This is a genomic window from Embleya sp. NPDC025285, assembly GCF_055558835.1.
On sequence record NZ_JBVHLU010000063.1, the window covers coordinates 1 to 54827 of the forward strand.

Consider the following 54827-nt stretch of genomic DNA (forward strand, 5'->3'; position numbering starts at 1 on the left):
TCGAGGGGCGAAAAACCCCCCCCACTCCTACCCCCCCGCCCCCCCCACCCCCGCGTTCCCTCCCCCGGGACCCCCCGCCCGGCGGCCCCCGGGCGCCCTCGTCGACAGCGGCCTCGAGAGTTTCCTCCGCAACGCGGCCGACCGGATACCTCGGAACCCGCGCAATGGCCGATCCGGCCGGGCCCGGCTGCCCGACCGGGCGAACCGCGCAGGCGGGGTCCCTGCCGACGACTCGGGGTTCAGTTCTTGTGGGGATCGTGGGCCACGACGCAGAACGGGTGGCCGTCCGGGTCCTCCAACACCACGAAATCCGGGTCGTCCGGATAGTCCCACTCGGGTCGACCGGCACCCAGCCCGATCAGGCGTTCGACCTCGCCGGCCTGGTCGTCGGTGTACAGGTCCAGGTGGACCCGCACCGGTTCGACGCGCTCGCGCACCTCGCCGAGTTGAAGCGAGAGGGCGTGCCCGCTCCCGTCCGGTTCGACCAGGACGACGAAGTCGGTGTCCTCGGCGACCCGATCACGGGGGCGAAGCCCGAGCGCGGACGTCCAGAACTCGATCGCTCGCGGCAGATCGGTGGTGGTGATGACCGTACATCCCATGCGTAGCGTCATGTCCTTGCCGCTTCCCACCGACGATCGTTCGATTCCCCGCCCCCGTCGCGGGTAACGGCACCGCCGACGGCGATCACCCTCGCGACACGGAGCGGCCGGCCATGCCTTCCAAGAGCACCCCATCCCCCGGCTCGACCAAGACGGCCGAGACGAGGCGCGAGCTCGTCGGCGCGGTGCTCGCCGAGGCGGGCACGACATACGCCCGACAGGCCGGCATCCGCCTGACGAACAAGCCCGCGCCGCTGTGGCGGCTGCTCGTGCTGAGCAACTTGATCTCCACGCGCATCAAGGCCGATATCGCGGTGCGCGCGGCGCGGGAACTGATCGACGCGGGCGGCGGCACACCGAAGGGCATGGGAGACCTGACCTGGCAACAACGGGTGGACGCGCTCGGACGGGCGCATTACGTGCGCTACGACGAAGGCACCGCGACACGGCTCGGCGCATGCGCCGACCTGGCCCGCGACCGTTACGCGGGCGACCTGCGTCGCCTGGCGCGGGACGCCGGCGAACGCCGCGAACGAGTGCTGGAACTGTTGCGCGAATTCCCCGGCATCGGCCCGTCCGGCGCCTTGATCTTCTGCCGTGAGGCCCAGGAGGTGTGGCCCTTCCTGCGCCCGGTTCTGGACGAGAAGGCGCTCGCGGGGGCGACCCGTGTGGGCCTGCCGGAGACCGCCACCGCGTTGGCCGAACTGGTCGACGGCGACGACTTGGCGCGCTTCGCGGCGGCATTGGTACGCATCGACCTGAACCGCGACCTGGCGGCGAAGGTCACCGCGTCCGGGTAGGGACACCGGCGCGTCGTCGTAGGAAAAGGGCGGAAGAGTAGATATTTCGTTGTACGAGCCGATCCGCCCTGCGCATGAAGACCGTTGCCGGTGGAAACGGGACGCTGGAGTTCCCCTCGCTCACTCGAAAGGAAAGAACCATGAACAGCAAAAAGAGGTTCGCCGTACTCGCCACCGCCGCAGCGCTGTTGACGGCGCCCGGTCTGGCGGTCAGTCAGGCGGTGGCGACGACGGGACCGGCGACCGGCCCCGCGGCCGCCGCCCCCTCGGTCGGCCCCGGCTGGCACCACGTGCAGGACTTCGCCCCCGAAGACCTGGGCGGCTGCCACACCAGGGGCCAGTGGTACCTGGACAACGGAGCCAACAGGTACGAGTGCCGACCTGCCGGAGTCTGGCAACTGTGGGTGCTCACGGACTCGTGAGCCGCCCCTCGGACGGGACCTCGGCGGCGCTTTGAAGCCACCGCCGTGGGTCCCGTCCGGGGATCCCGCGGCCGGCCCCCTTGACCTTGACACCGTGACAAGGTCTTGACTACGGCCGAGGAGGTGGTCCCGATGACCTTGCCGAAGCAGGAGGCGGATGTGCCGCGCGTCCTTCGGGCGCTGGAGGACGGCCGCTCCCCGGTGCGGCTGCGGGCGGCGATGGTCGCCGGCACGACCCCGGACCCGCGTTTCGTGGACAGGCTCGTCGAGCGATGCGCGATCGAGCCCGATTTCCAGGTGCGCGAGATGCTCACGTGGGCACTCACCCGCCACGCGTCGACGAGGACGGTCCCGGCACTTGTCGGTGAACTCGGCTCGGAGCGGGCGCAGGCCCGGAGCCAGGCGCTGCACACGCTGTCCAAGATCGGGGATCGCCAGGCGTGGCCGGCGATCACCCGGGCACTTCTGTCCGACCCGGACGACGAGGTGGCGCGAAGCGCTTGGCGGGCGGCGGTCGCACTCGTGCCAGAGGGTGAAGAGCCCGCGTTGGCCGCGGTATTGGCAACCCAACTCGGGCGCGGCGGGCGTGAGATCCGGCTGAGCCTCAGTCGGGCGCTGATCGCGCTCGATGAGGCGATCGTGCCGACCCTGCGCGCGGCGATGACGGATCTCGACCCCGACGTGCGCCGGCACGCGATCGCCACGGAGCGGCTGTTGCGCGACCCGGACGCGGGATTCGAGTTCGCCACCGAGGAGGCGAAGCGTGTCGTGGCACTCGGCAGGGCCGGCCAGAAGGAGTGACAGGCCGTGTTGATCGGTGATGTGGCACGACGGTCCGGGGTCAGCGCCCGCATGCTCAGGCATTACGAATCGCTCGGGTTGTTGCGGCCGACGGGTCGTACCGAAGGCGGTTATCGCGAGTATTCGGGGGAGGACATCCGGCGCATCTTCCACATCGAGAGCCTGCGATCACTGGGGTTGTCGCTGCGTGAAGTCGGGTCCGCGCTGGATGATCCCGGCTTCCGGCCCGCGGATCTCGTCGACGACCTCGTCCTCCGGACGCGGGAACGCATCGCGCGTGAGACGGCGCTGCTGACGCGACTTCGTCGGATCGAGGCCGCGGAACCCGTCGGCTGGGAGGACGTCCTCCAGGTCGTCGCACTCCTCCAGGCCCTGGGGTCGGAGAGCGCCGGGAAGCGCCAGCGCGCGGCGTTGGCCTCGGCCGAAGAGGTTCCGGTGCCGGTGGAAGCCCTCGTCGAGGCGGCGTTGAGCGAGACGGACCCGAACGTCGCCGGGGCCCTTCGATGGGCCTTGGCTCGATCGGGCGACGGCGAATGGGCGCAACCACTGGCGCAGGGCCTCGACTCACCGGCGGCCGAGGTGCGCGAACGTGCCGTCCGGGCCATCGCCGAGATTCCCGACGACGAGGCGTCCGCACTGCTGCGGGACGCCCTCACGCACTCCGACCTCGTGGTCCGCAGGTGTGCGGCTCTGGCGCTCGGTCCGCGCGGAGTGGCCGACGCGGTCCCGACGCTCGTGGACATGATCGTCCATGACACGAATGACGTCGAAGCGGCCGATGCGCTGAGCGCGTTGGCGAGTCGTCCCGCGTTGGCGGACGAGATCGCCACCAGGCTCGTCGACTGCCTCGCGCAGGGCACCGCAGCAGCGTCCGCACGTCGACGGCTGACCCAGGCACTTGCGGACATCCCGGGATCCACGGCGTCCCGCGCCCTGGCGGATCTGTCCCGTGACGAAGACCGTGCGGTCGCGCTCACGGCGGCATACATCCTCACGCTGCGCGACGCGTGATGACGGCTGCTTCCCGGGGGCCGTGCCCGCGTCCTCCATCGCCGCTGCCGCCGGATAATTGAACACGTTCAAATCCTCTGACATGATGCGTCGTGGTATCCGGGGAATGCTCCATGAGGGGACCATGGCATGACGAGTTCGCTGCTTCGGCCCAGGCGCCGAATCCACGAGGACACCGTCGATCGGAGAGTGGTCGCGGGAAGCACGGCGCCGACGCGGATCCTCGACTGGCCGGACCGGCGCGTGACCGCACTGGCCGAGCGCGCCGCGAACACGGCGTCGGCCCGGCACCCGGAAAGCGTCGAGAACCCGGGAAAGGTCGAGAACCCGGTAAGCACCGAAGGCACGATGAACGCCCAGGATCCGAGCATCGCCGGGGATGCCGTCCGTCGGGTACAAGTCCTGCGTACAGCCCATCGTTTGATCGCCACAGCCGTCCGACCCGTGTACTCCGTGCAGGACGAACGGCCCACGTCGCAGGTGCTGCGCCTGGGTCGCGGATCGTGCAGCCAGCGCCTGGCCATACTCGAAGCCGTGGCCCGCGCGTCCGGAGTGGCCACGCGGGTGCGCGGTCTACTCCTGGACGGGGCATTCTGGTATCCGAGGTTCCCGCACCTGCGTCGGATCGTCCCGGACCAAGTGGTGCTGGCCTGGCCGGAATTCCACCTGACGGGCCCGTCCACCGGCGAGCACCCCATGGCGCACTGGTTGACCGTCGCGGAACTCTTCGGCAACCTCGACGAGTTGAGCAACGGTCCTGGTGGCGGCTTCACCAACACCGGCCCGGAGACCCTCTTCGAGGCGCTGTCCAGGACGGCGATCGACTGGGACGGGACGACGCTGTGCCCGACCACCGATGCCCGCACCGCGTGCGACCTCTCCGGCTATGTCCTGGCAGACTTGGGCCACTTCGGCTCGCGCGACGAACTCTTCGCCCGACACGGCCAGACGTTGTGCCGCGTGGCGCGACTCGTCGCGGAACCCGTCCTCGGCCGACACTCGGCAGGGGCCCGGTAGTTCTGTACCGACCCGCCCGATGGAAGGCAGCATGTTCGTCCGGGTGAACCACCTCGTGCCAGGACTTCCGATGGGAGCCGACGAGGGGTGCGTCGGGTCGTGGCTGGTGGCAGGCAATCGGGAGTGGTGAGGAAGCGGCATGTCGATGTGGTTGACCCTGGTGAAGATCGAGCCTGCGGCACTCGGGGAGGTCGCGGATACTCCGGGGCTGGTCGGCGGGTTGTTCGCCGACAGGGGCGGCAGCGGCTCGGTCGTCTCCGGTTTTCGTCCGCGGGTGGACCGCTACGGATGCGACTATCGCGTGCTGACCATGTCGGCCGAGGGCCGACTGGAGGCCGAGGGCGGTATGGAACGTTGGACCAAGGAGTATCCCTGGTTGGCCAGGGCGGTCGGGTACGGCTGCGACATCGTCGAGGGTGTCGAATTCGCGGGTGAGCCGGCGTACTTCCTGCCTCCGGAGCAGGTGGGGCCGGTGGCGGAGGGACTACGCGACGAGCGGTGGGCCACCGGCGCGGGCGCGTCCCGTCCGTGGAACGGGATCACCGGAGACAACACGTTCGAGGATCTGATCGTGTTCCTCACCGCAGCCGCCACCGAGGGCAAGGCCGTCATCAGCACGGTGACCTGACCACCCTCCGCCCTCCCCGCCCCCCCACGCGCTGCCACTGCGCGTCGGCGCACGTGCACGCCCCGAAACGTGACGGCGCGGACCTGGTGATCCGCACCGCACAGCGCTGCCGTGCCCGTGGGCAGTACTTCGGTCGTGGTCGCGTCCGAGGACTCGCCGGCGAGAGCGGGTCGGGCAACTCGCGCACCGTCCCGTGCCGTTCGTCCACCGGGAGGGTATGGGGATCGGATTTCGTACCCCAGGGGTTGCGGCTACCGGGCGAGCGGCCACAACTCGGGTCCTGGGTCGGGCGGCCACTCTCGTACCGGCCGGGGAGGCGGACGATCGTTCGCGGGCACGACGTCGTGGCGCCGATCGCGACGGAGACTTGTGGACATCCACCGAAGTCCGACCAGGTCGGACCAGGTCGGACCACGCCAGTCGGTCCCACGCGTGGACGACTCGGCTGATCCGTATCGTCGAAAGCGAGTTGCCATGCCTGTGCACCGGATATCCCGGGTCTATCGTTCGCTCGCCGTCCTGGCCACCGGCACGCTCATCGCGTGCGTCGCCCCCTCGGCGTTCGCCGCCGATCGCTCGGCCGCCGGCGATAAGCCCGGGCCGGGGATCCGGCAGGTAGCGGAAGGGCAGGCGTTGAATGTCGTCGCGGGCGTCGGAGGTCTCGCGGCACCCGCCACCGCGGTGCCCGGATTCGCCACGTTCCGGGTGGCCACCTCCGACCCGGGTCGTGGGCATGTGGGGCTGCTGCGACTGAACCCCGGCGTGTCCCTCGAGGCGTTCGCGCCGAATCTCGTGCGGGCACTGTCGCACGATCCGGACGGGATTCGCGACGGCGGCAACGCGGTCATGCGGGAGGCGACGTTCCTCGGCGGCGCGGCGACCGTCCCGGGGCGCTCGGTCTCGTTCGGGGTGACGCTTCGGCCCGGCACGTATTTCTGGGTCGACTTCCTCGACTTCGAGACGGCGAATCCGCCGGGCGTCGAGCGGGTGCGGACGCTGACCGTGGCCGGCCGGCCGGACGCCACGCCCGGCCCCTCGCCCGAGGGCGTGATCGCCTCCATCCGGACGGGGGAGGGACCCCGCTACGTCGCGCCCGACCGGATCCGCTCCGGAGCGCCCCTGTTGGTGGTCAACCTCCTGCCCCGGCAGGTCAACGAGGCCATCCTCTACCCAGTGCCGGCCGGCACGACGAACGAACGGCTCGCCGAGTTCTTCCGCGCCCTGGACCGAGGCGAATGGGGCACACCGCCCTTCGATACGACTGCCGGCCTGGGCATGACCCCGCTGTCCCCCGGCCGCTCCGCCGTCCTCGACGCTCCCCTCGACGCGGGCCGCTACGCGCTCATCACGTGGGTCCACGACATCTCGGACGCCAAACGCCTGGGAGCCAAGGGCATGCACACTCTGATCGAGGTCGAATAGCCACGGAACGTCGCGGTCCCGACGATGTGGCCCCGGGACTCCCGACCCTGGGCCTCGCCCCTGGCGCCCCGACCCTGGACCCCCGGCGCGGGACTGGAATCCGGGACCGGATCCGACTTCGCCACACCGGTCGGCGCGCCGTTTCCGCCGTGCCGCAGCGAAGGGCACGCAGGGTCGATCGAAGAGCCGATCACCCCCACCGGCGGCCCGGTGCCGCCGCGGAGGGCGCGCGTCGCCGAACATCGCTCGGGGATTCATCTCATGAGCACCCACGACTCGCCGGACACGCCGGATGCGCCTGCCGGGCCGGGTGCATCCGTGACCCGAGGCAATACGTCGGACCCGCGCCGAGGATTGCTGCGCGGCGCGGCGTGACCCCGACGCCGGGCCGGCCGCGGTGTACGGCCCGCCGCCGGCAGCACCGGGCGCACCGCCGCCGAACGGGTGGTCCGTCGTTGCACAGACCCGGACCGGGGAACACGGCCGTGGTGAACGAGGTCCCGCCGGGCCCGAGACGCGCCGCCGACGCCCGGCGCCCGGCGCGTTTCGACCACATCGGCACCCCTCGCGCAGCGGGCCCAGCCCAGCTCCGGGGATCCTCCGGGACCGCGTTCCGGTTCCGGGTGGTCCGCGTCGGATTCCTCGTCTCGCCGCCGATGGACTACTCGATGACGAGTTCGACCGGGATGTTGCCCCGGGTCGCGTTCGAGTACGGGCAGACCTGGTGGGTGGCCTCGATCAGCGCGCGTCCCTCCTCCGCGGACAGGTGTTCCGGCAGTTCCACCCGCAGGGTCACGCTGAGGCCGAAGCCGCCGTCGCCGTTCGCGTTCAGACCGACCTCGGCCGTCACCGAGGCGTCTGCGGCGTCCACCTTCTGCCGCTTGGACACGAGCTGCATCGCGCTCGCGAAGCACGCCGCGTAGCCCGCCGCGAACAGTTGCTCGGGGTTGGTCCCCACACCGTCCCCGCCGAGTTCCTTCTGCATGCCCAGCTTGACGTCGAGCTGTCCGTCGGAGCTCACCGCACGTCCGTCGCGTCCGGCGGAGGTGGCGATCGCGGTGTACAGGCTCATGGTCCCGCCCTTTCGAAGAGATAGACAGAGGGGTCTGTCTTGGCGTGAAACGAATGTAGACAGACCTGTCTGGTAAAGTCAAGGTGTGAGTACGACACCCTCCGACCACCGCCGCGAGAGCCCGGCCCGCCGCCGCGTCCTCGACACCGCGACCACGCTCTTCTACGCGGAGGGCGTGCACGCCGTGGGCGTCGACCGGATCATCGCCGAGGCCGGCGTGGCGAAGGCGACGTTCTACAACCACTTCCCGTCCAAGGACGAGTTGGTCCACGCCTACCTGGACGAGCAGTACCGCACGCAGCGCGACGGTGCCGCGGCGCTGTTGGCGGGTTCGACCGACGTACCGCCGCGCGACGTGCTGCTGCGGGTCTTCGAGCTGATGACCGAGATCGGCCGCGAACCCGGCTTCCGGGGGTGCCCGTTCATCAACGCCGCCGCCGAATTCCCGGACGTGTCCCACCCGGTGCGCAAGGCGGTCCTCGACCACCGCACCTGGTTCCGCACAATGCTGACCGACCTGCTGACCGCCGCCGGCGACCCGCACCCCGTCGCGACGGCCGACATCCTGATGCTGCTGCGCGACGGCCTGGCGGTCGGCTGCTACCTGGACGACGCCGACGCCATCCGGCGGATCATCCCCGACGCCCTGAACCGCGTACTCGGCACACCCGGCGACGCGAACCACTGACCGACGGCGCGGCGCGGCACGGCGCGCGGCCCCCGACGCACACACCGGCGCGGCAGGTTCGGCCCCCGGGCGCCCCGGCTTCCACCCGGTCGACACCGGCACTCCGAGCCCGACCGTGACGCGGTACGTCTTCTACGCGGGGGCGGTCACCCGCTCGTGAGCTCGGCCATCAACCGGACCGCGACGGGTACCGGCGTGCCGTGCCGCGTGGCCGTGCGCAACAACGCGCCTCCGATCGCGTCGAGTTCGGTGGGACGGCCGGTCTCCGCGTCGCGTTGCATGGACGACTTGGTCTGCGCCGGAAAGGAGTCGTACAGCGCCAGGGATCGCGCGGGATCGACCGGCGCACCGCAGGCCGCGCTCACCGCGGCCGCTTCCTCGACGAGAGCGACCAACTCCGCCCGGCGCTCGGCCCTCACCTCGCCGATGGTGAGCCCGTAGCGGGTGGTGAGCAGCGCAAAGGGCGCGAGGAAGGCGAGTTTTGTCCACAGGGCGGCGGTCTCGTCCGCCACCGTGCGCGTGCGCACGCCGGCATCCGTGAGCACGGCCGCCAGGGGAGCGAGTTGCTCCCGCGATCCGGCCAGGTCGATCTCCGTGAACGGGCTGCCGTGTTCGATGACGCCCGGCGCGATGCGCGTCGACTCGACACGGATCACGCCGGGTGCGACGACGTTCCGTTCGCCGAAGTACCCACGCAGTACCGAGGGGTGCTCGATGCCGTTGAGCAGTGGCACGATCAGGCCGTTCCCGACCGCCTGCGGCGGTATGCGTTCCAGCGCGCCGCTCAGCGCGGTGTGCTTGACGGTGATCAGGCACAGGTCGACGGGATCGCGCAGTTCGGTATCCGTCTCGACGTGCGCGGTGAAGTCGCCGAACTGCCCGCTGCGCACCCGAATCCCGCTTCGCCGCATAGTCTGTGCGGTCTCCTCCCCCGCGACACAGATCACCCGGTGACCGGCCCGGGACAAGAGCGCGGCGAGCAGGCCGCCCACTCCTCCCGGCCCGAGTACCGCCACGGTCCACGGGCGCGCGCCGGCGTGTTCGTTGTCGGAGGGAGTCGAAGCGGACACGGGATATTCCTCTCGATGGCGGTCGGGGTCGGCACCTGCTCCACCGGGCTCTCCCGTCCGGACGGGGGCGCGTGGGTGAGAGCAGGTTGCCGCCCGGATCGATCATCGAACCGGGGCACTCCCAAGTCAATCCTCGGGTTTTATGCCAACTACCCAAGCGTTACCTTAAGTCCATGACTCTCGATGATCTGCGTGTCTTCGTCGCGGTGTGCCGAGCCGGGAGCCTGAGCGCCGTCGCCCGGGAACTCTCGTGCACACAGTCGGCGGTGAGTCAGCATGTGAAGCGGCTGGAACGGGAGACGAAGCTACAACTCCTGGAACGCCACCCCCGCGGCGTCGCCCCCACCGCGGCGGGACGCCTGCTGCAAGCGGCCGCCGCCGACGGCATCGCCGGCCTGGACGTGGCCCTGCGTCGCCTCGACGAACTGGCCCACGGCGAGGCCGGATCGGTACGGGTCACGACGGGCGCCACCACCGTGCGGCACTTCCTGTCCGGGGCCGTCGTCGCCTTCCGCAGCCGATACCCCAAAGCCAGCCTGGAGTTTCGGACCGAGACCTCCAGTCGCAGTTGCTTCGACGCGCTCGCCTCCAACACCCTCGACCTGGCCTGGATCACCGTCGGCGGCCCGATCCAGGGCATCCAACAACGCCGCGTCGCCGAACTGCCCTGGGTGTTGGCCGTCCGCGCCGACGATCCGTTCGCCGACCGCACCCACATCGACACCGCCGAGCTCGTCGGCATCCGGCACATCAGGCTTCCGGAGGACTCCTCCTCGCGGGCGCACCTCGACGCGGCCTTCGCGAGGCTGGGCATTCACGTCACATCCGACACCAGCGTCGCCGACTGGGACACCGCCATCCTGCTCGCCGAACTCGGCCTCGGACACGCCGTCGTCCCGGCCCTCCCCGACCAACGCGGCACCGACGGAACCGGCCCGATACGTTTCCTCCCCATCCCCGACCTACCACCCCTGTCGGTCGGCTGGGCCGTACGCCGCTGGGACGACCTCACCCCCCTGGCCCGAGCCTTCGCCGACAGCGTCGCCCTCGACGGCCCACGGTGACGGACGAGCCGGCACGGTGCTCGCCGTGGCGGCCGGCCGGACGGCGATTCTCGATCGGGCGAACACCTGCGGCTGTCGTGGCGCGTCGGCTGTCGACGATCGCTTGAGGAACCGGGGCGGGGCAGGGACGGGTTCGGCCGCGTCGGGCGTCGGTGAATTCCGGGCTCCTCGAGGATGTGCCGATCTCGGGCTCGTGCAGGAACGTCGTAACGCTCACGCCGCCGCTCGCGCATGGGTGGCCGGTGGCTCGGGTGGATGCGGGACCGGTCAGGGACTGCCGGCTCAGGCGCCCGGGACAGCGCGAGATCGATGGTGAATGGCAGATGCCGCGATCCGGACTCGGATCCGAATCCGAATTCGGGTCGAAGGGTGAATCCGGGACCGGCCCCGAGGGCCGCGTGTCGTCTCGGTACGTCCCCCACCACCGCTCCACGCACAGCAAGGCAACCGCAATGATCCGCACCGAACGCTGCCACGGGCCATCCCTGCCCCGCCCCGTCGGCCGTCCCACCGAGACCACGGGCAGCACGGACAATACGGACAGTACGGGCAACGCGGGCACCATCAACAGCACCGGAAACGCCGGGAGCACCGGCACAACGGCGACTCGCTCGACCCGGCCCCGTGTCCACGACTCGCACCCGCCGCCTCGCGGGCCGACCTCGCCGCTGCCGGAGGTCGAACTGCCGGCGACACCCCTGGCCCGCCTCGAACACGTCGTCGGCGCGGAACGGCTCGCCGAGGTGCGCGGCGCACTGCGCGAGGCCCGCGAGCGCCTCGACGGGCGCGAGGTGTGGCACGTGAGTGACAATCCGACGCGCGGTGGGGTCGCCGAGCTTCTCCGCGCCACGCTGCCCCACATGCGCGGTGAGGGCATCGATACCCGGTGGGCCACGATCGAGGGCAGCCGCGCGTTCCGCGCCCTGACGAAGGCGCTCTACTACCGGATGTGCGGCGTCGCCGCGCACGCACACGAGGACCCGCCGACCCCGGAAGGCGGCCGCGCCCTGTACGAACGCATGTCGCGCGCAGCCGCGGAGCGCCTGCTCGGCGTCATGGGCCGACGCAGCGTGGTCGTCCTGCACGATCACCAGACGGCGGGCCTGATCCCGTACCTGCGCGAGGCCGGGTGCACCGTGTTGTGGCAATGCCACATCGGCGCTCCTCTGCATGCCGAACCAGCCGGTCCCGCTTGGCAGTTCCTGCGTCGGTACCTGTCCGCCGCACACGGCTTCATCGCGTCGTACGACGGAGCGCTGCCGGTCGGGCTGCCCGACGTACCGGTCCGCATCCTGTCACCGTCGATCAACCCGCTGTCACCGAAGAACCTGCCGCTGCGTCCCGCCGTGGACACGTCGCGCCTGATGGCGCGGATCGGCGTCTTTCGAGAGCCGAGCGGCGCTGACGCGGATCCGTCCGGTGGTTTCGCCTTCGCCGATCCGCTCCTTCGCCATACCGCGCGGATCGATCGTCACGCGGGTGCGTTGCCGGCCGGCACGCCACTCGTCACGCAGGTGAGTCGATGGGACCGGGTCAAGGACATCCCGGGCGTGATCGAGGCGTTCACCGACCATGTCGACCCGGACTTCGGTGCGCACCTGCTGCTCGTGGGACCACGAGCGGCCGGCGACGCGCAGGCCGAACAGGTGCTCGCGGAGTGCCGCGAGGCCCGCGAACGTCGGCGGAACCGGCCGGGCCGGGTGCATCTGGTCGAGATTCCCACCGATCATCCGACCGAGCACGCGTTGACCATCAACGCCATCCAACGGTGTTCGACCGTGGTGATCCAAAAGAGCCTCGCCGAGGGATTCGGATTGACCGTGTCCGAGGCCGCCTGGAAGGGACGGCCCGTGATCGCCTCGCCGGTGGGTGGAATCCGACAACAGATCCGACACGGCCGATCCGGCCTGCTGCTGAACCACCCGCACGATCTGCCGGGACTCGGCGCCGGCATCGACCGACTGCTCGCCGACCCGGCGTACGCCCGGGAGCTGGGCGACAACGGACGCCGCCATGTGCGCACGAACTTCCTCACGGACAGCGGCGTGCTGGGGTTCGCACGGATTCTCTGCGAACTCCCATAGCGGGCGGCGGCGAACCCGTACCCCGAACGGACCGGACCGCCGCACGGCATGGTGCACCGGGCGCACTCCCGAGGTGAACACAGGACCCCGCGCAACGCCATCCACCACGACGTCCACCCCGACACCAAGGACCGATCGCCATGCGAATCCTCGCCCTCGGCGCCCACCCCGACGACGTCGAACTGCTGTGCGCCGGAACCCTCGCGCGCTACCGAGCGCAGGGCGCCCACGTGACCATCGCCATCCTGACCAACGGCGCACCGGGCGCACCGACCGAGCCCCGGGCCACGCCCTCCATCCCGTCCGCGTCCCCGTCTCCGTCCCTATCCCCGTCCGCCTCCCCGTCCCCGTCCCCGATCGCCCGTGTTCGCGCACACGAGGCCCGCGAGGCCGCGTCCGTACTCGGAGCGGACTCGATCATGCTCGGACTGCCGGACGGCTTCCTCTACGACACCCCCGCGGCCCGCCTACTCGTCGTGGACGTGCTGCGCCGCACCCGCCCCGACGTGCTGTTCGCGCATCACCCCGAGGACTACCACCCCGACCACCGGGCCGCGGGCGCCCTCGCGAGCGCCGCGCGGCTACTGGCTCGCGAACCGGGCCTCGAAACCGGGCACGCCGCCCTCGACACCGTCCCGGCGTTGTTCCGGATGGATACGTTGACCGGCGCGAACGGGGGTACGCCGGACCTGTGGGTAAACATCACCGACACCATGCCGACCAAGGAGGCCATGGTGTCGCGACACGCGAGTCAGAACGACGGCCGCCGCCGGCGCGGCGGCCACGACTTCGTGGACCTCGCCCGACGGCAGTCCGCGCTGCGCGGCCGAGAGGTGGGCGTCGCGTACGCGGAAGCGTTCACCCGTGCCCGCGCCCATCCACCGACGACGACGGCCGACCTCGCGCTGCCCTGGATCACCCCCACATCCGCCACGCATGACCCGCATGACCCGCCCGGAGTCGTCGCGACCGTAGCCGACCGCCGCCCGAGCAGGACGTGAAACCACACGGAGAACGGAGAACGGAGAGCCATGCGCATCCGCCCCGAAGCACCCGCTGCCCGCCGCGCGTCGCGCCGACGCCGCCGAGACCGGGAACACCGACCGGGTTCCGGCCGGTGGGGGCTGTACGCCGTGTTCTTCCTCAACGGGACGGTCCTCGCCAGTTGGGCGCCGCGCATCCCGCAGGTCAAGGCCGATCTGCACCTGTCGGACGGACAACTGGGCATCGCACTGCTCGGCGTCGCGCTCGGGTCGGTACCGGCGATGCCGGCGGCCGGCGTCCTGGTCAACCGATTCGGAAGCCGCCTCGTCACCCGTGTCGCGCTGCCGATCTACGCGTCGGCGGTCGCCCTGCTCGCCCTGGCCGACGGTCTGATATCGCTCACCCTAGGCCTCGCGGTCCTCGGCGCCGCCGTCGGCGCGCTCGACGTGGCCATGAACACCCACGCCGTCGACGGCGAACGCGACGCGGAACGCCCACGCATGTCCTCGTTCCACGGCCTGTACAGCGCGGGCGCGCTCACCGGCGCCCTGATCGGCACGGTCGCGGCGGCGGCCGGCGTCCGTCCGGCCACCCAGTTCGTGGTCACCGCCGCCGTCGCCCTGACCGCCTCGGCGCCGGCCGTCGCGGCGCTGCGGCCGGCCGTCCACCACGTGCCGAAGGCGCGTACCGAACCCACATCCCGAACCCGACCGGGACTGCGGGGACGCCTGTTGGGGCTCAGCCTGCTCGGGCTGTGCGTCCTGCTCATCGAGGGCGTGGTCACCGACTGGGGCACCGTGTATCTGGCGGATTCCGTCCACGCGGGGCCCGGTGTGTCGGGCGCGGGCTACACGGTGTTCGCACTGGCCATGACGCTCGGACGGCTCTCCGGTGATCGTGTGGCCGCGCGCTTCGGCCCGGTGCGGGTCGTGCGCCTCGGCGCGTTGGCGACCGGATCCGCCGCCGCTCTCGCGATCGCGGCGCCTCACCCGTGGGTGGTGGTACCCGCGTTCGCGGCCGTCGGCCTGGGCATCGCCTCGTCGTTCCCGCTCGTGGTGGGCGGCGTCGGACGGCAGTACCCCGACACCCCCGGCCCCGCGGTCGCCACCGTCTCCACCACCGGCTACCTCGCCTTCCTGGCCGGACCGCCACTCGTCGGCTTCCTCGCCGGCCACATCACGCTGCGCTTCGCCCTGCTCCTGCTGCCCCTGCTCGCGGTCGTCGCAGCTTCCCTCTCCGGACTCCTGTCCGAGAACCGCACCTCCCGGAGTCCCGGGGCCGTCGGGGGCGTTCGCGATTCCCGGAAGACCCCGACGGTTCGGCGACGGGAGGAAACCTCGCCGACGACGGCCTCTGCCACCCGACCGGGTCGCGCGGGCCGTCGTCACCATCGAGAGCACGTGCCGCCAAGACTCGCCTAGGCGCCCAGACACGCCCGCAACTGGGCGGTGGCGAAGGCCTTGCCGCCGAGGTTGTAATTCATGTCGTACGCCTTCATGCACTGCGGCAGCCGCCCGTGCTGCGGCAGAGTGGCGTTCGCCGAAGTTCCCGTGGCCAGCACGAATACGGGTGCCAGGACGGCGGCGGAAACGGTCGTGACGATCAAGCGGCGTATTTTCACGAGGAGTTGCATCCTTCCGGTTGAGGATTGGCAGCGGTCGATGCCAGGACGAGGCCCGGATGAGCATCGACCGGGGTACACACCGCCCGTGACGGGCGACGATGCCGAACGGGCCGATCCGGATACCGATCCGGCCCTGCTCCGGCCCCGACCGACGATGCCGGCCGGGGCATGGCCTCGATACCGACGAAAGTTGCCTGCCCCAACCCGAAAGTCGAACCGGCCCCGGCCGCGACGCGGAGCGGGCCGTCGTCCCGGGAAGATGTGCGACGCTGTGGTCATGTCAGCACCCCGAGACCTCGCCGAGGTCCGCATGCGGATCGACGAACTCGACTCCGAAGTGGTCCGGTTGCTCGCACAACGTCAGGAATTGGTGCGCACGGCCGCCGGATTCAAGAGCGACGAGCAGGCGGTCAGGGCTCCCGATCGAGTCGAACGCGTCATCGCGGCCGTACGTGACCGCGCCGTCACGGCGGGACTGGCACCCGAGGTGGCGGAAGCCGTCTGGCGGGCCATGATCGCCGCGTTCATCGATCTCGAACTCCACGAACACCGCCGAAGCACCGACGCGGCCGATCCCGTACCCCACCAAGGGCCGTAGGCAGCCCGACACGTCCCCCGGGTCGAGCTTCGCTATTCGGCGACCTGCGTGTACCTGCCCTCTTCGGGGGTCTCCGCTTCCCACGGGGTGCATGCCTCGGAGAGGTCGACGGCCACCCCGGCCGGTTCGAGGGCTTCGCGGAGCCGTCGGGCTGCGCCGTCACCGAGGAAGTGGTGACGGACGGTGAGGCGTTCGAGGTGGGTGAGGGGCCGGCCGGCGAGCAGCGCCTCGGCGCCGGTGTCGGAGAGCGTGCCCATGGACAGGTCGAGTGAGCGCAGCCGCGCGACGAGGGGGGCGGCGGCGACTGCCGCCGCGACCTCGTCCTGGATCTCGCTGTTCATCAGACCCAGGTGCCGCAGCGCGGGGTGCCGGGTGCCGTCCAGGAGATCGGCCAGGTCGGCCGGGGTCGCGTCGCCTCCGTACATGTCCACGCCGAGCCACAGGTCGAGGTGGTCCAGGGCGGGGAATTCGCACGCCGCGACCGTCCGGGGCAACTGCGCGGGCATGCCGCCGGTTTGCAGGACGAGCTTGCGCAGCCGCGCGTGCCGGATCGGGCGCAGGACGAGTCCGGGTTCCGCGGTGCGGAACTGGCCGAACCGGTAGCCCAATTCCTCGAGGTTCGGGAATGCCTCCAGGAGCGGTGTGATGTCCTCGGGTGGGATCCACGAGACTTCGTGCTCTTCGCTGGTGATGTCGGCGACGAACAGGTGGCGCAGCGCGGGGAACTTGTCGGCATGCGCGCACAGCAGGCCGATGACGGGTTCCTCGTCGCCGTCCAGGATGTCGGTGGCCCAGTAGCCGATGACCAGCGCCCGCACCTGCGTGGTGTCGACGGTCTTGAGGAAGAGCTCCAGCACCTCCGGGAATTCGAGCTCGGCGTCGAAGTGGGTGGCGATCTTCCAGGCGACCGCTGCGGGTTCGGGGGCGGAGGCGACGAGTTCGGCAAGGTGCTCGTCGTTGTCCGTCTCGAAGGTGTCGATGTCGTCGTCCGCCAGGAACGGATGCACCGTGAGCCCGCCCAACTCGGCGAGATGCTCCCACACACTCATCAGGGTCTGCTCCGTTCCCGATCCGCCCTCGTCCCGGCGGAAGCCTACGGACACCCGCCGACACGGCGCGTGCGCGGGGGTCCGGGGCGAGGCGCGCCGACGGATCGGTCGCGTGAGCCGGATCGCCGCGTCGGTCACCGCACGCCGTCGCCCATCGACCGGCCCACCGCTATCGACGCTCGACCCTCAGCAGGCCGGCGATCATTTCGGCGGTCTTCTCCCCCGCGCGCTGTTTGATCAGCCCTTCCTTGGCCGTGCCGCGAACCACGACCCGTGTGGTCTCGGATTCGCTCGTGAGCGCGACGGTCACCAGAACCGGGTTCATCCGCAGATGGCCACCGCCCGTGACCACCCGGATCGTCCGCCGGCCCGGACTCGATTCGCCTCCACCCGACTCCGGTGCGACACCCACGCCGGCCAGGATGGCCGCGACATGTCGCACGGCGCCGTCGAACGACATCGGCAGATCGAGGGTGACCTCGTGGGAGTTGTTGCGCATCAACGCGACCACGAACCCCACGCCGTAGCGGCGGCGGAATTCGGCATTCACCACCGCGTCCTCGTCCGACATCATCGCCCCTTCGCACCGTCCGGCCCCTGCGTGCATCGCGCCCGGCCCGGCCGTGTGCGGGCGGGTGGCAACCGGGACGACCGGTCGCCTACCGCGACTTCGACGAAGACTAGGCCCCGACCCGGCGGTGATCTTTCGCCCCCGGGTTCGCGCCCCTACCTTTGGGATGCTTCCGAAATGCTTCGCGAACCGAGGAGAGGACAGGCCGTGGCCTACATCCAGCGGCACCGATTCAAGCTGATTCCGTGGCCGTGGACCACGATGGCCTGGGTGCGGGTCCCCGAAGGGCTGGAGTACACCCTCTACCAGGTCGGCGACGTCGTCCCGCGCGGGCAGTCGGTCCGGTGCCTCCCGGACGAGTACGCCCGGTGGTACCACGCCTTCGAGACCTTCCAGGGCGAGCTGCGATCGGCCGAGTCCGATGTGCGATACCAGCACGGAATCCGCTATGTGTCACGGCCGTTCGCCGATCGCACGGTCATCCGCCGACGCTGGGGCGACCTGATGCCCAACCGCCGCGAGCGCTCCCGCGCCTCCTTCGAACGCTGCGCCGCCCGCATGCGCGCGGCCGACGCGGCGTACGCTCCGGTCCGCCTGGTCATCGAGGAGCGATTGGCGGAGGCACACGCGACGGAGGCACGTACGCAAGCCCCCGGGGAGTAACCCGGCACGCCCATCGGAGCACGGCCGCCGAGAACGGGTGGAAGCGGCACGGGAGCACGCACAGGTGCGACCCGGTGGGTTGAGGGACGGCCGGGTCGGACCCGGTGACGAGGCTGAGCCGCCACCTCGCCGATCGGGTCGATCGCATCGGGAGGGCCGGTCAGCGGGAACCCGCCAGAAAGCCCCGCACGGTGGCGACGTACTGCTCGGGGTGGGTCGAGTGCGGGACGTGCCCGGCGCCGTTGAACGTCCGCACCTGCGCGTGTGGGATCGTGTCGTCGAGCTTGCCGACGATCCGCGGGAACCACGGCGGGCTCTCGGTGCCGTATGTCAGGAGCACGGGCGCGGCGAACCCGGACACCCCGGTGAGGTCGAGCCCGGCCCAGTGCGGATCGGCTTGTTCGTCCGAGAACGTGGCAGCGTTGGCGATGAACGTGTCGCGCACCGCATCGGTCAACTTCTCCCACATCCCGGGTCCGAGCGCGACCTCCTCGACGAAGCGGTACGCCCCGCCCCGGTCGTCGCCCGCGCGCAGGCTGTCGACGACCGCGTCGATCCGGCCCTGCATCTCGCGCATCAGCGGCTCGAGTTCCGGATCGCCCGCCACGGTCTCCAGCAGCGGCGGCTCGTGCGCGACGAGGCTGCGGAACCACTCGGGCCGACGCGCGGCCAATCCCAGCGCCGTGGACGCGCCGAACGAGTTTCCGACCACGTGGGCGGGCGCCACGTCGAGCCGCTCCACCAGCGCCGCCAAGTCGTCCTCGTCCTGGGTACGGGAGCCCGCTCCGGCCGGGGCTGTGCTCCTCCCGTGCCCCCGACGGTCGTAGGTCACCACGCGGTACGACGCGGCGAGCGCGGGAACGACCGGGCTCCAACTGCGATGGTCGGTCCACGAGCCGTGAACGAGCACGAGCGGCTCGCCCTCGCCCGCGACTTCGTAATACAGGTCGGCGCCATTCACCTGCGCGCGCGGCATGCCGGTTCTCCTCGCTCGTGCGTTCGCGGCGGGCCCGCCGCTCACTTCGTCCACGAGCCCCTGTCCCGGACTCGAGATTCCCATGCGTCCCGGCAACGGCCTTCCGGCGCCGGCCCGGGGGAAATCCCCGTATCCGGTGCGATATCACCGCGCCACACTGGTCGGCAGGTCTCACGAACGGAAGGAGAAGGGCCTTGACGACGACCCACCGGTACTGGGCCCATTCGAGCGACGGTCGCACGCACGAGGTCCGCCTGAACCAACTCACATACGACGTGTTCGTCGAGTGCGACGCGTGCGGTACGCGCCGCGCGGTGTACCTCATCACGCCACGCCAGGCCGCGGCACGCCACCTCGCCGAGGCGCACGCGGCGTACGACCGCCTCGGAAGCAAGCGCACGGCCGGGTGGTACTCCGGACTCTTCTGGCGCATGCTCGGCTCCGCCTGATCAGGACCACCGACAACCCACCCCGAACGGCCGAGCCGGACGCACGTCACCGTCGCGTGGTACGGATGCGGATCCCTTCGACACGGGTGATCATGAAGACCGCCCGAGGAGAAGGCGGCATATATCCATGATTGTTGCGGAAGGCCTCACCAAGAGGTACGGAGCGAAGACGGCTGTCGACGACGTCAGCTTCGAGGTTCACCCCGGACGGGTCACCGGGTTCCTCGGCCCCAACGGCGCGGGAAAGTCCACCACGATGCGGATGATTCTGGGCCTGGACCGGCCCAGTGCCGGTCGGGTGACCGTGGACGGTCGGGCCTACCGGGACCTGGCCGCGCCGATGTTGGAGGTGGGGGCCCTCATCGACGCCAAGGCCCTGCACGGCGGCCGCACCGCCCGGGACCATCTGGTGGTGCTGGCGAAGTCGAACGGCATTCCGCTCACCCGGGTGGACGAGGTGCTGGACACGGTCGGCCTCACTTCCGTCGCCAGGAAACGCTCCGGGGGCTTCTCCCTGGGGATGGGCCAACGCCTGGGGATTGCCGGGGCGCTGCTCGGCGACCCTCGGGTGCTGCTGTTCGACGAACCCGTCAACGGGCTCGACCCCGAGGGCATCCTGTGGATCCGGAACCTGATGAAGCGGCTCGCCGGCGAGGGCCGCACGGTCTTCGTCTCCTCCCATCTGATGAGCGAGATGTCCCTGACCGCCGACCACCTGCTGGTCATCGGGCGCGGAAGGATCCTCGCCGACACGGGCGTGGCCCGGTTCATCGCGGAGAACTCGATCAGCCATGTGAAAGTGCGCTCGCCGCAGGCGGATCGACTCGCCCGGCTCGCGACGGACGCGGGCTGGCAGGTGACCCGGGATCAGGCGGGGGCGCTGCTGGTCCAGGACGTGAGTACCGACCAAGTCGGTGACCTCGCCGGACACAACGGGGTGTTCCTGCACGAACTGGCGAAGGTCGAGGCCTCACTCGAGGAGGCGTTCATGCGGCTCACCGCCGACAGCGTCGAGTACCACACCGGCGGCGCACCCCCGGAGGCCGCCGCGACGGTCCCGGGTTGGGGTCCGCCGACCACCGCCGACCGGATCGGATGAGGCCTCGATGACGACGACCACGCCCGCCGCGCCCACCGCCCTCGGGCACGCCCCGCGGCTGACCTTCGCCCGGATCCTGGACTCCGAGTGGGCCAAGATCAAGACCGTGCGCTCGACCATGTGGACGCTGCTCGCCCTGTTCGCGGTGAGCGTCCTGATCAGTTGGGGTATCGCCGCCCTTGCGGCGGGCGACGTGGCCAAGGACGTGGCCGAGGGAAAGGAGAACGACGCTCCCGACCTGCTCACCGTCGGCGTCGCCTTCGGCCAGATCGCCGCCCTGGTGCTCGGGGTGATGTCGATGACGGCCGAGTACTCGACCGGCATGATCCGTACCAGCCTGACCGCGGTGCCGTGGCGCGCCTCGATGCTCGCCGCCAAGGCCCTCGTCCTGGCCCTCGTCCTCTTCGTGGTCGGGGCGGTCACCGCGTTCTGCTGCTACTTCCTGGCCAACCTGATGCTCGACGCCAAGGACGTCGGTGTCGGCCTCGGCGAACCCGGCGTGCTCCGGGCACTGATCGGCACGGGCCTGTACCTGGCCGTCCTGGGCCTGTTCGGGATGGCGCTGGGCGTGCTGCTGCGGCACACCGCCGGCGCCATCACCCTGGGCATCGCGCTGATCTTCGTGGTCGGCGGCGTGGTGGGCCTGATCCCCGGCAAGACCGGTGACTGGATCGCCAAGCTGATGCCCGCCAACGCCGGCGGACAGGTCATGGCGGTCGAGGCCGCGGACAAGATGTTCCAACCGTGGACGGGCTTCGCGGTCTTCGTCGCCGAGACCCTGCTCCTGCTGCTCCTGGGCGCCCTCCTCCTGGAGAAGCGGGACGCCTGACCCGGCGGGCCCGTCGTGCCCCCGCGTCCCGCGCCCGTGCCGGGCGACCCCGGCGCCGGGCACGTGCACCCCGGCCCACGACGAACACGTCGGAAGGCGTCGACCGCACCGCGGTCGACGCCTTCCCTTGCCACACCGTCGCGGACGCGCAACGCGCGACACGACGCACAACGCATCGGCACACCGCGCCCGGATCGATGGCTCTACTTCGCCGGGTCGACCCCAAACGTGCGGGCCAGGTCGTCCAGGACCACGTCCGCGCCCTGGAGGGACACCGCCGTCATCCAACTCTCGTCCTTGACCTCGTACACGTGCCCGGCCTGCACGGCCTTCAGGCGCTGCCACAGCGGGTTGGCCATGAACTTGGCCTTGCGCTCCTCGCCGCCCGAGAAGGACGTCAGGAAGATGTAGTCGGCGTCGGCCTGCCCGATCTGCTCCTCGCTGACCTCGATGTTGAACTTCTCGGGGTCGCGCTGGTTCTCGGGACGGGTCAGGCCCATGTCGCTCAGGATGATGCCGCTGAACGTCTTGCCGAGGTAGATGCGCGTCGGGCCGTCCACGAAGCGCACGATGGACACCGTCGGCTTGTTCGCCTTCGCGTTGATCGCGTCGCCGACCTTCTTGGCGCGCGTCTCGTACGCGGTCAGCTTGGCCTTGGCCTTGTCGTCCTCGCCGAGCGCCTGGCCGACCAGCTTGACGTTCTCCTTCCAGATCGGACCGGTGGTCTTGACGAAGACGGTCGGCGCGATCTTGGACAACTGCGCGTACAACTGGTCGTGTCGCACGGTCGCGGAGACGATCAGGTCGGGCTTGAGCAGCGCGATCTGTTCGAGGTTGGGACTGTCGAGCGGGCCGACGTCCTTGGTGTTCTTCACCGCGTCGCCGAGGTAGGGCGGGAAGCCCTTCTGGTCGCGGTAGGAACCGATGCCGCCGACCAGCGGAACGTCGAGGGCGGCGACCGCCTCGACGAGGCTGTTGTCGAGCGCCACCACGCGCTTGGGCTTCTCCTTGATCGTGGTGGTGCCCTTGTCGTGCGTGATGGTGCGCGGGAAGGAGGCCGTGGAGGCGGCTGCGCCGGAGGACGCCGCCGCGGGCTTGTCGGTGCCCGCGGCCTTGTCGTCGGAGTCCTCGCCGCACGCGGCAAGGCCCGCCGTCAGCGCGATGGCCAGTGCGGCAAGGCCGAGACGAGCGCTCCGTCTGCGGCGTCCGAGCGTGAGCATGTGCCCTCCATGGATGAGCGATTCGGCAGGATGTCCGGGCACGGCGCAGCGCGAGGCCATCCGCATCCGGGAATTGGGGATGAGGTTAGCCTTGCCTATCCGGGCACAAGCGACAGGGTCGTGTTTTCCGGATTTTAGGCGTGCCTTACCTTACGTTCGTGCCTTCGAACATCGATCTCGCCGTCCCACGCGCGGCACCCGAACGACCACCGGCGCCGGAGCGCCACGGCGCCGGCCGCCGCCTCACGGTGACGGCCGTACTGCTCACCGCCCTGGCGACCGTCCTGTTCGCGTCGCTCGCCATCGGCGCCAAGAACGTCCCGCTCGCGGATGTCTTCCACGCGCTGGGCGGCAGCCGCGAGGGCGACGCGATCATCGTTCGGGACCTGCGCGTCCCGCGCACCTTCCTGGGCCTGTTGGTGGGCATCTCGCTGGGTGTGGCGGGCGCGGTCGCGCAGGACATCACCCGCAACCCGCTCGGCGACCCCGGTCTGATCGGGGTCAGCGCGGGTGCGGCCTGCGCGGTCGCCGCGAGCATCGGCCTGCTCGGACTGACCAGCCCCTACCAGTACGTGTGGTTCGCCTTCCTCGGCGGCGCGCTCGCGGGCCTGCTCGCCTACGTCGTCGGCGGCACCGGATACGGCGGCGCCACCCCCGCCAAACTCGCCCTCGCCGGCGCCGCCGTGACCGCGCTGTTGGACGCGTTCACCAACGCTCTCGTGTTGCTGGACGTCCGCACCCTCGACCAGTACCGCTTCTGGGCGGTCGGCTCGCTGGCCGGACGCGACACCGATCTCGGCGTCCACCTCCTGCCGTTCGTCGCCGTCGGGCTGATCCTGGCCCTCGGTCTGTGCGGCCGGCTCAACGCCCTCGCCCTGGGCGACGACCTCGCCTCCACCCTGGGCGTCAAGGTCGGCACCACCCGCGCGCTCGGCGCCCTCGCGGTCATCCTGCTCGCCGGCGCCGCGGTCGCCGCCGCCGGCCCGATCACCTTCGTCGGCCTGGTCGTTCCGCACGTGGTCCGGGCCTTCACCGGCCCGGACGCCCGCTGGCTCGTCCCCTGTTCCGGCCTCGCGGGCGCGACGCTCACCATCGGTGCCGACGTGATCGGCCGGGTGGTGGCGCGCCCCGGCGAACTCGAGGTCGGCGTGGTCACCGCGATCCTCGGCGCGCCGTTCCTGATCGCGCTGGTCAAGCGCGGCAAGCTCAAGGAGCACGCCCGATGAGAGTCGAACTCGGCCCCTTCGGCATGTCCGTTCGCCCGCGCGTGGCGATCGTGGCCGGCACGCTGCTCGCGATCATCGCGTGCGGCCTGGTGGCGTCGGCGTCCATCGGTACGTACTCCATCCCGATCCCCGACGTCGTCGACTCGCTGCTGGGTATCGGCTCCGGCGACGCCGACCTGATCGTGCGCGAACTGCGACTGCCGCGCGCCCTGACCGCACTGCTCGTCGGCCTCGCGTTCGGATTGTCCGGCGCGATCTTCCAAGCCGTCACCCGCAATCCGCTGGCCGGCCCGGACCTGATCGGCATCTCCGCCGGGGCGAGCGCCGGCGCGGTCTGCACGATCCTGATCGGCGGCGTCACCTCGGCGGGCGCCGCGTCCTTCGGTGCCGTCCCCTTCGGCGCGCTCGCCGGGGCGTTGCTCACCGCGGTCTTCATCTACGTGATGGCCTATCGCGGCGGCACCATCACCGGCTACCGGTTCGTGCTGGTCGGCCTGGCGATGCACGGCGTGCTGATGGCCCTGACCCGCTGGATGCTCGCGCGGGCCGACATCGACCAGGCATCCCGGGCCATGGTGTGGCTCACCGGCAGCCTCAACGGGCGCGACTACGCGCACGTGCGCTGGGTGGGTGTCGCGCTGCTGGTCCTGGTGCCGCTCACGCTCGCGCTGGCCCGCCCGTACCAACTCCTGCAGTTCGACGACGACACCGCGCTCAGCCTCGGAATGCCGCTGCGCCGCGCCCGAATCGCGCTGCTCGTGGTGGCCACGTGCCTGGCGGCGGTGGCCGCCGCCTCGGCCGGACCGGTGGCCTTCATCGCGCTCGGCGCGCCACAGATCGCCCGCCGACTCGCCGGCACCGCCGGCATCCCGCTGATCGCGAGCGGACTGGTCGGTGCCGCGACCCTGCTCGCCGCCGACCTCGCCGCCCGGCTCGCCTTCTCGCCGACCGAACTGCCGGTGGGCGTCGTCACCGGCGCGGTCGGCGCCCCGTACCTGATGTGGCTGCTCGCCCGAACCAACCGGGCCGGAAAGGGAGGCTGACGTGACCACCAGCGCACTCGACACCATGGGGCTGTCCGGCCACGGCCTGCGTCTGGGCTACGGCGACCGCGTCGTCGCCGACGACCTCGATCTGCACATCCCCGCCGGCAAGGTCACCGCGCTCGTCGGCCCCAACGCGTGCGGCAAGTCCACCGCGTTGCGCGCCCTGGCCCGCCTGCTCAAGCCCGCGGCGGGTGTCGTGCACCTGGACGGGAGCGACATCGCCGCCCTGCCCGGTCGCGAACTCGCCCTGCGCCTGGCCCTGTTGCCCCAGACGCCGACCGCGCCGGACGGCATCACCGTACGCGATCTCGTCGCCCGCGGCCGTACCCCGCACCAGCGCTGGTGGCGGCAGTGGTCCTCGGCCGACGAGGCCGTGGTCGATCGTGCCCTCGCGGTCACCGGCGCCACCGCGCTCGCCGAGCGCTCGATCGACGAACTCTCCGGCGGCCAGCGGCAACGCGTGTGGATCGCGATGGCGCTCGCCCAGGACACGAACGTGCTCCTGCTCGACGAGCCCACCACCTACCTCGACCTCGCCTACCAGGTCGACGTGCTCGAACTCGTCGCCGACCTCAACCGCACCGACGGACGCACCGTCGTCATGGTCCTGCACGAACTCAACCACGCGTGCCGCTACGCCGACCATCTCATCGCGATGCGCGCCGGCCGCGTCGTGGCCGCGGGTCCTCCCGCCGACATCGTCACCCCCGAACTGGTTCACGAGGTCTTCGACTTGCGCACGTCGGTCATCCCGTGCCCGGTGTCGGGCGTACCGCTGGTGATTCCACTGGGCGGCCGACGGGAGGCCACCGAGCCGTCCGTCAAGGCGTAACCTCCCACGCGAGCGGCCGACCCGCCCAACCGGCGGTCGGCCGCTCGCGCCGTTCCCACGCCGGGGGAATCGCAGCCCTCGCACCGGGCGCCGACCCACACCGATCGCCATCCCGCGGAGCCGCGGCGCCCCCCACGACGCCGGAGTACGCGCTCGCCCCACGCGCGGCCGGGGGCCGGCGCGGCGACCGGGCGGCCGTCTTCGCACATCCACATCCCGAGACAATCGATCGAGTTTCCTTGACTGTCGTCATGCCAACGGCATATCGACCTCCGCGCCGGACGCCGCTCGGGTGTCCGGCGCGGACCGAAGGGAACCATCGGCATGCAGGATTCTCCTCCCGACGTGATCGCGTCGACCACGCACGGCGCCATCCGTGGCGCCGCGCACGGAAATGCTCTCGCCTTCAAGGGCGTTCCCTATGCCGCGTCGCCGACCGGTACGCGGCGCTTCGGCCCGCCGCAGCCCCGGAGCCCTGGATCGGGGTTCGCGACGCCCGGGCGTACGGTCCGGCCGCGCCGCAGAATCACGACGCCGTCCTGGAACGCATGTTCGGCCATCCGCCGTTCGTTCAGGACGAGGCGGAGTGCCTGAATCTGAACGTGTGGACACCCGGCCCCGATACCGCGCGGCGGCCGGTGATGGTGTGGCTGCACGGCGGAGCCTTCCTCACCGGCAGTGGAAGCGACCCGGTGTTCGACGGGGCCCGCCTGGCGACGCGGCACGACGTGGTGGTGGTCACCGTCGACTACCGCCTCGGCGCGTTCGGGTTCCTCCACCTCGGCGAACTGCTCGGCGAGGGCTACCGGCACTCCGGAAACCTCGGCCTGCTCGACCAACGCGCCGCGCTCGCCTGGGTCCGCGACAACATCGCGGCCTTCGGCGGCGACCCCGGCAACGTGACCCTGTTCGGCCAGCCGGCGAACCCAGGCTGCTGATCGCGGACGAGCCGACCACCGCGTTGGACGTCACCGTCCAGGCGGAGATCCTCGATCTGTTGCGCACCCTCCAGGCCGAGACCGGAATGGCCGTACTCATCGTCACGCACGACTGGGGTGTGGTCGCCGACCTGTGCCGACGCGCGGTGGTCATGTACGCCGGCCAGGTCGTCGAACAGGCAGGCGTGGACGCCATGTTCGAGGTACCGCTGCATCCCTACACCGCCGGGCTGATGGCGGCCAACCCCCACCACGCGGGCGCCCGCGGCCCGCTCCCGACCATCCCCGGATCCGTCCCGGCGCCCGGAAACCGGCCGCACGGCTGCGCGTTCGCCGCACGCTGCCCGCGCGTGAGCGACGCGTGCACGCGCGAGCCGGTGGCCCTGGTCGAACCGGCACCCGAGCGGCTCACCCGATGCGTGCATGCCGAGCACCTGCTCACGGAGGGATCCCGCCGATGACACCACCCCTCGTCCTCGATATCCGCGACCTGGCGGTCGAGTTCCGCCAGGGCCGAAGCACACCTCCGCTGCGCGCGGTGGACGGCGTCTCGTTGAGCATCCGCGAAGGTGAGACCGTCGGCCTGGTCGGCGAATCCGGCTCCGGCAAGTCCACCATCGGGCGCGCCGTCCTGGGCCTGAACCCGATCCACTCCGGTCGGGTGCACTTCGAGGGCACGGACATCACGCACGCCGCCCGCGCCACGCGCCGCGGCCTGGCCGACCGCCTGCAGGTGGTCTTCCAGGACCCGTACTCCTCGCTCAACCCCGCCCGGACCATCGGCCGGACCCTGGCCGAACCCCTGGTGGCGCAGCGGCGGTCGGATCGGGCCGCGATCGACGAGCGCGTCGCGACGATGCTCGAACGCGTCGGCATGCCGGCCGACACCGCCGACCGCTACCCGGGACAGTTCTCCGGCGGGCAGCGCCAGCGGATCGCGATCGCCCGAGCCCTGATGATCTCGCCGCGGCTGGTGATCTGCGACGAACCGGTCAGCGCGCTCGACCTGTCGATCCAGGCGCAGGTGATGAATCTTCTGGGGGACCTGCAAAGGGAGTTCGCGCTCAGCTATCTCTTCATCGCGCACGACCTGCCCGTGGTCCGGCACCTGTCGCACCGCATCATCGTGCTCTACCGCGGCCGGGTGATGGAATCCGGCACCGCCGACGAGGTCTACTCCGACCCCGTCCACCCCTACACACAGACCCTGCTGGCCGCCGTGCCGGCCCCGGACCCGCGCGCGCAACGCGCCCGCAGGCAGCGCCGCGTCGCGGCCGAGCCGGCGCGCCCGCCCTCGACGGCCGGCTGCGTCTTCGCGCACCGCTGCGCGCACGCGGTGGACATCTGCCACACCGTCCGCCCCGAACCGCTGCCCCTCCCGGGCCCGTCGGACACACACACGGCCGCGTGCCACCGCAGTGCCGAACTGCACCCCCATCCCGTCGCCGTGAACCCTTCGGCGAAGCGGCACCCGGTTCCCACCGGTCACCACGTGAGAGAGGGATCGTCTTGCGAAGACTCCGAATAGCCCATGCGGTAGCGGCCGTTGCCGCGCTCGTGTTGGTCGCCGCCGGTTGTGGCGGCTCGTCTACGGGCAGTTCCGGCGGCAAGGGCGACACGCTCACCCTCGTCTCGCTCGGCCCGCCGGCCAGCCTCGACCCGGCCAAGGCCAATGTCGGCACCGGCAACACCGACTTCGAGTTCAAGCTGCGCGAGGGCGTGACGTTCGCGGACGGCACGCCGCTGACCGCCGAGGCGGTCGCCGCGTCGCTGAACTACACCCGCAAGAACGGGCTCAACGTCTCCTGGTTGTCGTCGATCGAGTCGATCACCGCGACCGGCCCGCTGAGCGTGCGCATCCACTGCGCCACCCCGAACCCGGTGCTGCCCGGCTCCTGGACCACGTGTCCCTGGTCGGTTCGGTGATCAGCCCGGCCGGCCTCGCGGACCCCGCGAAGATGGGTACCGCCTCGTTCGGCGCAGGCCCCTACGTCCTCGACGCGGGCCGCACTGTCTCGGGCGACCACTACACGTACACGCCCAACGCCCGGTACTGGGACAAGAGCAGGATCCACTGGAAGACGGTGGTCATCAAGGTCATCCCCAACCCCAATTCCGCCCTCCAGACGGTCAAGACGGGCCAGGCCGACGTCCTGAACATCACCGCCGGCCAGGTCGACACCGCCAAATCCGGCGGCCTGGAGATCAGCAACACGCCACTGTTCACCCTCGGCGTCGACCTGGTCGACCGGGCCGGCACGGTGGCGCCGCCACTCAAGGACGTCCGGGTCCGACAGGCGCTCAACCACGCCGTCGACCGCGAGTCGATCACCAAGGCCCTGGTCCGGCAGTACGGACAGCCCACCACCCAGGTCGCCCTGCCCGGGGCCGACGGCTTCTCGGCGGAGACCGATCGGCGCTATCCGTACGACCCGGCAAAGGCCAAACAGTTGCTGACCGAGGCCGGTTACCCCAACGGCTTCTCGTTCGACATGGAGACCACGAACCTGCTCGGCATGGACCTGGTCACCCAGGCCGTGGTCGAGCAATGGAAACAGATCGGCGTCAACGCCAAGGTCACCACCGACACCAGCGTCGGCCAGTGGCTCGCCAACGCCACCTCCAAGAAGTTCCCCGTGCTCGCCTTCGGCTACGGCGCGGCCCCCACCTATCTGATGTCGCTGGACTGGCTGCTGCCGCACGCCACCGCATTCAACCCGTTCGCCTCCGAGGACCCCGAGCTCACCCGCCGGCTGACCGAGGCCGCCGCGGCGCCCGCCGACCGACAGGGGGCGCGTTACGAGGAGGTACTGCGCTATGTCGTCGACCAGGGTTGGTTCGTGTCCGTGATGCGGATGGACGGCATCTACGCCTTCAACGGCAAGAAGCTCTCCGGTTTCACCTCCGCCCCCAACTACCTGCCGGACGTCGCGTGGGTGGTCGCACCCCGGTAGGACGGTCGCCCGTGGCGTCGCGAGACGCCACGGACTTCCGCTCACTGTCGCGGCGAACATGGGACGTGGGACGGTCGGATCGGGTTCAGGCGTCGGCACCCTCGCCGGCGCCGGCGCGCTTCGGCAGGAGCCCCACATCGGACACCGGTCCGAGTCGGTCCGTAGACGTTGGTGTCGTAGACCGAATGGATCTCCTCGACCGTCGCGTCCGCGGGCGCGATGCCCCTCCCTGGCGCGCCGGCGTTGTTGATCAACACGTCGAGCCGGTCGGTGTGCTCTCGAACGAGCCGTACGGCCGCGGTGACCGACTCGTCCGAGGTCACGTCCAGCGGGACCATGACCACCTTCGCGCCGCCGTCGGTCAGCTTGTCGGCGGCCGCCCGTCCCCGGCCCTCGTCACGCGAGCCGAGAAAGATCGTCCAACCCAGTTCCCCGAGGCGCCGAGCCGCCTCGAAGCCGAGTCCCTTGTTGGCGCCGGTGATCAACACTGTGGTCTGTTCCGAGTTCGTCATGGCCTCTAGGACAGCCCTCCCCCCTCGGCTGTGACACGTACGGGCGACCTGTGACCGGCCTCACAACCACCCGTCGCGGGCCGGCGGTACCGGCTGCGCCCGCGTCACGGCGCGTCGACGCCGACCGGTTCCCGGTTGCGTCGGACGAAGTCGGCCGGGTCCAGGGTCCCGCCCAGACGTGGTGCCAGTCCCACCTCGGCGACCCGCCGGAAGTCGGGCGCCGTCGCGGCAGCCTGCGCGAGGGCGCCGACCGGCGGTTCGCCGATCGTGTGGGTGAGATCGGCGAGGTTGGAACGGGCGGCGAGGTCGGGTTCCGTCGGCCAGGCCCCGATCACGGCTCCGGCACAGCGTACGTCTCGCGCGGCCGGCGCCTCCAAGGTCAGCGTGGTGTCGTTGAGCGTGCCCAATCCGGCCGTGGTGGTGACGGTCTTTCCGACGCCGGTCCCGGTTCCGGACACGATCACGATTCCTTCGAGCACGACGAATCCCCTTGCTGTGGTCGGTGGTTCCCGGCCCTGCCGGCGTGCCCCGCTCAGGGCGAGTTTCGCGGGCGCGGTCCGCGCCCGTGCCCGGCAGTCTCACCGAGCCCGGCCCTTTCCCGCAGCGTCGCGATCCGACAGGATCGAAGCCCCGACTTTGTCCGCGATCAGATGGCGGTGGGAGTTTCCGCCCCACTCCAGGTTGCCTCGCACCCAGGCGTTCGACGAACCGGACCGGGTTCGCGCCGTACTCCCGGTGGCGGCCCACGAGCCCGCCGCGGCGGATCACGCGGACGAAGTCGCGTCCGTCGCAGGAGAGTTCGCGTCGACGACCGGCGATCAGGCGCGCGGCCCCAGGAACAGGCCACCGCTCGCGTCGATGACCTGTCCGGTGATCCAGCGCGCGGCGTCGGAGGCGAGGAACACGACCACGTCGGCGACGTCGTCGGGCCCGCCCAGCCGATCGAGTGCCGTGCTCGCGGCGATGAGTTCGGCCAGGCCCGGCGCCTCGAAGACCGATGTGTTGCTCGCCGTCCGAGTGGCGCCGGGGGCAACCGCGTTCACCGTGATTCCGCGGGTCCCGAGTTCGTTGGCCAACGTCATGCCCATCGTCTCGACCGCGCCCTTCGTCATCGCGAAGGATGTCTGGCCGGGGTTGGCCATCCGGGTCGCCACGGACGAGATGGTGACGATGCGCCCACCGTCGCGGAGCAGGGGCAGTGCTCGCTGGATGATGAAGTACGGCGCGCGCACGTTCACCGCGAAGAGGTGGTCGAACTCGGCCCGCGTCGTGACTCCCATCGGGCCGGCGGGCGCGGCCGCCGCGTTGTTGACGAGGATGTCCAGCGGCCGTCCGGCCAGACCCGCCTCGACTCCCGCGAACAACGTCTCGACGTCGTCGTCGGCACCCAACTCCGCCCCTACGGCGAAGGCGGTCCCGCCGCCGCGCTCGATCTCGTCGACCGTCGCCCGCGCGCCGTCCTCGTCCGTGCCGAAATGTACGGCGACCACCGTCCCCTTCGCCGCCAGCCGGGTCGCGATCGCCCGTCCGATGCCGCGCGACGCCCCGGTCACCAGAGCCGTCTTTCCGGTCGGATCAGTCATGCCGTTCTCCCCGTGATGTCAGCAACCATCGTTGGATAGTCACTACCGACTTGGTAGCAACTACCGACTTGATAGTCACTACCACTCAGGTAGGGTCTACCACATGGCCGACCAGCACTCAACCCTGCGAGCGCAACGACGAGCCGAGACCCAGCGCACGATCCAGGCGCACGCGGTACGGCTGTTCACCGAGCGCGGATACGACGCCACAGCCATGACCGACGTCGCCGAAGCCGCCGGCGTGTCGCCGATGACCGTGTACCGGCACTTCCCCACCAAGGAAGACCTCGTGCTCGCCGACCACCACGGCCTGCTCGTCGCCGAACGGATCCTCGCGTCGCCCTCCGCACAACCCCTGGTCCACCGCATCGGCACCGCCCTCGTCGACTCGGCCACGACGTTGACCGGTCGCGGCGACGGGGACGATCCGTCGGCGAACAAGCGGTTCCTGCTCGCCCGCCTCCGGCTGATGATCTCGACGCCTGCCCTGCGCGCCAGACACTTGGACAACCACTACGCGCTCCAACAGGCGATCGTCGACGCCCTCGGAGACGAGGCCGGCGACCCCGACTCGGCGTTTCGGGCCCAGGCGGCGGCCGGCGCCTGCCTGGCCGCCATGCACACGGCACTGGTGCGCTGGGCCGAGGACGACGGACGCACCGAACTGCCCGACCTGATCGCGAAAGCACTCGCCGCCGCCTTCGGCAACGACATCACCGGCACCGACCAGGGCGCGTGAGCGAGACCCCCGACACGCATTCTCCCGAACGCAGAGCCGCGCGCGGCACATGGCCCTCGCGCCGGTCATCGGCGTCCCCGCCCGTCCGGCGCACTCAGGGCAGGGCCCGTCCGGCGCGCTCAGGACCCCGATCGTCCGGCCGCCGCCGCGCGTTCGGCAGACGCGCCCACCGCCCACATCGGACTCGGGCTCCGCCTCACCCGGCCTCGGTCTCGCCTTCGAGCCCGGCCCCGGCCCCAGACGCGGACGCGGACGCGGACGCGGACTGGACGAGCACACGCCGAAGCCAACGCATTCGCGCGTCGCGGGCGTCCCGGCTCAGCGCCGCCTCCGGCACGAACGTGTCGAACCCGTGGAAGGCCCCGGGCCACACGTGCAGTTCGGCTTGACCGCCCGCCTGCCAGATCGCATTGGCATAGGCCACGTCCTCGTCCCGAAACGTCTCGGCCGACCCGACCTCGATGTAGGCCGGGGGCAGCCCGGACAGATCCGTGGCGCGGGCGGGCGCCGCGTAGGGCGACAGGTCCGCGGCGCCGTACCGGTCGCCCAGCAGCGCCTGCCACGCGGTCACGTTGGACGTTCGGTCCCAGGTGTCGATGCCGGCCATCTGGTGAGCGGAGAAGGTGTCGGCGCGGTCGTCGAGCATCGGGCACAGCAGCAGTTGCCCGATCGGTGTCGGCCCGCCCCGGTCGCGGTTGAGCAGGGCGAGTGCCGCCGCGAGTCCACCACCGGCACTCTTTCCTCCGATGACGACGCGGCTCGCGTCGATGCCCAGTTCGGCCGCGTGCGCGGTCGCCCAGACGAACCCGGCGTGGCAGTCCTCCACCGGGGCGAGGTACCGCGCCCGCGGCGCCAACGGGTACTCGACGGAGACGACGGCCAGCCCCAGCGGGAGCGCCCATTCGCCAAGCAACTGCGGCAGTACGGACCACGCGTTGCCCATGATCATGCCGCCGCCGTGCATGTAGTACAGCAGCGGCAGCGGCCCCTCGATCCCGGCGGGCCGTGCGCTCACCAGCGTGACGTCCCGTCCGCCCGACGCCCCGGGCACGCGCAACTCGTCCACCTCGAAGCGGCCGTCGGCTCGGAGGTCCCGGGCCGTCGGCTTGGGCCGGGTCGCGGCATCCCGCTCCTGCCGGGCGGCGAGGTTCTCCGGGGTGAGTGGTTCCCTGTCCTCGTCACCGAAGGCCGCCAGTGCCGCGCTCAGTTCGGGGTCGAAGGGGGGCGCGACCCGGGTCGTCGAAACCGGTCCGGGCTCCGCCGGCATGCCGGCTCCCACACTCACGACAGGCCATCCCGTCGGGAGCACGCACATCGGCAGCCGGCAGCCCGACCGGAACCCCTCATCGACACCTCCGTGCATGAAGGAACGCTCGCGCGATGTGCATGCGACGTAGTCAATCACCGATGATCTCGCCGCGTCGGGACGGGAGCGGCGACGCATGTGCGCGGCGGGACGGCGACACCCGTTTTCGCGGACCGATCCGGGCTCGCACGGCTGCCGCACCGACGTCACGTATCGACTTCTCTCGCCGCCCCCGCCCGCGACGTGCCGCCGACTCCCCCGGCCCGCGCGCACGTCGCCGGCGGCGGCCTCGACCGGATCAGCGGCCGCGTCGAGGCCGCGGACGCCTCGGCCTGCGGGGTCTACGGGACCTGTGGCAGCCGGATGGACTGCTCGTTGCGGAAGATGTCGTGCGGGTCCCAGTGCTTCTTGGCCTTCTGGAGGCGCCGGTAGTTGTCCTTGTAGTAGAGCTGGTGCCACGGCTCGCGCGACTCGTTGAGGGTCGGATCCGAGAGGTCGACGTCCGGGTAGTTGATGTAGCAGCCGTCCGTGTTCGCCGTCAGGGTCTCGGGCAGTGCCGGGTCGGGCACCACGGGCACTCCGCCGGTGTCCCGGTAGACCGCCCGGTAGAGGTTGCGGATCCAGCGCAGATGCGGACCGGCGATCTCCGGGTCCATTTCGGCGTCCTGGTAGTCGAATACGCCGTCCCTGTTGGCGTCCGTGCCCCAGGCCCAATACACCTGGTACTGGAGCTTGAGGATCGAGGAGCGTTGCGGCACGGCCGTCGCGTCGGGGGCCACGTCGTTGATCGCCCCGCCGTAGGAGTCGACTTGCACCAAGGCATCCGGGTTGCAGTAGTCCGGGTCGGTGAGGTGCTCGTGGATCGCGTCGATCTGTTCGTCGGTGAAGCCCCGCGTCATGTATGCGGACTTGTACTTGCCGCAACGGTTGGGGCCGGAATCGTTCAGGCTCTGGGTGGCGGTCAGCCAGGGCAGCCGGGTGGGGACGAACAGCGCTGCCTGCGCCGGGTGTTCACCCATCTGTCGGTCCAGCACGGACTCCTCCACGAGCGGCCCCTCCGGCGTCGTGAATCCCTCGGTGATCCAGTTCAGGAAGGCCGCGAGGCGATCGACGGAGTCCGCCCTGGTGCCGTCGAGCTGGATCGTCAGACCGACCTTGCCGTTGCTCATGTGGGTGAGCTTGAGCAGGGTGAACATGTCGCGGTACGTGTAGTCGCCGAAGGCGGCCGGGAGTGTGCCCGCGGCCTCGGCCTCGAAGAACTGCCCGTAACGCCGGACGAGCGATGTGAAGAGTTCGGGATGCGTTTCGAAGTCCGACCACTTCCACGCGACGGAGCGCAGCAGCACGCGGGCCGGTGGTTGCGGCAGGTCGCGGAACCAATACCGGGTGATCACCCCGAAGTTGCCGCCTCCCCCGCCGGTGTGCGCCCACCACAGGTCGCGCAACGATTCCTCGGCGGCGTCCTTGCGGGCGATCGTCTTCCTCGGCTGCCTGTCGTCCCCGACGGTGACCACCTCCACCGCGTACAGGTAGTCGACCGTCAGGCCGAACAAGCGGGAGAGCAGGCCGTATCCGCCGCCGGACACGTGGCCGCCGAGCCCGACCGAGTAACAGGAACCTCCGGGCAGTGCCATGCCGGTCGAGGCGTAGAGCCCGGTGGTGCTGTGCCAGTTCGTCGCCCCCGCCTCGATGCAGTAGGCGTTCTCCCGGGGATCGAAGTAGACGCGATTCATCCCACTCACGTCGATGATGACCGCGACGTCCGAGGACGAGACGAAGTTCTCGTAGCAGTGGCCACCGGAGCGCACGGTGATCCGCCGACCCGCATTGGCCGGGTCGGCGAGGAACTTGGTCAGCGCCGCCACCACGTCGTCCGCCGTCGTGGCCACCGCCACGTAGTCCGGCCGGGCGATCCAGCGCTGATTGAACCCGCGGCGCAGGGCGTCGTAGCGCGCGTCCCCGGAGCCCACTTCGATCGGATTCGTCGGCATGTCAAACCCCCAGAGCTGATCCGTCCACCAATCACTCACTCCAAGTTATGACCGTCGAACTGATTGTTACTCCGCCGATCGGGTGAGAACGCCACCCCTCCGGTCCGATATTCGGAGAACCCGATTGTGTGCTTGCATATGCCATCGGAAGCACCGTGGATCATCGAATGAAGGCGGACCACGAAGACGTCGCAATTCGAAGAGGACGATCTCGATTTGATACTGCTCGATTGTTGTCGGAATCGGCTCGGTACCGGCTCGGTATCGACTCGGAATCGTCTCGCTATCGGATCGGGCCCGGCCCGGAGTCGGCGCACACCCGGTTCGGACTCGGTTCGCGCCGAGGTTCGCACTCGACTGGCACGCAACTCGCGCTCGACCTCGACACGCGATCACCGATTGCCCGTCCCCGGCGTATCCGCACGCGGCCGAGCCCCCGCCTTCGGGCGGGAACTCGGCCCGGTGTTCCCAGGCTTGCGTGGGGCACCGGGGCGTGTTGTACGTTCGTACTCCCGTATGCCCCACCGCGTCCCGGGCGGTGCCTTGGCGTGGCGGTTCGGCCGGGGCCGAGGGTGCCCGTGGTTCTGTCCGTACTTGCACTACGGACAGCATCCACCACGGGTACCCGAGGCCGGCGACCGAACCGGTTCGGTTCGTCCGCACGCGCGTGATGTTCAACCGTGCACGCGTGTCCCGTTCGACCGCGTCCGGTCCGTTTGGATCGTGACCGGATCGGAAGTCGATCAGATCGGGAAGCCGGTCGGAGCCGGGGACGCCTTCAGGGTGCAGGTGACGGTCAGCCCGGGCGGCGTGATCGTCATGACGATGCTGCTCGGCGCGCTGGGGATGCCCACACTGGCCGCCTTTTGCAGGACGATGCTGGTGTGCACCCCCGCGCTGATCGCCGTGGGGTTGGCCAGGCCGCTCTGGTTGCCGGTGAGCGTTCCCGTGATGCCACCCGCCGGGATGGCGGTCGGCACCCAGTAGGTGATGCTGGCCGTCAGCGTGAGCAGGTTGGTCGCGCTGCGGTTGAACGTGGCGCCGACCGAACTGCCGTAGATGCCACAGTCGTAGGTCGCCTTGCCGGTACCCGCCGCGGAGGCCGGGGTGACCATGGCGGCGGTGGCGCCGATCGCGCACACCCCCGCGATGGCCGCGCTTCTGATCTTCGACATGAGAAGTAGTCCCTTCCGCATCGACCTCGAAGCGCGGGACTGCGCAACGCACACGTGGCCCCGAGCGCCGAACGTGATGCAGTGATTGCCATTCGTGAGAACCGGGCCGGGCAGCCCGGACGTAGCCGTGCGGTCGCGTATCCTGCCGGCCGTTCGGCGAATGCGACAAAGCAAAGCTCCCTAAGGATCGCCCGCAGGTCAAGACCCTTCGAGAGGAAACCGTAACGACGGTGAAATCCGGGCGCCGGTGAATGATCTTGGATTTGAGACCACGCGCGGAGTCGACACGTGTCACCTGAATCGACTGTTCACCGCTATTGATTTCCGAGCGATTTGCGTACAGATTCCCCAGCATCATTGGACCTTCGCATGCCGCCCCGCATCCGACGGATGTCGATCGCGCGTGGCCCGGAGCCGGGACGACTTGCGGAAGCGATCTCCCACTCGTCCCCGGCGGGTGGGGATCAGTTCACGAAGGAGCACGGTTTTGGGGTTACGAAGATTGATTCCCCACAGGGCCACGGCCGTCGTGGTGACGGGGATGCTGGGAATGGCGGGGATCGCGGCACTGGCGCCGGCCGCGCATGCCGCGCCCATCGAGTACACGTCGCAATGCACGAACCAGACGCTGCCGGACCTTCCGATCGACCCGTCGCAGACCAAGGTCGACATCTCCGTGGACCCGGTCAAACCCACGTACAAGGTGGGCGAGACGATCACGGTGAACTGGAAGTGGCTGTCGTACGGCATCGTGCCGCCGAACACGCCGATCGTGACCAAGGTGGAGAAGGACTCGACGCTGCCGAAGGGCAGGATCGGGTTGTCGGGGGCGCAGATCCGAGAGATGGACGTCGAGGGTGAACGCAAGAATCCCGAGACCCCGCTCGGCCAGGAGTTGATCGTCACCGACATGAAGGGCACCGTCACCCTCACCGACGCCGGGACCGTGAACCTGACGCCGCTTCAGCACTCGACGTGGACCAAGGCGTTCGGCTTCGACTCCGAGACCCGGTGCCTGCCCACGACCACGGTGCCGGTGGGTGCGTCGATCACGGTGGAGCCGGGTGAGGTGGAGCTGCCGGTTCTCCAGGCACCGGACGGTGACGTCTACTCGGGTTCGACCATCACGCTCACCGGCAGCAGGTTCGCGCCGAACGGCACTCCGCAGGTGGCGCTGTGCGACGCGAACGGCAGCGGATGCGATGCGGGCAAGTTCCTGATGAACACGCTCGCCATCGACGCCCAGGGCAACCTGACCGGGACCGCGATGTTGTACCCGTTCGGCATCGACGACGGCCGCTACGTCGTGCGCGTCTCCGACGGTTCCAAGGAGGCGACGGACACCCTCTCCATCAAGGCGTTCGTGCCGGGGCAACGGGTGCTCACGGCCGACAAGACCTCGGGTCCGGTGGGCACCGTGGTCAGGCTCGAGGGCCACGACTGGGTTCCCAACTACGAACTCCAGATCAGCGGTGTGGACGCGGACGGCAACATCTCCGACGTCCCGATCAGTGTCATGACCTCTCCCGACGGCAAGTTCGCCGCCGAGTACGTGATCGGGGCCGCCGAGGACGCCGCGATTCGCGCCGTCGCGGGCTTCGAGGACGAGGGCATGTCGGTGCCGTTCACGGTGACCGACGGCGGCGGCGGCCTGGAGCAGTCACTCACCGGCACGATCACCCCCGGCGGCCTGACGATGACCCAGACCGCGGCGGGGATCGACTTCGGTACGACCACCCTCAACGGCCGGGTGCAGACCATGCACGCGGCGTTGAACCGGGTGACCGTGGTCGACGCGCGCGGCAGCGAACTCGGTTGGCAGTTGACCGGGTCGGTGTCCGACCTGACGTCGGACCGGGGCACCATCCCGGCCGCGAACGTGGCCTGGACGCCGTCCTGCGCGGCGGCCCAGGGAAGCCCGTCCACCGTGTCCTCGGGATCGACCGGCCCGATCGGGTCCGGCGCGACCCTGTGCACGCAGGCTCCGGGCGCCGGCCCGACCGGCGGCACTTTCACCGCGGACGCCGCCTTGGCGCTGACCGTACCGGCGTACGCGGCACCGGGCACCTATGGCGGGACGATCACGCTGACCCTGTCGTGACCACCCCGGCGCGCCGCTCGCGCGGCATCGCGTGACCGGCCCCGGCGCATCGTCCGGCCCCGTCCGATCGGACGGGACACCCGATGCGCCGGGGCCTTCGCACGCCCTCGGCCGGGCGGTCGCGCGGTCGAGCGGTCAATAGGCCGGTGCCGAACGCCACTTCGGCGGCGCCGACGCCACCGGGACCCGCGCGCGAGCAGTGCCGGTGGCGGGTCCGGCGGCAGGCGCGGCGGAGGGTGCGGGGTCGGTGACCGATTTCGCCGAGGGCCTTCCGGGAAGTGCCGCCGCGGTGCAGGCGGCGGCCAGGGCCGCCGCCGCAGCCAGGGCGAAGACGATGAGGTAGGCGTGCAGGGTGGGGTACGCGGTGCCGTGCACGTCGGTGGTGAACTGTGCCAGGACGGCCACCACCGTGGTGCTGCACACGCTTTGGCCCATCGTGCGCATCAGGACGTTGAGACCGGTCGCGGAGGCGGTCTGCTCCTGCGGCACCGCTTGCAGGACGAGGGTGGGCAGCGCGGAGTACACCAGCCCGGTGCCGACCGAGCACAGGGTCGCGCCCAGGACGATGGTCCACAGGGTGCCGCTGGTGAAGATCCGGAACACGTACGCTCCGGCGATCACCAGGGATCCCGCCAGGAGCGTCCAGCGGCCGCCCCGGGCGGCCGACAGTCGCGCGGAGACGGAGGACATGCAGACCATGACGAGTCCTCCGGGCACCAGGCACAGACTCGCGGTCAGCGCCGACGCGCCCAGGCCGTACCCGGTCGAGGTGGGGGCCTGGACCAGTTGCGCGGTGGCCAACCAGTTCGCGTAGAACGCGAAGCCGGTGAGCAGGGCGGCGGTGTGCGGCAGCGCCACGGTACGGCGTCCGGCCAGCCGCAGGTCCACCAGCGGTTCACGGGCCCGCAGTTGGCGCCAGACCCACAGGCCCAGGGCCACCACGCCGGTGGCCGCCGACACGGCCACGGGCATGCTGCCCCAGCCCCAGACGGCGCCCTTGGACAGCGCCAGCAACAGCGCCACCAGACCCACCGACAGCAGCACCGCGCCCGCGACGTCGAAGCGGCCGCGGGTACGCACCGGGGAGTTCGGAACCACCCACCACGAGGCGATCGCGGTGAGCGTGCCCAGCGCGGTGGTCACCCAGAACAGCGCGTGCCAGTCGGCGTGTTCGACCACCACCGAGGCCAGCGGCAGGCCCAGCGCCGCGCCGATGCCGACGGTGGAGCTCATCAGCGCGACGGAGGATCCGATGCGGTGCCCCGCGAGTTCGTCGCGCAGGATGCTGGTGGCCAGCGGCACCACCGCGGCGGCCGCGCCCTGCATCGCACGGGCGGCGATCAGCACCCGGATGTCGGACGTGAGCGCGCACAGCGCCGACCCGACGGTCATCGTCACCAGTGCGCCGATCAGCACCGGGCGCTTTCCGTACATGTCCCCGGCCCGACCCAGGACCGGATTGAGCACCGCGCCGGTCACCAGGGTGGCGGTGAGCATCCAGCTCACCGTCGAGGGCGAGGAACCCGTCGCGCGAGGCAGGTCCGGCAGCATGGGCACCACGACGGTCTGCATCAGCGCCATCAGGACACCACCGAACGCGAGCACCGGCACCAGCAGTCGCCGCCGCACTCGCACCCCGAGTGTGGCCGGGTGGGCCTCGGGCCCGGCGTCGGGCCCGGTCGGGGGCGACGCGGAATGGTCACGGGGTTGTTCCATGGTGCTCCTGAGACTCGGCGAGCCGCGCCCGTCATCGATCGACTATCGATCACAGTCACGCATGTACCGTGCACGTGATCAAGGGCCGCCACTCTGGAACTGACGCTCCGTCAGATGACTTGTCTCACATACGACGGCCGTGGATCGGTGCCGCCTCGGGGGCACCCCCGAGAGGCGCCGGCGTCCGGTGCCCCCGCGGCGGTCGCCACGCGCGGCCGGGGCGTCGCGCCCAGGGCACAGGGCACAGGGCGCAGGGACAACGGGCGCGGGGCAACGGGCGCGGGCGCGGTACGAGACGCGGGGACGCGAGTCCTCATGGCCGCAGACGTCGGCCACGTACGCGGCGCAGCCGGTGGGATCGTTGCCCGCACCCGGTGCTTGTCGTCGTACCGCCGCCGCCCGGAAACCCTGTTGCCCGCGATCGGGCGTACGCCGGAGGATTTCGACATGTCCGAGGCCGCGTCCCACAGTTCCGTTTGGATTCCCTACCCCAAGATCTCCGCGAAGGCGCGGCTCGGGATGGCCGGGGGTCGGGAATGGCTCGCGCAGGAGAAGGTGCACGGGGCGCACTTCGCGGTGGTGTGCGACGGTTTTGGGGTCCGGCCCGCGAAGCGACGCGAACTGCTCTCCGACGACCTGCTCGACGACTTCTTCGGCGTCAGCAGGATCTGGCCGGGGTTGTCGGTGTCCGCCGCACGATTCGCCGCCGAGCTGCGCGGTGTGTGGGGCGACGCGGCCGTGGTGACCATCTATGGTGAACTGGCCGGCGGGCACTACCCGCATCCGGATGTTCCCGCGGATTCCGCGGTCGAGCCGGTGCAGACCGGCGTCTGGTACACACCGGATCTGCACTGGTTGCTGTTCGACACGACGGTCGAGACCGAGAACGGGCGTTGCTGGATCTCCGAGCGTGCTCTGCGCGATGCCGCGGCCGGGGCCGGGCTGCGCTGCGTACCGACTCTCGCGCACGGTTCGCTCAACTCGCTCCAGCGGTTGCCGTGCGCGTATCCCAGCCTGGTTCCGGGCCTGTTCGGGCTGCCCGCACTCGTGGGCAACCTCGCCGAGGGGTACGTACTCAAGCCCGCCGGAGACTGGTGGGAGCACGGCGACGCCGGAACGAAGGGCTCCGGCGCCCGCCCGGTGGCCAAGGTCAAGCAGAACGGTTTCGCCGAGGACGAGCGCTTCGCCGGTTCCCGCCCGTACCTCGCGCCGCCCGAGGGCGCGACCGGCGTGCCCGCGTGGCTCCTGGTCCGGGCGGCGGCCCTGCTCACCCCCACTCGCGCGGCCGCGGCGGTGAGCAAGCTCGGGCCACGCGCCCCCGCCGACGCCGTGGTGGAGGAGATCACCCGCGACGCGGCGGAGGAGATCGCCGACGCGGTGGGCGGCCTGCCCGGCGCGCACCTTCGTGCCCTGATCCGCGCGCTCGAACCGGGAGCACGCGCCCTGACCCGCTTCGACGCCGACGAACGCCGGGCCGCCCGCCCCGGACGCCGTCTGCCGTAGCCGTCGCGCGACACGGGATCAATGCCCGACTCCGAGACGGATACCGCGATAGTGGAGCCGTTCGATGCATTCGATCCATCCGGGTCGCACGTCGACCCGTACGGCGGCTCGGCGTGCGGCGAGACATCCCGTCGACTCATCCCAGGAGAGAACATGACGCCCCCCGAGGCTCCGAAGACACCGCAGGTACGTCAACTACGCCTGGTCGTCGAGGCGGACGACTTCGAGGCCGCCCTGGCCTTCTACCGTGACGCCCTCGGCCTGCCCGAGCAGGCCGCCTTCTCCGGGGACGGCGGCGCCCGCGTCGCGATCCTCGACGCGGGCCGCGCCACCCTGGAGATCGCGAACCCGGAACAGAAGCGAATGATCGACGACGTCGAGGTCGGCCGTCAGGTCGCACCCGGAATTCGCATCGCCTTCGAGGTCGACGACACCCGCACCGCGACGACCCACCTCGTCGCCGCAGGCGCCACCCAGATCGCACCCCCCACCCTCACCCCCTGGAATTCCCTGAACTCCAGACTCGACGCCCCCGCCGACCTCCACATCTCCCTCTTCCAAGAACTCACCGACCCCGACGACCACCCCGAACCCGACACCCCCCGATCGACGGAACCCAACCCTCCCCGCACCGACTCCTGACCCCCGCCCCCGCATCCCCCGAACCCCGCCCCCACGACCACACCACCGACCCCGCCCGTCGGATGGCGGGGCTTCGGGAGGCGGGATTCGTTGAGTGGGGGTAAACGATGAGGCGGGCATCGGGCGTTGATCGACGACGTCGTAGGCGTGAAGGTTGAGGTGTTGGCATACCACCTCGGGAGCAGCTGTCATGAGCCTGGAAATCGTCGAATCCGCACTCCCTCACCCGCCCACGCCCTCCGGTGGCGACCCGTACGAACCCGACGAGTTCACGGACGCGGCGCTGCGGAGCGTGGAGCGGGTGTACCTGGCCGCCGTACGGCTGGCCGGTGATCGGGACGCGGCGGTGGATCTCGTCCTGGACACGTACGCGCACGCGTACCGGAGCCATCTGGAAGGCGGTCCGAGCGCCCCCGCCGGCTTGCCGCAGGAGCCGTGGTTCAGCGCCTGGCTGCTCCTGGTCCAGTACGAGCTCTGGTCGGACGGGGGCAAGGGGGCGGCGGCCGGGAGTCGATGACCGGGCCCACACGGGGCTTGAGCGAGGGCCGGGTCGCGCCACCGCGGAGAGCCCGGATTACCGCGTACCGGTGGGGCCGGCCGACTGCCTCCCACACTCGGTGCCGGTGGAGTGCGGCCGACCGCCTCCCGCGCTCGGACGAGGTCGCTCCCCCGTCTCGACCGAGCGCGAGAGCGCCGACCGTGCTTCGGCGGCCCGATCCCGGGTGCCGGGATCGGGTGGCCGGCCGCACGCGGCCGCGTTCGGGACGGTCGGTCAGCGGACGTACTTGATCGAAACCCAACCCTTGATACCCGACGCCTGGTGCTTGACGTAGTACCACTCACTGGCCTCGGCGTCGCCGTCCCGGTACACCACGCCCTGGCAGTAGACGGTGACCTTCGCGCCCTTCTGCAGCACCCGCAGAATCGGGTTCCAGGTGCCCTTGGCCTTGCGCAGGCTGACGTTGTTGCCCGTGATCTTGGCGGTGTGATCGCTGAGATCCCGGTAGCACGCCGGGTGGCTCGCGGCGGATGCGGACGGCGCGAGCGCGACGCCCACACCCGTGAAGAGCGACACCGACGCCACTACCGCGGCGGCGCTCCGACCGAGCTTGCTCACTGGTGATTCCTTTGGTCGAAGGGAGAAACGGGTCGGGCCCATCCTTCCCGTTGCCCGCCTCCAACGGATATCCAATTCACGCGACGGCGGCGCCAAAGCCTTGCTCCGGTGGGGAGTTCGCGGGACAGGATCAGGTGCGGCCTTCGTCGTTCTGGGCCTGCCGCAGGATCGCCGAGGTGGGCATCCAGTCGGCCCGGACCACGCGGAATCCCGCGGCCTCGTAGGCGTCGCAGACCTGGGCATCGTCGTCGACGACCATGGCGACGGTCCGACCCCGAGCCAGTTTGCGCAACAATTCGGGTTTGGCGACACGGGCCGCACGGCGGTCCCGGTCGGCGCGCATCAGCAGCCGGCCGGAAGGCAGGCCGTGCCGGTCCAGCCAGGCGACGGTGTCGCGGCGGCAGCGCTCCGGGCGACCGGTGACGTACACCACCTCGTGTGTCTCGGCGCTGTCCCTCGCGAGCGCGACGCCCTCCGCGAGCGGCGCGTCGTGCGCCGCGGCCGCGAAGAACGCCGTCCAGTCACGCGGACGCGACTCGACGAGGTGCAACCGGTGACGAGTATCGGCCACGGTGCCGTCCAGGTCGAACACCGCCAACGGGCGGGATATCACAAGCGCCTCCAAGGCATTCCGACTCGGCCGGGGAGTCTACGCCGGGCCCGGCCGCGGCCCGCCGGCGCCCGGAAACCCGAGTGCGGGCGCTCGGCGCGGTCTGGGACCATGCCGGATGGCCCACTCTCTCGAAGCCCTGATCGTCCGACATGCCCGCCGCCTCCCGGTCCCCTCCGGACCCACCGGGCAAGGCGACGTCGCCGCACGGCAATTCGACGCCGCGCTGTTGACCGTGGGCTTCAAGATGTCGGCGGATCTCTTGGAACGGCTGTCGGGACTGGCCCAGGACACGGTCCTCGACATCGCCACGCGTACGCTGAAGACCGTCCGCGAGATGGTCGGCGACCACGTCGAGCACAACAGCTACTTCATCGACTTCCCGGCCAACGTGCCGGACACCGTCGAGTTCTGGACACGCTGCATAGTCGAGGCGCTCGCCGACGAGGCGTCGCACGACGACGTACCGGCCCGGCTCGGCACCGGCGTGGTCGACCTGCTGACCCTGCCGTCGTACGGCAACTACCGGCACACGTATGCCGAGATGCTCGCGGCCCACGACGAGCTGATCGCCGCCGCGGGCGACCGCCTGACGATCCTGCACCTCGGTGGCGCCCCGGACGAGGAGGTCACCGCCCTCTACCTGGCCCTGGCGGGAAGCACGACCCCCCTGGGCGACGAGGGTCTGCGCGACCTGGGTGTGCTCGCCGCGCACTGCGCCAACGGCCCGAGGCCCGAGGCGATCCCGATCCGGGAGAACCGCGCCGTCGTCAACCGTGCCCGTCTCGACATCGGCGCGGACCTCCTCGTGGACACCGTCACCGACGTGCTCCGCCTGGCCTGCGCGCTCGCGGACGGCGACGTGACCCTCGTGGAACCGACCCGGTTCAAGGCCCTGTCCCGTCCCGTACGCCGGGCCCTGCTCGCCGCCCTCGACACGCTCGTCGCCGCCACCCCGGCCAAACTCGCCGACGTCACCGCGCACCGCGAGCCCTTCAAGCGCCTCGGCGAGCGGCTGCACCCGCACGAGTACCCCCGTTGGCCGCACGCCGCCGACGTGTTCGCCGTGGCCCGGGGCGAACTGAAGGCGCCGTCCCTGGACAGCCGCGTCGAGGAGTTGCTCCGCGCCGGCGACGTCACCGGGGCGACGCGCCTGCTGACGGCCGCTCCCGGCAGGCTGTTTCGCGCCCTGGACCGCCTGCTGCGCACGTGCGGCACCCAGGAGGAGCGCGACGCCGTCGTGGCCGCCGCGGAGCAACTCGCGGCGCGGGTGTCTGGGCGCGTCCTGCTGTCGGTCCGCGAGCACTTCCACAACCGCAGCGACGAGAGCACCGCACGCCGCATCTTCGTCAACCGCCTCGGCCGCGCCTGGGCGGCCGCCGACACCCGCGCACCGGTGCCATCGCCCGAGCGCGAGCGGCTGATCGCCGCTCTGGACGCCGAGACGCGCCGCCGCCTCCCCGAGCCGGGGCACCTGCTGATCGACCCGGACATCCTCGACGTCGCGCTCCCGCTCAGCGGGAAGGCGACGGCCGCCGGTCTGGGCGTACTGCCCCGCGGCTCGCTCTCCCCCGTCGACGGCGAACTGCTGCGGTTCTTCGTGTACTGGAAGCAGACCCGACACAGCACCGACTACGACCTGTCGGCGCTGATGCTGGACGACGCGTACGCGACGGTCGGTTGGCTGTCCTTCACCGCCCTCACCTCGTACGAGGGCGAGCACTCCGGCGACATCACCGACGCGCCCGACGGCGCCTCGGAGTTCATCAACCTGCGCCTGGGCGGTGTCACCGGCAGCTACATCGTCCCGCAGGTCGACATCTACTCGGGGGAGGGCTTCGAGCAGGTCGAGGAGTCGTTCTTCGGTTTCATGCTGCGCGACGCCGAGCAGCAGGGTCGTCCCTTCGAGCCGCGCACCGTGCGGATGAAGTCGGACCTGCGCGGCCCGGGCCGGGTCGCGCTGCCGCTGGCGTTCCTGCGCGGGAGCGACGGCCGTTGGCGCGCCAAGTGGTTGCACCTGTACCTCCAGGGCGCCCCCGACTCCAACACGGTCGAGGGGAACCGGGTGTCCGTCGCGACCCTGCTGCGCGGCATGCTCGAGCGCGAGCATCTCACCATCGAATACCTCGCCGACCTGATGGCCGACCGAGCCGCGACCACCACGCTGTGGGACCCCGAGACGATCCCGGACGGCCCCGTCACCTACATCGGCCTGGCCCGCCCGGACGGCCTGCACCCGGACTCCCGGATCTTCACCCCGGAAAACCTGCGCGACCTGATCCCCGCGTAGTGCTAGCGTTGGCCTCGGCGAGGCCATGAACGGACTTCCTTCTCACTCCTTGAACCAGTCCCTTCGCTTTCCTCGCCCTCGACTTGCAAGGCCGGGGTGCCGTCGGGCGCCCCGGCCTCGTCGTTTTCCCGGACACCGCCGACACCCCGCCGCGTGGGCCGGCGCCGTGCGCGGGGTACCGGCCCGCGTGGTCACGGATCTCCCTGGCGTCAAGACTCGCCCGGCAGCGCGGGGAGAGCGTCGATGATGTCGAAGTCCGCTCGCAGGCCCGGAAGTTGCAGAACGTGCCGGACGAACGGGTCGACCCGGAACAGGCGCAGGTCGCCGTTGCGGGCGTGGGCACGCTCGCGGCCTCGGGCCAGCACGGAAATGGCGCGGGCTCCGAGGAAGGTCACCTCGCCCAGGTCGACGATCACGTGGGGTCGGTCGATTCCGGTCAAGGCGTCCAGGGCGCGGGTGAGCGGGAGCACGGTGGCCACGTCGAGTTCACCGCGTGGGGTGACTACGAGGTGGAGTCCGTGCGATCGCGTCGCCAGGCGCGGGCGGGCGAGGGCTCGGTGCGTGCGGGTCATGGCGGAAGCGACCTTCCTGGCGGCGGGTGGGCGTGCGGGGCATGGCGGACGTGGCGGGCGGAACCCGGCCGGTTCCGGGTACCGCCCACCGCGTCGGCGGGGCGAGGTGTCGGCCGACTCCGGTCCGGGGGATCCCGGCGCGGCCGTATCGTCCGGCACCGCGACCGCGCGGCGCCCGCGCCGCGTCGAGATCCCCCGAACCCGCCCCGAACCTGCCTAGACGTGTCCGGCGGCGGCGAGCAGACGGGGGAAGCGGTCGTTGGGTCGGCAGATCTCGCCGAGGTCGGGATCGTCGACCTCCTCGATGCCCGGTTCCACACGCGCGACGTACGCCTGCGGATCGCCCGCGCCCTCGATCTCGGCCGGCACCGGGGCGGGCGTGGCCGCGTGCAGGCGGCCGGCCCAGTGGTGGGCGTCCTCGGGTTCGCCCTCGACCCGATGGTGCAGGGTGAGCAGGCGCATCGCCTCGACGGTGTCGGCGCCGGCGGCGTACCTCCACCAGAACGCGGCGGGTGCGGGCCGCCCGGTGAGGTACAGCAGACATCCGAACACCAGCGCCCCCGCGGGAATGCGCCTTTGCACGAAATCCCCGAGGAGGGGGCCGGTGGTCGGTCGGGCGACGATCGCCTGGCAGAACTGTTCGAGTTCCGCCGCGGCGGCGTTCTGCGCGGCGTGGGCGTCCGTGAAACCCGCGCCGCGCGGGCGTCCGATGCCGGCGGGCCGGACCAGTGCGGCCACGAGTTCCTCCTGGACGATGAGGTCGGCCAGGCGGCGGGTGGCGGCGGCGGGGTCGTAGTCGGCGAAGGCCGTGTCCATGTCGCGACGGCGCTGTTGGAGCGCGCGGTCGAGCGGGGTCAGGTCGTTCATGCGTTGGGTTCCCGAGGGTGCGTGGGGGTCGGTGGGGTGGGGGCCGGTGGGGCGTGCCGGGTTCGGTCGAGGGCGCCGGCGAGTTGTTTGCGGGCCGCGTGGACGTGGCTGCGCACGGTGGAGATGGTCACTCCCAGGTAGTCGGCGACGTCCTGGAGGGGCAGTTGCATCACCAGGTGCAGGCGGGCGCAGGTGGCGCGTTTGGCGGGCATGGCGGCGATGGTGCGGTCGAGGGTGTCCAGCTGCGGGACGAGGGCGGCCGGGTCCGCGGTGGTCGTGGAGGCGACGTCGGGGGCGCCGGGAGCGGTGAAGTCGATCGGTACCTCGAGGCTGCGCCCGCGGCGGCGGCGGATGTCGACGACGCGCCGGCGCAGGATCTCGTAGGCGAGCGCGAGCGGCGGCCCGGGATGACGGACGATCTCGGGCCAGCGTCGGGACAGGGCGAGCAGGACGTCGGCGACCGCCTCGTCGGCGTCGTGCGGACAGCCCAGTTGTTTCCAGGCGTGGTCGGTCAGCGTCTGCTGGTGCTCGCGACAGAACCGTACGAAGTCCTTGGGCGCGTCGAGGACCGGGCCGCCCGGGGCGGGACGCCATCGTCCGAGCGAGTCGCGGTCGAGCGAGTCGCGGTCGAGGTCGCGGCGCAGGCGACGGTCCTCGAGGGCGTCGGTCAGCATGCGGAACGCGCGCTTGACCGGCGGGGCGGGCTCGCGCAGTACGTCGTCCCAGCGCCGGTACAGGGCCAGGAGGACCTCGGCGACGATGTCCTCGGCCTCGGGGCGCGATCCGAGGTGGTCGTACGCGAAGCGGGTCAGGGTCGGGTGGTGGCTGTGGCAGAAGGCCACGAAGTCGACGCGCAGGAGGTCCACCAGGTCCACCGGGTCCATTTCCACGACTCGGGCCTGGTCGGGGCGCAGCGGTTCGGTCATCGTCCGCCGCCCTTGCCGCGCGCGGGGCGCGTCCGGCGATGCCCGGAGCCGCAACGGTGGTTCGGCTCGGGGAACGCCGTGCCGCGCATCAGGGCACCGAGCGGCGCGCGCACGACGACGACCAGCACGCCTATGACCAGCCACAGTTGTCTGGCCTCGGGGCCGAGAATTTCGTTCAAGGCAGCGCATCCTTCCGTGAAGTCCGGCGCGGACCCTGCCGGGGACGAAGCGCTTGTCCCCGGCGGCGTCCACGAGGCCCGAGGGCCTCTCACCCCATAACTCGCCCACCGGGCATCCCGCGTCCAAGTCGAAACCGCAAAATCTCACCCACCACGCCCGAACGACCACACGTTCTCGCACCACCAGGAAAAACGCCGACGGCTGTAACCGCGCGGCGGCGCAAGCGAGTTGACGGAGGCCCCGGACAAACGGCCGTTCGCGGTCGGCGGCACGGGCGGGCTCATCGCGGGCGGGTGCGCGCCGGACCGACAGCGGCGGCGAACAGGTCGGCGAGCTCCGCAGGGGTCGACATCGGCGCGCTCATGGACACGTTCCCCCGGCCGGTGTTCCCGACCGGGTAGCGCCCGGTGGCCGACCCGGGCGCGGCGACCGCGAGCCGGACGAGTTGGCCGACCGCCTCGCGCGGGTCGCGGGTACGCACCGCGCGGGCGAGCATCGCGCCGTGCGCACGCACGTGTGGCCACGCCCACGGCTGGGACAGGATGTGCGCCCGCTCCAGATGCGCCCACCCCCGCGTTCCCGGCCCGGCGGCGCGGGCGGCGGCCAACTCCGCGTCCAGCGCGACGCGTACGCCATGAGGCATCTTCGGCATGTCGATCCTCTCGCGTAGGGGTGCATGCGGCGGCGCAACACGGACCGGAACACCGGAACAACACCCACGCGGACGCGCACCCGCCGTGCGCATCGGCCGAGTTGGGCACGTGGGCGGCGGCTCAGCCGGCCCCCCGTGCCGCAAATGGTCAAGATATGCTGAGCAATTGATTCGATGCCGAACAATCAGGAAGGGACGGGGATCCGACTCCCCGTCCCTTCTCGACGCGTCGCGCCTCCGGTCAGTCCCGTGCGGGGACGGGATCGCGGTCGTCGGTTCGGTCGACCTGGTCGACTCGTGACGGCGGGCTGGTCCGACGCAGGACGGTGAGGGCGATGACGGCGGCGACGACCAGGAGCACGGCGCCGAGGGTCAGGCCGAGCGCGTATCCGTCGTTGAGGGCCTCGCGCGTACCGGTGTCACCGGTGCGCTCGTGCGCGGCGGTGCCCAGGGCGGCGAGTCCGAGCGAAGCGCCGATCTGGCGTGAACTGGCGAGCAGGCCCGACGCGGTGCCGGCCTCGTGCGGCGCGACGCCGGCGGTGGCGATGGAGACGACCGGTCCGAGGCACAACCCGAAGCCGAGGCCGGCGACGATCGAGGGCCCCAGGACGTCGCCGGCGAAGCTGCCGTCGGGGCCGATCCGGCCGAACCATGCGAGTCCGGTCGCGGTCAGGACTCCGCCGGCCACCAACAGGTGGCGCGGAGCGAAGCGGTAGCCGAGTTTGACGGCGACCACGGAACCGGCGATCACGCCGAAGGCGAGCGGCAGGAACATGGTCCCGGTCAGCGCCGCGCCCGTCCCGAGCACTCGTTGCAGGTAGAGGGACGCGAAGTAGAAGGCCGAGGCCATGGCCGCGCCCACCAGGAGGTTGTAGGCGTTCGCACCGGCCACGGCGCGATTGGCCAACAGGCCGAGTCGGATCAGGGGTTCACGCGCGGTGGTCCGCTCGACCTGGATGAACGCCACCAGCAGCGCGACGGCGACCGCCAGGGTGATCAGGGTGACCGGCGAGGTCCACGCATACCGATCGGTGCGCACGACACCGAACACCAGCAGGGTCATGCCCGCCGCGACCAGGACGGCACCGAGTACGTCGGGGCGCCCTCCTCGCGAGGTCGGCGCACTCTCGGTGATGCCGCGCCACGCCAGGGCCAGCGCGCAGGCCGCCATCGGCACGTTCACGAACATCACCCAGCGCCAGCCGGCGTACTCGGTGAGCAGGCCGCCGATCAGGACGCCGAAGGCGCCCCCCGCGGCGTTCGTCGCGCTCCATACCCCGAAGGCCCGGACGCGGGCCTTGCCGGTGGGAAACGTCGCCGTCAGCAGCGCCAACGCGGCCGGGGCCAGCGCGGCGGCCCCGATGCCCTGTGCGGCTCGGGCGGCGACGAGTTGGCCGGGCTCCCGGGCGAAGCCACCGAGAAGCGAGGCCAGGCCGAACAGGCCCAGCCCGAGCAGCAGCACCCGTTTGCGGCCGTACCGGTCGGCGGCCTTGCCACCCAGCAGGAGCAGCCCGCCGAACGTGAGGGCGTAGGCGTGGATCACCCAGGTCAGGCCCACCGCACCGAAGCCGAGACCGGCGGCGATCTCGGGAAGTCCGACGTTCACGACGGACAGGTCCAGCGACACCATGAACTGCACGACGGCCACCACGGCGAGCGTGAGCCCCGGCCGGCCACTCGAAGCATTCGTCCTATTCGTCATCGCGAACTCCGTCCCCCGTGCCGCCGAATGTCTTTTCGAACATGTTCCGAAAGTAACATCGAGGCAGGCCGCTGTCGACCCGGGAACGGCCGACCGCCCATGGCCGACCCCGCACCGGTTTCGCGGCGCAAGAGGGTGGAGCGGCATGATGGGGCGATGCCCTCACCGCTCCCGTCGCCCGTACCGCACGGCCGCACCGGCCGCCCGCCCGTGACCTCCCGCGCGCAGATCCTGACGGCGGCGCGCCGGCTCATCGACCGGGACGGCTGGGAGAAACTGACCGTGCGCCGGCTCGCCGCCGAGACCGGCATCGGGGCGACGACCATGTACCACCACATCCGCGGCAAGGACGACCTGCTGGTCCTGCTGCTCAACGGCTACATCGACGAGATCGAACGCCCACCGCTCCCCGAGGACCCGCGCGAGCGCATCCTCACGGCCGCCACCGCGATGCACGACGCGCTCGCCTCCTGGCCCTGGGCCGCGGAGATCCTCTCGGCCGACGGCTTCGTCGGCCTCCTCGACGAATCGGCACTGTGGATGGTCGACGCCATCGTCGGCGGCGCCCGCGACCACGGCTGCACACCCGCGCAGACCGTCCGCATGTTCCGCGACATCTGGTACTACACCATCGGCGAGGTCCTCGTCCGCGCCCACAGCGCCCGGGCCCGGGAGAACAACGAGCACCCCGCCTACCGCGAAATCTTCGACGCCACCCGGGTCCCCCACCTCGCCGCCGTCGCCCACCTGTGGGCCGAGGAGGGCGCCCGCGACAGCTACCCCCAGGGACTGCGCGCCCTCGTCGACGGACTCCTCGCCCAGACCACGCCGACCGACTCCCCCGGCACCGACTGAGCACCGGCATCGAAACCGGGCCGAAGCCCCCTCACCCGAAGGCACCGACAAAACCTGGGCGGCCCGCGCGCAACTGCCGCCATCATCAACGGACTTACCGTTCCGGTGCACATCCGCGACGACGAGGACCCCGCTCACGACAACGAGTTCCGCGTCCTGGGGCTCGCTCGCGGAAACGTGACCGAGCACACCGAGCCGCTGCTGTCACCGTGCGTCCCGACCCTCGAGGATCCCTACGAGGAATGACCCGACCGATTCACCGGCCGCCGCGTGCGGGATCGGCGCGAACCCCCACCCGCGCCCACGACTGTTGCGGATCCACCTCGATTTTCAACCTGTCGAGGGTGAAGGTCTGCCTGAGCCCATGGATTCCGGTGATGTCACGCATGGGCCTGTTAATCATACAATCTGCCTATCCACTGGCGTCTCGCTCTCCTGGTGCTGAGCACACGAACTCAACCGGCCAGGCGGGGTCCAACTTGCCCACACCCGACAGGCGTTCACGACACCGACGGCCGCCTGCGCCGATCTCGCGCGCACCGAACCGGTCGAGGTGCGCCGATGCACGAACCGTCCCCACGGCACACAGGGCGGACGTTCACCCACAGGGACGCGCGCCGACCATCTGCGGCGCTACGCGATGCTTGCGGGCGCGGCGGCGACAGGGCCTGAGTTCGCGTCGACGGCGTCGTCGGTCTCTATGGCCGCGATGATCCCGGCCGCCCAGTTTCGAGGGTGGTCGTGGCCGAGGGCGGTCGACAGGTGGATCATGCGGGTGCGGCGTTCGCGGCGGGGCATTCGCAGTGCCCGTCGGAGCGCCCACACGAGGTCGGCCGGCGAGCGGGGGTCGGTGAGGAGGGCGCCGTGGGCGAGTTCCTCGGCTGCTCCGGCGTAGCGGGACAGCACCAGCACGCCGTTGCCGCCCGCGGCCGATTGGGCCGCCACATACTCCTTCGCGGTGAGGTTCATCCCGTCCTGGAGCGACGTCACCCAGAACACGTCCGCGGCGAGGTAGTGGTCCACGACCTCGACGAACGAGAGGTTGTACGGGAGGTATTCGACCGGTTGCCAGGTCGCGGTGCCGAACCGGGCGTTCACGTCGGCGATGCGACGTTCGAGGGCGACGCGGGTCGAATCGTGGGCGGTGATGCCGGGTTCGGGCGGCGGGCAGACCAGACGGAACCGGAAGCGACCATGCAGGTCCGGGTCGGAGGCCAGAAGGGCGGCGACGGCGGCGACCTTGCGCTCGGGGGCCTTGACGTAGTCCAAGCGCTCGACGGAAAGCACCAAGTGACCCACGGCGGACGGAGCCTGCGGCCCGCGCGACCGCACCATCGCGTCGATAGCCGCGCGGTCGACACCCAGCGGATGCACACCCACCCGCGGCGCCCTACCGGCATCGCCCAGTGTGGCCCGGAAGTTCGCGGCGAATCCCTCGGTCTGGAACCCGGCCCAGTCCAGTGCCGTCAGCGAAGTTCGTACCTCGGCCGCTACCGGCAGCGAGTCGAAGATCCGGGCCGGCGGGAACGGCGTGTGATGGAAAAGGCCCACCCGCAGGTCGGGCCGCGACGCGCGCAGGAGTCCCGGTACGAGCCACAGGTTGTAGTCGTGCAGCCACACGGTCGCCCGCTCGGCCGCCCGGGCCGCGATGTGTTCGGCGAAGCGGCGGTTGACGGTTCGGTACTCGACCCAGGCGGCACTGTCGAAGCGCACGCGTTCCGGCTGCGACATCAGCGCCGGCCACAACGTTTCCTTGCAGGCCCGGTGGAAGTAGGCCGACCACGCCGCGGGTTCGAACCGCTGCAAGGACAACGCGAGACCGAGATCGTCGTCCCCGCCCCCAGGACCGAAACCCGAACCCGGACCCACACCCACACCAACGCCGGCACCGGCCAGGTGGTCCCCCTCCCCCACCGCCCCCGCAACCCACAGCGCCGGCAACACCTGGGAGCTGTCCCCGTGTTCCGCACCGAGAACCGAACACAACGTCGGCAGGATCCCGTTCGGGCTGACCGGAGCGCGCCACCCCGTGGAGGTCCATATCCGGGG

Annotated in this window: 57 protein-coding genes and 1 pseudogene (1 of these 58 running past the window's edge); 33 read left to right on the plus strand and 25 right to left on the minus strand. The window is 70.9% G+C overall.

Annotated elements, in window-relative coordinates:
* Positions 1-239: 239 nt before the first annotated feature.
* The gene (locus tag ACZ4FV_RS33270) at positions 240-614 is read right to left on the minus strand and encodes a VOC family protein (protein ID WP_395869701.1); all 375 of its coding nucleotides are present in this window, start codon (positions 612-614) and stop codon (positions 240-242) included.
* A 101-nt stretch (positions 615-715) separates the two neighbouring features.
* Here ACZ4FV_RS33270 and ACZ4FV_RS33275 point away from each other — a divergent pair, with 101 nt between their 5' ends.
* From ACZ4FV_RS33275 to ACZ4FV_RS33305, 7 genes are all read left to right on the plus strand, one after another.
* A complete protein-coding gene (locus tag ACZ4FV_RS33275; protein WP_395869702.1) occupies positions 716-1402 on the plus strand; it encodes an endonuclease in 687 nt (228 codons plus the stop codon).
* Between the two features lie 140 nt (positions 1403-1542).
* Positions 1543-1824, plus strand: coding sequence for a hypothetical protein (locus ACZ4FV_RS33280; protein ID WP_395869703.1), 282 nt, complete (start codon positions 1543-1545; stop codon positions 1822-1824).
* Positions 1825-1956: 132 nt separating this feature from the next.
* Positions 1957-2625, plus strand: a complete 669-nt coding sequence (locus ACZ4FV_RS33285; protein ID WP_395869705.1) for a HEAT repeat domain-containing protein — start codon at positions 1957-1959, stop codon at positions 2623-2625.
* Positions 2626-2631: 6 nt separating this feature from the next.
* Complete coding sequence (locus ACZ4FV_RS33290; RefSeq protein WP_402238413.1) at positions 2632-3636, plus strand: HEAT repeat domain-containing protein; 1005 nt, start codon at positions 2632-2634, stop codon at positions 3634-3636.
* 129 nt (positions 3637-3765) lie between these two features.
* Positions 3766-4653: a transglutaminase domain-containing protein gene (locus ACZ4FV_RS33295; RefSeq protein ID WP_465323999.1), complete on the plus strand. Its 888-nt coding sequence runs from the start codon at positions 3766-3768 to the stop codon at positions 4651-4653.
* Positions 4654-4792: 139 nt separating this feature from the next.
* On the plus strand, positions 4793-5281 hold the full coding sequence (locus ACZ4FV_RS33300) for a hypothetical protein (RefSeq protein ID WP_465324000.1): 489 nt from the start codon (positions 4793-4795) through the stop codon (positions 5279-5281).
* 474 nt (positions 5282-5755) lie between these two features.
* Entirely contained in the window at positions 5756-6703 is a 948-nt protein-coding gene (locus ACZ4FV_RS33305) for a hypothetical protein (protein WP_465324001.1), read from the plus strand.
* A 661-nt stretch (positions 6704-7364) separates the two neighbouring features.
* Here ACZ4FV_RS33305 and ACZ4FV_RS33310 read toward each other — a convergent pair.
* Complete coding sequence (locus tag ACZ4FV_RS33310; RefSeq protein WP_402238423.1) at positions 7365-7775, minus strand: organic hydroperoxide resistance protein; 411 nt, start codon at positions 7773-7775, stop codon at positions 7365-7367.
* A gap of 85 nt (positions 7776-7860) precedes the next feature.
* Here ACZ4FV_RS33310 and ACZ4FV_RS33315 point away from each other — a divergent pair, with 85 nt between their 5' ends.
* Entirely contained in the window at positions 7861-8463 is a 603-nt protein-coding gene (locus ACZ4FV_RS33315; protein ID WP_395869715.1) for a TetR/AcrR family transcriptional regulator, read from the plus strand.
* 146 nt (positions 8464-8609) lie between these two features.
* Here the strand turns inward: ACZ4FV_RS33315 and ACZ4FV_RS33320 are convergent, their stop codons facing one another.
* Positions 8610-9533, minus strand: a complete 924-nt coding sequence (locus ACZ4FV_RS33320; RefSeq protein WP_465324002.1) for a ketopantoate reductase family protein — start codon at positions 9531-9533, stop codon at positions 8610-8612.
* A gap of 173 nt (positions 9534-9706) precedes the next feature.
* On the opposite strand from ACZ4FV_RS33320, the gene ACZ4FV_RS33325 reads away from it, so the two are divergent.
* From ACZ4FV_RS33325 to ACZ4FV_RS33340, 4 genes are all read left to right on the plus strand, one after another.
* Complete coding sequence (locus ACZ4FV_RS33325) at positions 9707-10597, plus strand: LysR family transcriptional regulator (RefSeq protein ID WP_465324003.1); 891 nt, start codon at positions 9707-9709, stop codon at positions 10595-10597.
* 452 nt (positions 10598-11049) lie between these two features.
* The gene (locus tag ACZ4FV_RS33330; RefSeq protein WP_465324004.1) at positions 11050-12681 is read left to right on the plus strand and encodes a glycosyltransferase; all 1632 of its coding nucleotides are present in this window, start codon (positions 11050-11052) and stop codon (positions 12679-12681) included.
* Positions 12682-12821: 140 nt separating this feature from the next.
* On the plus strand, positions 12822-13682 hold the full coding sequence (locus ACZ4FV_RS33335; protein ID WP_465324005.1) for a PIG-L deacetylase family protein: 861 nt from the start codon (positions 12822-12824) through the stop codon (positions 13680-13682).
* Between the two features lie 30 nt (positions 13683-13712).
* Positions 13713-15086 carry an MFS transporter gene (locus ACZ4FV_RS33340; protein WP_465324006.1) on the plus strand — a complete coding sequence of 458 codons (1374 nt, stop codon included), beginning with the start codon at positions 13713-13715 and terminating at the stop codon, positions 15084-15086.
* On the opposite strand, the gene ACZ4FV_RS33345 is transcribed toward ACZ4FV_RS33340, so the two are convergent.
* Positions 15083-15286 (minus strand): hypothetical protein, encoded by a 204-nt coding sequence (locus tag ACZ4FV_RS33345; protein ID WP_465324007.1) that lies wholly within the window; start codon positions 15284-15286, stop codon positions 15083-15085. The two genes, ACZ4FV_RS33340 and ACZ4FV_RS33345, sit on opposite strands and share 4 nt — an antisense overlap.
* A gap of 280 nt (positions 15287-15566) precedes the next feature.
* Here ACZ4FV_RS33345 and ACZ4FV_RS33350 point away from each other — a divergent pair, with 280 nt between their 5' ends.
* Positions 15567-15887, plus strand: a complete 321-nt coding sequence (locus ACZ4FV_RS33350) for a chorismate mutase (protein WP_402238437.1) — start codon at positions 15567-15569, stop codon at positions 15885-15887.
* Between the two features lie 32 nt (positions 15888-15919).
* Here ACZ4FV_RS33350 and ACZ4FV_RS33355 read toward each other — a convergent pair whose 3' ends face one another.
* A complete protein-coding gene (locus tag ACZ4FV_RS33355; protein WP_465324008.1) occupies positions 15920-16936 on the minus strand; it encodes an STM4015 family protein in 1017 nt (338 codons plus the stop codon).
* 169 nt (positions 16937-17105) lie between these two features.
* The gene (locus tag ACZ4FV_RS33360; protein ID WP_395869734.1) at positions 17106-17507 is read right to left on the minus strand and encodes a hypothetical protein; all 402 of its coding nucleotides are present in this window, start codon (positions 17505-17507) and stop codon (positions 17106-17108) included.
* A gap of 207 nt (positions 17508-17714) precedes the next feature.
* On the opposite strand from ACZ4FV_RS33360, the gene ACZ4FV_RS33365 reads away from it, so the two are divergent.
* Positions 17715-18170, plus strand: a complete 456-nt coding sequence (locus ACZ4FV_RS33365; protein ID WP_465324009.1) for a hypothetical protein — start codon at positions 17715-17717, stop codon at positions 18168-18170.
* A 160-nt stretch (positions 18171-18330) separates the two neighbouring features.
* Here the strand turns inward: ACZ4FV_RS33365 and ACZ4FV_RS33370 are convergent, their stop codons facing one another.
* Positions 18331-19146, minus strand: a complete 816-nt coding sequence (locus ACZ4FV_RS33370) for an alpha/beta fold hydrolase (protein ID WP_402238444.1) — start codon at positions 19144-19146, stop codon at positions 18331-18333.
* 194 nt (positions 19147-19340) lie between these two features.
* Between ACZ4FV_RS33370 and ACZ4FV_RS33375 the strand changes: the two genes are divergently transcribed.
* The 3 genes from ACZ4FV_RS33375 (at position 19341) to ACZ4FV_RS33385 (ending at position 21523) form a co-directional block, all read left to right on the plus strand.
* Positions 19341-19595, plus strand: coding sequence for a hypothetical protein (locus ACZ4FV_RS33375; protein WP_395869739.1), 255 nt, complete (start codon positions 19341-19343; stop codon positions 19593-19595).
* Positions 19596-19722: 127 nt separating this feature from the next.
* Positions 19723-20694: an ABC transporter ATP-binding protein gene (locus tag ACZ4FV_RS33380; protein WP_395869741.1), complete on the plus strand. Its 972-nt coding sequence runs from the start codon at positions 19723-19725 to the stop codon at positions 20692-20694.
* A gap of 7 nt (positions 20695-20701) precedes the next feature.
* Positions 20702-21523 (plus strand): ABC transporter permease, encoded by an 822-nt coding sequence (locus ACZ4FV_RS33385; RefSeq protein WP_465324010.1) that lies wholly within the window; start codon positions 20702-20704, stop codon positions 21521-21523.
* Positions 21524-21726: 203 nt separating this feature from the next.
* Here the strand turns inward: ACZ4FV_RS33385 and ACZ4FV_RS33390 are convergent, their stop codons facing one another.
* Positions 21727-22743: an ABC transporter substrate-binding protein gene (locus ACZ4FV_RS33390; protein ID WP_395869745.1), complete on the minus strand. Its 1017-nt coding sequence runs from the start codon at positions 22741-22743 to the stop codon at positions 21727-21729.
* A 158-nt stretch (positions 22744-22901) separates the two neighbouring features.
* On the opposite strand from ACZ4FV_RS33390, the gene ACZ4FV_RS33395 reads away from it, so the two are divergent.
* From ACZ4FV_RS33395 to ACZ4FV_RS33430, 8 genes and pseudogenes are all read left to right on the plus strand, one after another.
* Positions 22902-23969 carry a FecCD family ABC transporter permease gene (locus ACZ4FV_RS33395; RefSeq protein ID WP_395869747.1) on the plus strand — a complete coding sequence of 356 codons (1068 nt, stop codon included), beginning with the start codon at positions 22902-22904 and terminating at the stop codon, positions 23967-23969.
* Positions 23966-25012, plus strand: coding sequence for a FecCD family ABC transporter permease (locus tag ACZ4FV_RS33400; protein ID WP_465324011.1), 1047 nt, complete (start codon positions 23966-23968; stop codon positions 25010-25012). The genes ACZ4FV_RS33395 and ACZ4FV_RS33400 overlap by 4 nt, the downstream gene beginning before the upstream one ends.
* 25 nt (positions 25013-25037) lie before the next feature.
* Positions 25038-25847, plus strand: coding sequence for an ABC transporter ATP-binding protein (locus ACZ4FV_RS33405; protein ID WP_402238536.1), 810 nt, complete (start codon positions 25038-25040; stop codon positions 25845-25847).
* A gap of 324 nt (positions 25848-26171) precedes the next feature.
* Positions 26172-26785 (plus strand): annotated as a pseudogene (locus ACZ4FV_RS33410) (carboxylesterase family protein).
* A 23-nt stretch (positions 26786-26808) separates the two neighbouring features.
* A complete protein-coding gene (locus ACZ4FV_RS33415; protein ID WP_395869753.1) occupies positions 26809-27246 on the plus strand; it encodes an oligopeptide/dipeptide ABC transporter ATP-binding protein in 438 nt (145 codons plus the stop codon).
* Positions 27243-28313 (plus strand): ABC transporter ATP-binding protein, encoded by a 1071-nt coding sequence (locus ACZ4FV_RS33420; RefSeq protein WP_402238454.1) that lies wholly within the window; start codon positions 27243-27245, stop codon positions 28311-28313. The genes ACZ4FV_RS33415 and ACZ4FV_RS33420 overlap by 4 nt, the downstream gene beginning before the upstream one ends.
* A complete protein-coding gene (locus ACZ4FV_RS33425; protein WP_465324012.1) occupies positions 28295-28711 on the plus strand; it encodes an ABC transporter substrate-binding protein in 417 nt (138 codons plus the stop codon). The genes ACZ4FV_RS33420 and ACZ4FV_RS33425 overlap by 19 nt, the downstream gene beginning before the upstream one ends.
* The gene (locus ACZ4FV_RS33430; protein WP_465324013.1) at positions 28690-29739 is read left to right on the plus strand and encodes an ABC transporter substrate-binding protein; all 1050 of its coding nucleotides are present in this window, start codon (positions 28690-28692) and stop codon (positions 29737-29739) included. Before ACZ4FV_RS33425 ends, ACZ4FV_RS33430 begins: the two co-directional genes overlap by 22 nt.
* A gap of 41 nt (positions 29740-29780) precedes the next feature.
* Here the strand turns inward: ACZ4FV_RS33430 and ACZ4FV_RS33435 are convergent, their stop codons facing one another.
* From ACZ4FV_RS33435 to ACZ4FV_RS33445, 3 genes are all read right to left on the minus strand, one after another.
* Positions 29781-30251, minus strand: a complete 471-nt coding sequence (locus ACZ4FV_RS33435; protein ID WP_402238463.1) for an SDR family NAD(P)-dependent oxidoreductase — start codon at positions 30249-30251, stop codon at positions 29781-29783.
* 104 nt (positions 30252-30355) lie between these two features.
* Positions 30356-30730, minus strand: a complete 375-nt coding sequence (locus ACZ4FV_RS33440) for a hypothetical protein (RefSeq protein ID WP_465324014.1) — start codon at positions 30728-30730, stop codon at positions 30356-30358.
* A 339-nt stretch (positions 30731-31069) separates the two neighbouring features.
* Entirely contained in the window at positions 31070-31834 is a 765-nt protein-coding gene (locus tag ACZ4FV_RS33445) for an SDR family oxidoreductase (RefSeq protein ID WP_395869761.1), read from the minus strand.
* A 103-nt stretch (positions 31835-31937) separates the two neighbouring features.
* On the opposite strand from ACZ4FV_RS33445, the gene ACZ4FV_RS33450 reads away from it, so the two are divergent.
* A complete protein-coding gene (locus ACZ4FV_RS33450) occupies positions 31938-32573 on the plus strand; it encodes a TetR/AcrR family transcriptional regulator (RefSeq protein WP_465324015.1) in 636 nt (211 codons plus the stop codon).
* Between the two features lie 196 nt (positions 32574-32769).
* Here ACZ4FV_RS33450 and ACZ4FV_RS33455 read toward each other — a convergent pair whose 3' ends face one another.
* The 3 genes from ACZ4FV_RS33455 to ACZ4FV_RS33465 form a co-directional block, all read right to left on the minus strand.
* Positions 32770-33840, minus strand: a complete 1071-nt coding sequence (locus tag ACZ4FV_RS33455) for an alpha/beta hydrolase (RefSeq protein ID WP_465324031.1) — start codon at positions 33838-33840, stop codon at positions 32770-32772.
* 380 nt (positions 33841-34220) lie between these two features.
* The gene (locus ACZ4FV_RS33460) at positions 34221-35870 is read right to left on the minus strand and encodes an FAD-binding oxidoreductase (RefSeq protein WP_402238469.1); all 1650 of its coding nucleotides are present in this window, start codon (positions 35868-35870) and stop codon (positions 34221-34223) included.
* A 743-nt stretch (positions 35871-36613) separates the two neighbouring features.
* Positions 36614-37045 (minus strand): hypothetical protein, encoded by a 432-nt coding sequence (locus ACZ4FV_RS33465; protein WP_395869768.1) that lies wholly within the window; start codon positions 37043-37045, stop codon positions 36614-36616.
* A 541-nt stretch (positions 37046-37586) separates the two neighbouring features.
* Between ACZ4FV_RS33465 and ACZ4FV_RS33470 the strand changes: the two genes are divergently transcribed.
* Positions 37587-39146 (plus strand): WxL domain-containing protein, encoded by a 1560-nt coding sequence (locus ACZ4FV_RS33470; protein WP_465324016.1) that lies wholly within the window; start codon positions 37587-37589, stop codon positions 39144-39146.
* A gap of 135 nt (positions 39147-39281) precedes the next feature.
* On the opposite strand, the gene ACZ4FV_RS33475 is transcribed toward ACZ4FV_RS33470, so the two are convergent.
* Positions 39282-40862 carry an MFS transporter gene (locus ACZ4FV_RS33475; protein ID WP_465324017.1) on the minus strand — a complete coding sequence of 527 codons (1581 nt, stop codon included), beginning with the start codon at positions 40860-40862 and terminating at the stop codon, positions 39282-39284.
* Positions 40863-41309: 447 nt separating this feature from the next.
* Between ACZ4FV_RS33475 and ACZ4FV_RS33480 the strand changes: the two genes are divergently transcribed.
* From ACZ4FV_RS33480 to ACZ4FV_RS33490, 3 genes are all read left to right on the plus strand, one after another.
* Complete coding sequence (locus ACZ4FV_RS33480) at positions 41310-42365, plus strand: RNA ligase family protein (protein ID WP_402238475.1); 1056 nt, start codon at positions 41310-41312, stop codon at positions 42363-42365.
* A gap of 153 nt (positions 42366-42518) precedes the next feature.
* The gene (locus ACZ4FV_RS33485) at positions 42519-43007 is read left to right on the plus strand and encodes a VOC family protein (RefSeq protein ID WP_402238477.1); all 489 of its coding nucleotides are present in this window, start codon (positions 42519-42521) and stop codon (positions 43005-43007) included.
* Between the two features lie 190 nt (positions 43008-43197).
* The gene (locus ACZ4FV_RS33490; RefSeq protein WP_395869777.1) at positions 43198-43524 is read left to right on the plus strand and encodes a hypothetical protein; all 327 of its coding nucleotides are present in this window, start codon (positions 43198-43200) and stop codon (positions 43522-43524) included.
* Between the two features lie 255 nt (positions 43525-43779).
* Here ACZ4FV_RS33490 and ACZ4FV_RS33495 read toward each other — a convergent pair whose 3' ends face one another.
* Entirely contained in the window at positions 43780-44124 is a 345-nt protein-coding gene (locus tag ACZ4FV_RS33495; RefSeq protein ID WP_395869779.1) for an SH3 domain-containing protein, read from the minus strand.
* Positions 44125-44254: 130 nt separating this feature from the next.
* Complete coding sequence (locus ACZ4FV_RS33500; protein ID WP_395869781.1) at positions 44255-44737, minus strand: phosphatase domain-containing protein; 483 nt, start codon at positions 44735-44737, stop codon at positions 44255-44257.
* Between the two features lie 115 nt (positions 44738-44852).
* Between ACZ4FV_RS33500 and ACZ4FV_RS33505 the strand changes: the two genes are divergently transcribed.
* Positions 44853-47024: a TerD family protein gene (locus ACZ4FV_RS33505; protein WP_395869783.1), complete on the plus strand. Its 2172-nt coding sequence runs from the start codon at positions 44853-44855 to the stop codon at positions 47022-47024.
* A gap of 209 nt (positions 47025-47233) precedes the next feature.
* Here the strand turns inward: ACZ4FV_RS33505 and ACZ4FV_RS33510 are convergent, their stop codons facing one another.
* The 6 genes from ACZ4FV_RS33510 to ACZ4FV_RS33535 all read right to left on the minus strand — a co-directional run bounded on the left by ACZ4FV_RS33510 (position 47234) and on the right by ACZ4FV_RS33535 (position 51923).
* On the minus strand, positions 47234-47596 hold the full coding sequence (locus ACZ4FV_RS33510) for an STAS domain-containing protein (protein ID WP_395869785.1): 363 nt from the start codon (positions 47594-47596) through the stop codon (positions 47234-47236).
* A 216-nt stretch (positions 47597-47812) separates the two neighbouring features.
* A complete protein-coding gene (locus ACZ4FV_RS33515) occupies positions 47813-48463 on the minus strand; it encodes a hypothetical protein (RefSeq protein WP_395869787.1) in 651 nt (216 codons plus the stop codon).
* On the minus strand, positions 48460-49389 hold the full coding sequence (locus tag ACZ4FV_RS33520; RefSeq protein WP_465324018.1) for an RNA polymerase sigma factor: 930 nt from the start codon (positions 49387-49389) through the stop codon (positions 48460-48462). The genes ACZ4FV_RS33515 and ACZ4FV_RS33520 overlap by 4 nt, the downstream gene beginning before the upstream one ends.
* Positions 49386-49568, minus strand: coding sequence for a hypothetical protein (locus ACZ4FV_RS33525; RefSeq protein ID WP_331772050.1), 183 nt, complete (start codon positions 49566-49568; stop codon positions 49386-49388). Before ACZ4FV_RS33525 ends, ACZ4FV_RS33520 begins: the two co-directional genes overlap by 4 nt.
* Positions 49569-49849: 281 nt before the next feature.
* Complete coding sequence (locus ACZ4FV_RS33530) at positions 49850-50221, minus strand: DUF3703 domain-containing protein (protein WP_465324019.1); 372 nt, start codon at positions 50219-50221, stop codon at positions 49850-49852.
* A gap of 241 nt (positions 50222-50462) precedes the next feature.
* Complete coding sequence (locus ACZ4FV_RS33535) at positions 50463-51923, minus strand: MFS transporter (protein WP_465324020.1); 1461 nt, start codon at positions 51921-51923, stop codon at positions 50463-50465.
* 156 nt (positions 51924-52079) lie between these two features.
* Here ACZ4FV_RS33535 and ACZ4FV_RS33540 point away from each other — a divergent pair, with 156 nt between their 5' ends.
* Positions 52080-52778, plus strand: a complete 699-nt coding sequence (locus ACZ4FV_RS33540) for a TetR/AcrR family transcriptional regulator (protein WP_465324021.1) — start codon at positions 52080-52082, stop codon at positions 52776-52778.
* Between the two features lie 105 nt (positions 52779-52883).
* On the plus strand, positions 52884-53024 hold the full coding sequence (locus tag ACZ4FV_RS33545; protein WP_395869796.1) for an Imm7 family immunity protein: 141 nt from the start codon (positions 52884-52886) through the stop codon (positions 53022-53024).
* Between the two features lie 10 nt (positions 53025-53034).
* Here ACZ4FV_RS33545 and ACZ4FV_RS33550 read toward each other — a convergent pair whose 3' ends face one another.
* Both ACZ4FV_RS33550 and ACZ4FV_RS33555 read right to left on the minus strand, forming a co-directional pair.
* The gene (locus ACZ4FV_RS33550; RefSeq protein WP_465324022.1) at positions 53035-53166 is read right to left on the minus strand and encodes a hypothetical protein; all 132 of its coding nucleotides are present in this window, start codon (positions 53164-53166) and stop codon (positions 53035-53037) included.
* Positions 53167-53411: 245 nt separating this feature from the next.
* A protein-coding gene (locus ACZ4FV_RS33555; protein ID WP_465324023.1) for a trehalose-6-phosphate synthase crosses the window boundary here: on the minus strand, positions 53412-54827 show its 3' portion. The gene runs 774 nt beyond the window's last position; only the last 1416 of its 2190 coding nucleotides appear in the window; its start codon lies off the right edge, out of view; its stop codon occupies positions 53412-53414.

What these genes read in the sequence shown, in the direction of transcription:
- ACZ4FV_RS33295 (WP_465323999.1), top strand. Translation starts at nt 3,766, where the DNA reads ATGACGAGTTCGCTGCTTCGGCCCAGGCGCCGAATCCACGAGGACACC.
- ACZ4FV_RS33355 (WP_465324008.1), bottom strand. Translation starts at nt 16,936, where the DNA reads ATGAGTGTGTGGGAGCATCTCGCCGAGTTGGGCGGGCTCACGGTGCAT.
- ACZ4FV_RS33540 (WP_465324021.1), top strand. Translation starts at nt 52,080, where the DNA reads ATGCCCTCACCGCTCCCGTCGCCCGTACCGCACGGCCGCACCGGCCGC.
- ACZ4FV_RS33380 (WP_395869741.1), top strand. Translation starts at nt 19,723, where the DNA reads ATGATTGTTGCGGAAGGCCTCACCAAGAGGTACGGAGCGAAGACGGCT.
- ACZ4FV_RS33530 (WP_465324019.1), bottom strand. Translation starts at nt 50,221, where the DNA reads ATGCCGAAGATGCCTCATGGCGTACGCGTCGCGCTGGACGCGGAGTTG.
- ACZ4FV_RS33455 (WP_465324031.1), bottom strand. Translation starts at nt 33,840, where the DNA reads ATGCCGGCGGAGCCCGGACCGGTTTCGACGACCCGGGTCGCGCCCCCC.
- ACZ4FV_RS33350 (WP_402238437.1), top strand. Translation starts at nt 15,567, where the DNA reads ATGTCAGCACCCCGAGACCTCGCCGAGGTCCGCATGCGGATCGACGAA.
- ACZ4FV_RS33335 (WP_465324005.1), top strand. Translation starts at nt 12,822, where the DNA reads ATGCGAATCCTCGCCCTCGGCGCCCACCCCGACGACGTCGAACTGCTG.
- ACZ4FV_RS33400 (WP_465324011.1), top strand. Translation starts at nt 23,966, where the DNA reads ATGAGAGTCGAACTCGGCCCCTTCGGCATGTCCGTTCGCCCGCGCGTG.
- ACZ4FV_RS33275 (WP_395869702.1), top strand. Translation starts at nt 716, where the DNA reads ATGCCTTCCAAGAGCACCCCATCCCCCGGCTCGACCAAGACGGCCGAG.
- ACZ4FV_RS33520 (WP_465324018.1), bottom strand. Translation starts at nt 49,389, where the DNA reads ATGACCGAACCGCTGCGCCCCGACCAGGCCCGAGTCGTGGAAATGGAC.
- ACZ4FV_RS33465 (WP_395869768.1), bottom strand. Translation starts at nt 37,045, where the DNA reads ATGTCGAAGATCAGAAGCGCGGCCATCGCGGGGGTGTGCGCGATCGGC.
- ACZ4FV_RS33405 (WP_402238536.1), top strand. Translation starts at nt 25,038, where the DNA reads ATGGGGCTGTCCGGCCACGGCCTGCGTCTGGGCTACGGCGACCGCGTC.
- ACZ4FV_RS33505 (WP_395869783.1), top strand. Translation starts at nt 44,853, where the DNA reads ATGGCCCACTCTCTCGAAGCCCTGATCGTCCGACATGCCCGCCGCCTC.
- ACZ4FV_RS33280 (WP_395869703.1), top strand. Translation starts at nt 1,543, where the DNA reads ATGAACAGCAAAAAGAGGTTCGCCGTACTCGCCACCGCCGCAGCGCTG.
- ACZ4FV_RS33305 (WP_465324001.1), top strand. Translation starts at nt 5,756, where the DNA reads ATGCCTGTGCACCGGATATCCCGGGTCTATCGTTCGCTCGCCGTCCTG.
- ACZ4FV_RS33270 (WP_395869701.1), bottom strand. Translation starts at nt 614, where the DNA reads ATGACGCTACGCATGGGATGTACGGTCATCACCACCACCGATCTGCCG.
- ACZ4FV_RS33510 (WP_395869785.1), bottom strand. Translation starts at nt 47,596, where the DNA reads ATGACCCGCACGCACCGAGCCCTCGCCCGCCCGCGCCTGGCGACGCGA.
- ACZ4FV_RS33420 (WP_402238454.1), top strand. Translation starts at nt 27,243, where the DNA reads ATGACACCACCCCTCGTCCTCGATATCCGCGACCTGGCGGTCGAGTTC.
- ACZ4FV_RS33490 (WP_395869777.1), top strand. Translation starts at nt 43,198, where the DNA reads ATGAGCCTGGAAATCGTCGAATCCGCACTCCCTCACCCGCCCACGCCC.
- ACZ4FV_RS33330 (WP_465324004.1), top strand. Translation starts at nt 11,050, where the DNA reads ATGATCCGCACCGAACGCTGCCACGGGCCATCCCTGCCCCGCCCCGTC.
- ACZ4FV_RS33340 (WP_465324006.1), top strand. Translation starts at nt 13,713, where the DNA reads ATGCGCATCCGCCCCGAAGCACCCGCTGCCCGCCGCGCGTCGCGCCGA.
- ACZ4FV_RS33310 (WP_402238423.1), bottom strand. Translation starts at nt 7,775, where the DNA reads ATGAGCCTGTACACCGCGATCGCCACCTCCGCCGGACGCGACGGACGT.
- ACZ4FV_RS33470 (WP_465324016.1), top strand. Translation starts at nt 37,587, where the DNA reads ATGCTGGGAATGGCGGGGATCGCGGCACTGGCGCCGGCCGCGCATGCC.
- ACZ4FV_RS33385 (WP_465324010.1), top strand. Translation starts at nt 20,702, where the DNA reads ATGACGACGACCACGCCCGCCGCGCCCACCGCCCTCGGGCACGCCCCG.
- ACZ4FV_RS33460 (WP_402238469.1), bottom strand. Translation starts at nt 35,870, where the DNA reads ATGCCGACGAATCCGATCGAAGTGGGCTCCGGGGACGCGCGCTACGAC.
- ACZ4FV_RS33325 (WP_465324003.1), top strand. Translation starts at nt 9,707, where the DNA reads ATGACTCTCGATGATCTGCGTGTCTTCGTCGCGGTGTGCCGAGCCGGG.
- ACZ4FV_RS33360 (WP_395869734.1), bottom strand. Translation starts at nt 17,507, where the DNA reads ATGTCGGACGAGGACGCGGTGGTGAATGCCGAATTCCGCCGCCGCTAC.
- ACZ4FV_RS33285 (WP_395869705.1), top strand. Translation starts at nt 1,957, where the DNA reads ATGACCTTGCCGAAGCAGGAGGCGGATGTGCCGCGCGTCCTTCGGGCG.
- ACZ4FV_RS33515 (WP_395869787.1), bottom strand. Translation starts at nt 48,463, where the DNA reads ATGAACGACCTGACCCCGCTCGACCGCGCGCTCCAACAGCGCCGTCGC.
- ACZ4FV_RS33485 (WP_402238477.1), top strand. Translation starts at nt 42,519, where the DNA reads ATGACGCCCCCCGAGGCTCCGAAGACACCGCAGGTACGTCAACTACGC.
- ACZ4FV_RS33450 (WP_465324015.1), top strand. Translation starts at nt 31,938, where the DNA reads ATGGCCGACCAGCACTCAACCCTGCGAGCGCAACGACGAGCCGAGACC.
- ACZ4FV_RS33475 (WP_465324017.1), bottom strand. Translation starts at nt 40,862, where the DNA reads ATGGAACAACCCCGTGACCATTCCGCGTCGCCCCCGACCGGGCCCGAC.
- ACZ4FV_RS33370 (WP_402238444.1), bottom strand. Translation starts at nt 19,146, where the DNA reads ATGCCGCGCGCGCAGGTGAATGGCGCCGACCTGTATTACGAAGTCGCG.
- ACZ4FV_RS33445 (WP_395869761.1), bottom strand. Translation starts at nt 31,834, where the DNA reads ATGACTGATCCGACCGGAAAGACGGCTCTGGTGACCGGGGCGTCGCGC.
- ACZ4FV_RS33535 (WP_465324020.1), bottom strand. Translation starts at nt 51,923, where the DNA reads ATGACGAATAGGACGAATGCTTCGAGTGGCCGGCCGGGGCTCACGCTC.
- ACZ4FV_RS33300 (WP_465324000.1), top strand. Translation starts at nt 4,793, where the DNA reads ATGTCGATGTGGTTGACCCTGGTGAAGATCGAGCCTGCGGCACTCGGG.
- ACZ4FV_RS33435 (WP_402238463.1), bottom strand. Translation starts at nt 30,251, where the DNA reads ATGACGAACTCGGAACAGACCACAGTGTTGATCACCGGCGCCAACAAG.
- ACZ4FV_RS33550 (WP_465324022.1), bottom strand. Translation starts at nt 53,166, where the DNA reads ATGCGTGACATCACCGGAATCCATGGGCTCAGGCAGACCTTCACCCTC.
- ACZ4FV_RS33480 (WP_402238475.1), top strand. Translation starts at nt 41,310, where the DNA reads ATGTCCGAGGCCGCGTCCCACAGTTCCGTTTGGATTCCCTACCCCAAG.
- ACZ4FV_RS33390 (WP_395869745.1), bottom strand. Translation starts at nt 22,743, where the DNA reads ATGCTCACGCTCGGACGCCGCAGACGGAGCGCTCGTCTCGGCCTTGCC.